The sequence below is a fragment of the Bartonella rhinolophi genome (assembly GCF_036576165.1).
GTDB lineage: Bacteria > Pseudomonadota > Alphaproteobacteria > Rhizobiales > Rhizobiaceae > Bartonella.
This window is the reverse complement of sequence record NZ_JBAFWY010000004.1, coordinates 57672-115342: the sequence shown is the minus strand read 5'-3', so window position 1 is coordinate 115342 and position 57671 is coordinate 57672. Positions and strand designations below refer to the sequence as shown.

At 37.7% G+C, this 57671-nt stretch carries 50 protein-coding genes (2 of these 50 cut by a window edge); 15 read left to right on the top strand and 35 right to left on the bottom strand.

Features of this window, described 5'->3' with window-relative positions:
* Both V5N67_RS04165 and V5N67_RS04160 read left to right on the top strand, forming a co-directional pair.
* Positions 1 to 1268, top strand: the 3' portion of a protein-coding gene (locus tag V5N67_RS04165) for a M16 family metallopeptidase (protein WP_332060651.1). Its footprint begins 7 nt before the window's first position; the window shows 1268 of its 1275 coding nt (coding positions 8-1275); the start codon falls outside the window, past its left edge; its stop codon occupies positions 1266 to 1268.
* Positions 1269 to 1712: 444 nt separating this feature from the next.
* On the top strand, positions 1713 to 4598 hold the full coding sequence (locus V5N67_RS04160; protein ID WP_332060649.1) for an EAL domain-containing protein: 2886 nt from the start codon (positions 1713 to 1715) through the stop codon (positions 4596 to 4598).
* A gap of 42 nt (positions 4599 to 4640) precedes the next feature.
* Here V5N67_RS04160 and V5N67_RS04155 read toward each other — a convergent pair whose 3' ends face one another.
* Positions 4641 to 5225 carry a YqgE/AlgH family protein gene (locus V5N67_RS04155; RefSeq protein WP_332060647.1) on the bottom strand — a complete coding sequence of 195 codons (585 nt, stop codon included), beginning with the start codon at positions 5223 to 5225 and terminating at the stop codon, positions 4641 to 4643.
* Positions 5226 to 5295: 70 nt separating this feature from the next.
* On the opposite strand from V5N67_RS04155, the gene V5N67_RS04150 reads away from it, so the two are divergent.
* Positions 5296 to 6174, top strand: coding sequence for a protein-disulfide reductase DsbD domain-containing protein (locus V5N67_RS04150; protein WP_332060645.1), 879 nt, complete (start codon positions 5296 to 5298; stop codon positions 6172 to 6174).
* A 25-nt stretch (positions 6175 to 6199) separates the two neighbouring features.
* Here the strand turns inward: V5N67_RS04150 and rnhA are convergent, their stop codons facing one another.
* The 4 genes from rnhA to cyoE form a co-directional block, all read right to left on the bottom strand.
* Positions 6200 to 6667, bottom strand: coding sequence for a ribonuclease HI (rnhA, locus tag V5N67_RS04145; RefSeq protein ID WP_332060643.1), 468 nt, complete (start codon positions 6665 to 6667; stop codon positions 6200 to 6202).
* 5 nt (positions 6668 to 6672) lie between these two features.
* Positions 6673 to 7632 carry a homoserine kinase gene (locus V5N67_RS04140; protein ID WP_332060642.1) on the bottom strand — a complete coding sequence of 320 codons (960 nt, stop codon included), beginning with the start codon at positions 7630 to 7632 and terminating at the stop codon, positions 6673 to 6675.
* Positions 7632 to 8687 (bottom strand): 4-hydroxy-3-methylbut-2-enyl diphosphate reductase, encoded by a 1056-nt coding sequence (gene ispH / locus V5N67_RS04135; protein ID WP_332060641.1) that lies wholly within the window; start codon positions 8685 to 8687, stop codon positions 7632 to 7634. The genes V5N67_RS04140 and ispH overlap by 1 nt, the downstream gene beginning before the upstream one ends.
* 177 nt (positions 8688 to 8864) lie before the next feature.
* Positions 8865 to 9809, bottom strand: a complete 945-nt coding sequence (cyoE, locus tag V5N67_RS04130) for a heme o synthase (RefSeq protein ID WP_332060640.1) — start codon at positions 9807 to 9809, stop codon at positions 8865 to 8867.
* 401 nt (positions 9810 to 10210) lie between these two features.
* Here cyoE and V5N67_RS04125 point away from each other — a divergent pair, with 401 nt between their 5' ends.
* A complete protein-coding gene (locus V5N67_RS04125; RefSeq protein WP_332060639.1) occupies positions 10211 to 10750 on the top strand; it encodes an invasion associated locus B family protein in 540 nt (179 codons plus the stop codon).
* 111 nt (positions 10751 to 10861) lie between these two features.
* Complete coding sequence (gene tldD, locus V5N67_RS04120; RefSeq protein WP_332060638.1) at positions 10862 to 12286, top strand: metalloprotease TldD; 1425 nt, start codon at positions 10862 to 10864, stop codon at positions 12284 to 12286.
* Between the two features lie 46 nt (positions 12287 to 12332).
* On the opposite strand, the gene V5N67_RS04115 is transcribed toward tldD, so the two are convergent.
* From V5N67_RS04115 to V5N67_RS04080, 8 genes are all read right to left on the bottom strand, one after another.
* Positions 12333 to 13586, bottom strand: a complete 1254-nt coding sequence (locus V5N67_RS04115) for a class I SAM-dependent RNA methyltransferase (protein WP_332060637.1) — start codon at positions 13584 to 13586, stop codon at positions 12333 to 12335.
* Positions 13579 to 14328 carry a TlyA family RNA methyltransferase gene (locus V5N67_RS04110; protein WP_332060636.1) on the bottom strand — a complete coding sequence of 250 codons (750 nt, stop codon included), beginning with the start codon at positions 14326 to 14328 and terminating at the stop codon, positions 13579 to 13581. The genes V5N67_RS04115 and V5N67_RS04110 overlap by 8 nt, the downstream gene beginning before the upstream one ends.
* Positions 14329 to 14344: 16 nt before the next feature.
* Entirely contained in the window at positions 14345 to 16252 is a 1908-nt protein-coding gene (gene dxs, locus V5N67_RS04105) for a 1-deoxy-D-xylulose-5-phosphate synthase (RefSeq protein ID WP_332060635.1), read from the bottom strand.
* A 233-nt stretch (positions 16253 to 16485) separates the two neighbouring features.
* A complete protein-coding gene (locus tag V5N67_RS04100) occupies positions 16486 to 16740 on the bottom strand; it encodes an exodeoxyribonuclease VII small subunit (RefSeq protein ID WP_332060634.1) in 255 nt (84 codons plus the stop codon).
* A 7-nt stretch (positions 16741 to 16747) separates the two neighbouring features.
* Positions 16748 to 17854 carry a 3,4-dihydroxy-2-butanone-4-phosphate synthase gene (gene ribB / locus V5N67_RS04095; protein WP_332060633.1) on the bottom strand — a complete coding sequence of 369 codons (1107 nt, stop codon included), beginning with the start codon at positions 17852 to 17854 and terminating at the stop codon, positions 16748 to 16750.
* Between the two features lie 15 nt (positions 17855 to 17869).
* Positions 17870 to 18958, bottom strand: coding sequence for a chorismate synthase (gene aroC, locus V5N67_RS04090; RefSeq protein WP_332060632.1), 1089 nt, complete (start codon positions 18956 to 18958; stop codon positions 17870 to 17872).
* 144 nt (positions 18959 to 19102) lie between these two features.
* A complete protein-coding gene (gene fabI / locus V5N67_RS04085) occupies positions 19103 to 19921 on the bottom strand; it encodes an enoyl-ACP reductase FabI (protein ID WP_332060631.1) in 819 nt (272 codons plus the stop codon).
* A 135-nt stretch (positions 19922 to 20056) separates the two neighbouring features.
* Positions 20057 to 20962 carry a DnaJ C-terminal domain-containing protein gene (locus V5N67_RS04080; RefSeq protein WP_332060630.1) on the bottom strand — a complete coding sequence of 302 codons (906 nt, stop codon included), beginning with the start codon at positions 20960 to 20962 and terminating at the stop codon, positions 20057 to 20059.
* Positions 20963 to 21288: 326 nt separating this feature from the next.
* On the opposite strand from V5N67_RS04080, the gene pdxH reads away from it, so the two are divergent.
* Positions 21289 to 21912: a pyridoxamine 5'-phosphate oxidase gene (gene pdxH, locus V5N67_RS04075; RefSeq protein WP_332060629.1), complete on the top strand. Its 624-nt coding sequence runs from the start codon at positions 21289 to 21291 to the stop codon at positions 21910 to 21912.
* 407 nt (positions 21913 to 22319) lie between these two features.
* On the opposite strand, the gene ubiA is transcribed toward pdxH, so the two are convergent.
* Complete coding sequence (gene ubiA, locus V5N67_RS04070) at positions 22320 to 23324, bottom strand: 4-hydroxybenzoate octaprenyltransferase (RefSeq protein WP_332060628.1); 1005 nt, start codon at positions 23322 to 23324, stop codon at positions 22320 to 22322.
* A gap of 94 nt (positions 23325 to 23418) precedes the next feature.
* Between ubiA and purD the strand changes: the two genes are divergently transcribed.
* The gene (gene purD / locus V5N67_RS04065; RefSeq protein ID WP_332060627.1) at positions 23419 to 24702 is read left to right on the top strand and encodes a phosphoribosylamine--glycine ligase; all 1284 of its coding nucleotides are present in this window, start codon (positions 23419 to 23421) and stop codon (positions 24700 to 24702) included.
* A 380-nt stretch (positions 24703 to 25082) separates the two neighbouring features.
* Here purD and V5N67_RS04060 read toward each other — a convergent pair whose 3' ends face one another.
* The 7 genes from V5N67_RS04060 to V5N67_RS04030 form a co-directional block, all read right to left on the bottom strand.
* Positions 25083 to 25607 carry a DUF6101 family protein gene (locus V5N67_RS04060; RefSeq protein WP_332060626.1) on the bottom strand — a complete coding sequence of 175 codons (525 nt, stop codon included), beginning with the start codon at positions 25605 to 25607 and terminating at the stop codon, positions 25083 to 25085.
* Positions 25608 to 25758: 151 nt separating this feature from the next.
* Positions 25759 to 27168, bottom strand: coding sequence for an FAD-binding oxidoreductase (locus tag V5N67_RS04055; RefSeq protein ID WP_332060625.1), 1410 nt, complete (start codon positions 27166 to 27168; stop codon positions 25759 to 25761).
* Positions 27169 to 27170: 2 nt separating this feature from the next.
* Complete coding sequence (locus V5N67_RS04050; protein ID WP_332060624.1) at positions 27171 to 28133, bottom strand: L-threonylcarbamoyladenylate synthase; 963 nt, start codon at positions 28131 to 28133, stop codon at positions 27171 to 27173.
* The gene (gene rnhB / locus V5N67_RS04045; protein ID WP_332060623.1) at positions 28130 to 28801 is read right to left on the bottom strand and encodes a ribonuclease HII; all 672 of its coding nucleotides are present in this window, start codon (positions 28799 to 28801) and stop codon (positions 28130 to 28132) included. Before rnhB ends, V5N67_RS04050 begins: the two co-directional genes overlap by 4 nt.
* Positions 28802 to 29071: 270 nt before the next feature.
* Positions 29072 to 29989: a 4-(cytidine 5'-diphospho)-2-C-methyl-D-erythritol kinase gene (locus tag V5N67_RS04040; protein ID WP_332060622.1), complete on the bottom strand. Its 918-nt coding sequence runs from the start codon at positions 29987 to 29989 to the stop codon at positions 29072 to 29074.
* A gap of 262 nt (positions 29990 to 30251) precedes the next feature.
* Entirely contained in the window at positions 30252 to 31103 is an 852-nt protein-coding gene (locus tag V5N67_RS04035; protein ID WP_332060621.1) for a S49 family peptidase, read from the bottom strand.
* 197 nt (positions 31104 to 31300) lie between these two features.
* Positions 31301 to 32092: a tRNA1(Val) (adenine(37)-N6)-methyltransferase gene (locus tag V5N67_RS04030; protein WP_332060620.1), complete on the bottom strand. Its 792-nt coding sequence runs from the start codon at positions 32090 to 32092 to the stop codon at positions 31301 to 31303.
* Between the two features lie 257 nt (positions 32093 to 32349).
* On the opposite strand from V5N67_RS04030, the gene V5N67_RS04025 reads away from it, so the two are divergent.
* The 4 genes from V5N67_RS04025 to glyS all read left to right on the top strand — a co-directional run bounded on the left by V5N67_RS04025 (position 32350) and on the right by glyS (position 38418).
* A complete protein-coding gene (locus tag V5N67_RS04025; protein WP_332060619.1) occupies positions 32350 to 33366 on the top strand; it encodes a polyprenyl synthetase family protein in 1017 nt (338 codons plus the stop codon).
* 89 nt (positions 33367 to 33455) lie between these two features.
* Positions 33456 to 35150 carry a tetratricopeptide repeat protein gene (locus tag V5N67_RS04020; RefSeq protein WP_332060618.1) on the top strand — a complete coding sequence of 565 codons (1695 nt, stop codon included), beginning with the start codon at positions 33456 to 33458 and terminating at the stop codon, positions 35148 to 35150.
* A 101-nt stretch (positions 35151 to 35251) separates the two neighbouring features.
* Complete coding sequence (locus V5N67_RS04015; RefSeq protein ID WP_332060617.1) at positions 35252 to 36196, top strand: glycine--tRNA ligase subunit alpha; 945 nt, start codon at positions 35252 to 35254, stop codon at positions 36194 to 36196.
* Positions 36196 to 38418: a glycine--tRNA ligase subunit beta gene (gene glyS, locus V5N67_RS04010; RefSeq protein WP_332060616.1), complete on the top strand. Its 2223-nt coding sequence runs from the start codon at positions 36196 to 36198 to the stop codon at positions 38416 to 38418. The genes V5N67_RS04015 and glyS overlap by 1 nt, the downstream gene beginning before the upstream one ends.
* Before the next feature lie 271 nt (positions 38419 to 38689).
* On the opposite strand, the gene V5N67_RS04005 is transcribed toward glyS, so the two are convergent.
* The 8 genes from V5N67_RS04005 to V5N67_RS03970 all read right to left on the bottom strand — a co-directional run bounded on the left by V5N67_RS04005 (position 38690) and on the right by V5N67_RS03970 (position 46294).
* Positions 38690 to 39184 (bottom strand): F0F1 ATP synthase subunit B, encoded by a 495-nt coding sequence (locus V5N67_RS04005; RefSeq protein ID WP_332060615.1) that lies wholly within the window; start codon positions 39182 to 39184, stop codon positions 38690 to 38692.
* Between the two features lie 11 nt (positions 39185 to 39195).
* Positions 39196 to 39762 (bottom strand): F0F1 ATP synthase subunit B, encoded by a 567-nt coding sequence (locus tag V5N67_RS04000; protein WP_332060614.1) that lies wholly within the window; start codon positions 39760 to 39762, stop codon positions 39196 to 39198.
* 137 nt (positions 39763 to 39899) lie between these two features.
* The gene (locus V5N67_RS03995) at positions 39900 to 40130 is read right to left on the bottom strand and encodes a F0F1 ATP synthase subunit C (RefSeq protein WP_004855165.1); all 231 of its coding nucleotides are present in this window, start codon (positions 40128 to 40130) and stop codon (positions 39900 to 39902) included.
* A 55-nt stretch (positions 40131 to 40185) separates the two neighbouring features.
* On the bottom strand, positions 40186 to 40944 hold the full coding sequence (locus V5N67_RS03990; protein WP_332060613.1) for a F0F1 ATP synthase subunit A: 759 nt from the start codon (positions 40942 to 40944) through the stop codon (positions 40186 to 40188).
* Positions 40945 to 40951: 7 nt separating this feature from the next.
* The gene (locus tag V5N67_RS03985; protein ID WP_332060612.1) at positions 40952 to 41377 is read right to left on the bottom strand and encodes an AtpZ/AtpI family protein; all 426 of its coding nucleotides are present in this window, start codon (positions 41375 to 41377) and stop codon (positions 40952 to 40954) included.
* 653 nt (positions 41378 to 42030) lie between these two features.
* The gene (der, locus tag V5N67_RS03980) at positions 42031 to 43458 is read right to left on the bottom strand and encodes a ribosome biogenesis GTPase Der (RefSeq protein WP_332060611.1); all 1428 of its coding nucleotides are present in this window, start codon (positions 43456 to 43458) and stop codon (positions 42031 to 42033) included.
* Between the two features lie 4 nt (positions 43459 to 43462).
* Positions 43463 to 44134 (bottom strand): tetratricopeptide repeat protein, encoded by a 672-nt coding sequence (locus V5N67_RS03975; protein WP_332060610.1) that lies wholly within the window; start codon positions 44132 to 44134, stop codon positions 43463 to 43465.
* 387 nt (positions 44135 to 44521) lie between these two features.
* Positions 44522 to 46294: an SLC13 family permease gene (locus V5N67_RS03970; RefSeq protein ID WP_332060609.1), complete on the bottom strand. Its 1773-nt coding sequence runs from the start codon at positions 46292 to 46294 to the stop codon at positions 44522 to 44524.
* Between the two features lie 367 nt (positions 46295 to 46661).
* On the opposite strand from V5N67_RS03970, the gene V5N67_RS03965 reads away from it, so the two are divergent.
* The gene (locus V5N67_RS03965; protein ID WP_332060608.1) at positions 46662 to 48344 is read left to right on the top strand and encodes an aq_1923 C-terminal domain; all 1683 of its coding nucleotides are present in this window, start codon (positions 46662 to 46664) and stop codon (positions 48342 to 48344) included.
* 154 nt (positions 48345 to 48498) lie between these two features.
* Positions 48499 to 49860: a Na+/H+ antiporter NhaA gene (nhaA, locus tag V5N67_RS03960; RefSeq protein WP_332060607.1), complete on the top strand. Its 1362-nt coding sequence runs from the start codon at positions 48499 to 48501 to the stop codon at positions 49858 to 49860.
* An 846-nt stretch (positions 49861 to 50706) separates the two neighbouring features.
* Here nhaA and V5N67_RS03955 read toward each other — a convergent pair.
* Entirely contained in the window at positions 50707 to 51963 is a 1257-nt protein-coding gene (locus V5N67_RS03955; protein WP_332060606.1) for an aspartate kinase, read from the bottom strand.
* A gap of 185 nt (positions 51964 to 52148) precedes the next feature.
* Here V5N67_RS03955 and ubiG point away from each other — a divergent pair, with 185 nt between their 5' ends.
* The gene (gene ubiG, locus V5N67_RS03950) at positions 52149 to 52907 is read left to right on the top strand and encodes a bifunctional 2-polyprenyl-6-hydroxyphenol methylase/3-demethylubiquinol 3-O-methyltransferase UbiG (protein ID WP_332060605.1); all 759 of its coding nucleotides are present in this window, start codon (positions 52149 to 52151) and stop codon (positions 52905 to 52907) included.
* Between the two features lie 9 nt (positions 52908 to 52916).
* On the opposite strand, the gene grxC is transcribed toward ubiG, so the two are convergent.
* The gene (grxC, locus tag V5N67_RS03945) at positions 52917 to 53171 is read right to left on the bottom strand and encodes a glutaredoxin 3 (RefSeq protein WP_332060604.1); all 255 of its coding nucleotides are present in this window, start codon (positions 53169 to 53171) and stop codon (positions 52917 to 52919) included.
* 48 nt (positions 53172 to 53219) lie between these two features.
* Entirely contained in the window at positions 53220 to 54008 is a 789-nt protein-coding gene (locus V5N67_RS03940; RefSeq protein WP_442879238.1) for a ComF family protein, read from the bottom strand.
* Between the two features lie 191 nt (positions 54009 to 54199).
* On the opposite strand from V5N67_RS03940, the gene V5N67_RS03935 reads away from it, so the two are divergent.
* Positions 54200 to 55069 carry a methyltransferase domain-containing protein gene (locus V5N67_RS03935; protein WP_332060603.1) on the top strand — a complete coding sequence of 290 codons (870 nt, stop codon included), beginning with the start codon at positions 54200 to 54202 and terminating at the stop codon, positions 55067 to 55069.
* A gap of 31 nt (positions 55070 to 55100) precedes the next feature.
* Here the strand turns inward: V5N67_RS03935 and V5N67_RS03930 are convergent, their stop codons facing one another.
* The 3 genes from V5N67_RS03930 to argJ form a co-directional block, all read right to left on the bottom strand.
* Positions 55101 to 56456 carry a cation:dicarboxylate symporter family transporter gene (locus tag V5N67_RS03930; protein WP_332060602.1) on the bottom strand — a complete coding sequence of 452 codons (1356 nt, stop codon included), beginning with the start codon at positions 56454 to 56456 and terminating at the stop codon, positions 55101 to 55103.
* A 397-nt stretch (positions 56457 to 56853) separates the two neighbouring features.
* The gene (mutT, locus tag V5N67_RS03925; protein WP_332060601.1) at positions 56854 to 57267 is read right to left on the bottom strand and encodes an 8-oxo-dGTP diphosphatase MutT; all 414 of its coding nucleotides are present in this window, start codon (positions 57265 to 57267) and stop codon (positions 56854 to 56856) included.
* 140 nt (positions 57268 to 57407) lie between these two features.
* Positions 57408 to 57671: the final stretch of a bifunctional glutamate N-acetyltransferase/amino-acid acetyltransferase ArgJ gene (gene argJ / locus V5N67_RS03920; protein ID WP_332060600.1), read on the bottom strand. It continues 975 nt past the right edge of the window; only the last 264 of its 1239 coding nucleotides appear in the window; its start codon lies beyond the right edge, outside the window; it ends in the stop codon at positions 57408 to 57410.

Genomic DNA, 57671 nt, shown 5'->3' with positions numbered 1-57671 from the left:
TAGATATTAGTCGCCTTAGTAATGGCTTGACTATTGCCACATATACAATGCAACAAATTGATAGTGTTGCGCTTGGGGTATGGATTAAAGTTGGCGCACGCAACGAAACTTTTACACAACATGGTATCGCCCATCTTCTTGAACATATGGCTTTCAAAGGAACAGAAAATCGAACAGCTTTTCAGATTGCTGCCGATATCGAAGATGTTGGCGGTGAAATTAATGCTACTACTAATACTGAAACAACTGCCTATTTTGCGCGCGTACTTAAAAATGATATCCCGCTCGCTATTGATATTCTAGCCGATATTTTAATGTATTCAAAATTTGATGAAGATGAATTAGAACGAGAAAAACAAGTGATTTTTCAGGAAATTGGTGCCGCTCGCGATGTTCCAGATGATATTGTTTTTGATCACTTTACTGAAACAGCCTTTCGTCATCAGTCTCTTGGCCGCTCTATTTTAGGAACACCCAAAACAGTTCAATCATTTACATCTGCTGATCTCCATAATTTCATGAATAAACAATATAGCGCAGATCGTATGATTGTAGTAGCTGCAGGAGCTGTGCAGCACGAAAATTTTCTACAAGAAGTCGAAAGCCGTTTTAACACTTTTCGTTCTCATTCAACAGCGCCTCTTGCCAATCTTGCCAATTATGTCGGTGGCGATTTTCGTGAATATCGCGATTTAATGGACACGCAAGTTGTCCTCGGTTTTGAAGGACGCCCTTATCATGCGCGTGATTTTTATGCTACCCAAATTCTTTCAATTATTCTTGGTGGAGGCATGTCATCACGTCTCTTTCAAGAAGTAAGAGAAAAACGTGGATTATGCTATTCTATTTATGCTTTTCATTGGGGCTTTTCAGATACTGGACTCTTTGGCGTTCATGCCGCCACCGGACAAGAGGGGCTAAAAGAACTACTTCCTGTGATTCTTGATGAGCTCTCTAAGGCAAGTAAAAATATCCACACAAAGGAACTTCAACGAGCACAAGCGCAATATCGCGCTAATCTTACAATGTCACAGGAAAATCCATCCAGTCAAGCGCATTTTATTGCTCGCCAAATGCTTCTTTACGGTCGACCAATTCCAATATCTGAAACGATTGAACGTTTAGAACTCATTACACTAAAAAGATTAACCGATTTAGCGAATCGCCTTTTTATCAATTCTACTCCAACATTAGCAGCTGTTGGCTCTGTTGGCTCTCTCATGAATTTTGATGATTTAACATCGATTCTCTCACACAACATAAAATAAGTTCCTAAATACAATTTTTTCAAACTCTTGTGCATATTGAGGATATAAAAAAGTGCTTTTGAAAACAGCCATATAATGAACATGTCCACTTTTTATAATAAAGTTCACTACAAAAGTTTCTCTCGCTGAATAAGTTTTGGAAATATTTATCAAAGAGGTGTACAAAACTATCTAAATTGCGCTTCATGTGATAAATAATCTGATAAGCAAAGATATATCTGCGAAATTTGAAAACTAATGGTTTAATTTTGCCTTCCCAAAATATAACATTCCATCAGTTTCTAGTTCCATTAAGGTAAACAGGGGTCTATCTTTGTATGAAATCGTATAATCTTTTCAAAAGAAAATGATAGCCGCTTGTTATGTAGAATAAATTATAGAAAGTAAATGTGTTTTCTCGAAAATCTAAAATTAAATATCCTAAAATACTGAGAGTGAGGCATTGTGAAGAGTTTGCGTAAAATAATTGACATCATTTTTGCTGTAATCGTCAGTTCTTTAATCCATCTTACGTCAGCACAAGCAATTGAGCCAGTTAAAATTTCTTCTCAGGATGCCGCTCTTGACCTTTCAAGAGCAATTGAAATTCACCACACAAATAACTCTATCTTTCAAACAAGCACAGCGCCCGGACCAGATGGTATTGTATGGCGCATTGAAGTCCAAGCCAAAAGTAAAAAATTTTCTGGAAACTGGGCAGTATTTTCTCTTGCAAATCCAACAGACGAACAAGTTGATCGCCTCATTGTTGCCCCCCATTATCGCATGGCTCATTCAGGCTTTCTTTGGCCAGACCTCGGATCATCGCGGATTCAATCCATCACTCCAAGCGAAGGTTTTTCTCTCGATCGTCAAGCCAGTGCAAACTCAGATATCTTTCGTATTACACTTAACCCTGGCTCTGTCATTACATTTATTGCCGAACTTAACTCGGAGAATCTACCGCAAATCTATTTATGGCAACCTGAAGCTTATAAGGATGCAATCAATTCTTATACACTTTATCATGGGATTCTTCTTGGTATATCAGGTCTTTTAGCACTCTTACTAACTGTTCTCTTCGTCGTTCGTGGAACAGGTCTTTTTCCTGCAACCGCTGCTGTCGCATGGGCGGTCCTTTTTTATATCGGTATCGATTTCAATTTTTTAAATAAGTTCTTTGCAGTAACATTAACAACGCAACCAATCTGGCGTGCTGGTACAGAAGTAGCGCTTGCCGCTACATTTTTCATATTCCTTTTTACCTACCTATGTCTTAACCGCTGGCACTATCATTTCAGTTATGGTGCAATCGCGTGGGTCATAGCTCTTTGTGGTCTTGGCGCGTTTGCTATTTATGATCCAACCAGAGCAGCTGGAATTGCTCGTCTATCATTTGGCTTCACCGCCGTGATTGGTATACTCTTAATCAGCTATTTTTCCATCCGAAGCTATGACCGTGCAATTATGCTTATCCCAACATGGTTGTTAATTAGCTTTTGGTGTTTTGGAGCTTATGCCTGCATAGCAGGATATTTAAACAATGATATCATTCAGCCAGCCTTAGCGGGAGGACTAGTGCTCATCGTTCTTCTGATTAGCTTTACTGTCATGCAACAAACTTTTTCTAATGATGCGTTTCATGAAGGAATATTTTCTGATCTTGAACGACAAGTGCTTGCAGCTAGGGGAGCTGGAAATATTATTTGGGACTGGAATGTCGAACGTGACAGAATTGTTGTTCACCCAGATATGGCAACCCTCTTTGGAACTGAGTCTCATAAACTTAATGGCACTATGTGCAATTGGATCTCAGCCTTGCATTACGACGACCGTGAACGCTTTCAAGCTATATTGGATATTATTCTGAAAAATAAAAAGGGACGCATTGATCAAGTTTTTCGACTTTCTTCTGGAGGTGGATATTATCATTGGTTTTCTCTTCGTGCGCGCCCAGCTATGCAAAAAGATGGAAAAATTACGCGTGTTATTGGAACTATTGTCAACATTACCAATCACAAAAAAGCCGAAGAACGCTTATTACATGATGCGATTCACGATAGTTTAACTGGTCTTCCTAACCAGCAAGTTTTCTTCGACAGATTACAAAATTATACCTCGTTAGCTAAAGCAAATATCAAAATTAGACCAACGGTCTTTATGATTGATTTCGACAATTTCCGTCAAATTAACCACAAGCTAGGTATAGCCGTTGGTGACACTGTACTGCTTATCATTGCACGCCGGTTAAATCGTCTCATTAATTTTCAAGACACCCTGTCACGCCTTTCTGCAGACCGTTTTGCAATCATCCTACTCAGTGAAACTGAACCACAAAAAATTGCAGCATTTGCAGACCATCTACACAAAACAATCTCAGCACCTATTTCACTTTCAGAAAAAAAAATAGTTCTTTCAACATCAATTGGATTAGTTACATGGAGTGAAAGCAGATCGACGGCTAAAGATATCTTTAATGATAGCGAATTAGCAATGATCCGCGCAAAACAAATGGGTGGGAACCATATTGAACCTTTTCGCCCTAATTTTCGTACTCTTGGTCTCGAGCATAACAATATGGAACATGACATTCGTTATGCAATAAAACGAGATGAAATGAAAATCCTTTATCATCCTATTCTTAATTTATCAGATGGACAAGTTATTGGCTTTGAAACAATTGTAGAATGGCATCATCCAAATTATGGCAATTTAAATATCTATGATTTTATAAAAATTGCAGAAAGTGAGCAGATCATTACGGATTTAGCACAATTTATTATTGATAATGCCATAATTGACCTTACAAATGTACAAGAAAAATTTTCTCAACAATCTTTCTTCATTTCAATTAATTTACCAAGCCCAGAAATGGTTCATCCTAATTTCATAAGTCAATTGCGCTCTGCTTTGCTTCGTTACCCACTTAACAAAGGGAGTTTGATGATAGAAATATCCGAATTTGTTTTGAGAAAGAATCCCGAACAATCTGCGCATTTTCTTGAACAAATTAAAGCACTAGGAATGAATCTTGCATTAGATAATTTTGGAACAGGTTATTCATCACTTGCCTATCTCGTTCGTTATCCATTTGATATGGTTAAGCTGGATCGTTCACTTATCTCTATAGATTCACCTAAGAAGAAACTTGTTCTCAAGTCTATTATCAATATGGCTACGGATCTTAATTTACAAATCATCGCAGAAGGCGTTGAAAATGAAAAAGAAGCTATCTTTCTACGCCAAGAAGGCTGTAAATACGTTCAAAGCACACTTGTCACTAAGCCAATTGCTATCGAAGAATTAATCGCTCTTGTACAAAATCACTTCCCTTATAAAATCAAAACATAACAGATAGAATAGAATACGAAAATCGGGAAAGAGTGAAACTCTCTATGCATGACCCATTTCAGCAACAAGATAAGCTGGATTAATCCCCATGCGAAGCAAGCTTTCGTCATATTTACGATTCAAATCACTTTCAAAAAGAAAGCTAGGCGATGTAGAGCTGATCAGCCAGCTATTCGCAGAAATTTCTGCTTCAAGCTGTCCTGCTTTCCATCCCGCATAACCTAGTGCTATAAGTGCATGTTGAGGACCTTGTTCACAACTGATAGCTTTTAATATATCGATAGTTGCAGTAAAGCAGATTTTATTTGCAACAGGAACAGTTTCTTCACAAACATAATCATCCGAATGAAGCACAAAACCGCGCGAAGGCTCAATAGGTCCACCGTAGCGTACAGGAAACTTTTTTATTGATTTAGAAAGATATTTTTTTTGAGTATCGTTTATCACACTAAGATGAAGCAAAAGTTCTGGAAAACTAATATGGTGCAATTGATTGAGAATAATTCCCGTAGCGCCAGCATCAGAATGCTCACAAACATAAATAACAGAACGAACAAAGCATTTGTTATTCATCCTAGGCATTGCTATAAGTAACTGTCCATCCAAAAAGCCATCACGCTGCTTCATCAATCTGTTATTCTCCATAATTTACATGTTAAACTTGGTTTAAGTAGTACAAGAAGAAAGTAAAACTCAAATGAAAAAAATTCAAATCTTTACAAATTTGCAAAGTATCCTAATTTTTTTTTATAAAAAACTTTTCATCACTTTAAGCTTAACATTTGTATTTTTAGAATTATTTAATTTTTCTGTAAGTGCTCAAACAGAACAAAAATCATATCTTTTTGCAACATCTTGGCATGAGTCAGATGGTGGTCGTGTCAGATTAGCGATCATCCAACCACCTCTCTCTGGAATAAGAAACGGCATTATTGAAATTATGCTTAAACCAGGATGGAAAACTTACTGGCGCAACCCAGGTAATTCAGGCATGGCACCATTTTTTAACTTCCACCAACAGGTTTCTTATGAAATCTTTTATCCCACACCACAACTTTATGAAACGGAAAATGACTGGTCATTCGGCTATGTAGATAAAGTTGTATTACCCTTTAGTATTTCCAACTCAAGTAAAAATTTAAGTGGCTCTTTCACTCTTGGGTTATGTAGTAAAATCTGTATTCCATTTACTATTAATTTTGATTTTTCACCATCTGCTGAAAAAAACGAACGTCTTCCTGCATCTTTATTAAAAAATGCTCAAGCCTCTCTACCCTCCACAACGCATCATGCGCTAAAGGTAAGTGCTGAAAAAAATAAAAATATCCTTTTCATAAAAATACAAAATAACGATAAGAACACACCATCATCCCTCTTTTTAGATGGAGGAGAAATGCAAATTGGACCAGCTAAAAAAGTAAGTGATAATGTAGAGTATACCCTCTTTAGCGCTCCCATCTATTTCACACCAGATGAAACAAGCCAAACAATTTTTTATACAGTTTCCTTTAAGGATCACTCTTTCAGTGGAACATTTATACTTCACACACAATCAGATCATACTGCAACTCCTTGATAAAAGAGAAAGATTCCAGCAAAAATTATGCTGAAAAAGATTCATTTTCGCGATATTCAGTAATAGCTTGACGTGCAAGTGCATCTGCACGTTCATTATCTAGATGGCCAGCATGTCCTTTTATCCAGTGCCATCTGATAGTGTGACGGGAACAGGCATCTTCAAGAGCCTTCCATAACTCCATATTTTTAACAGGCTTTTTTGATGCAGTGCGCCAATTATTTTTCTTCCAACCTTCAAGCCACATAGATATACCGTTGCGCACGTAAATTGAGTCCGTATAAAGATCGACTGAACAAGATTCTTTAAGCGCCTTTAATGCACAAATCGCTGCCATTAACTCCATTTGATTATTGGTCGTGTGTGCCTCTCCACCATAAAGCTCACGTTCATGACCATTCCAGCGTAAAATTGCTCCCCACCCTCCAACTCCAGGATTCCCAGAGCACGCACCATCTGTATAAATCTCAACGACTTTTTGTTGATTTAACATAAAATTCAAAAACCTAATTCACTCAGTAAGCCTGCATTACTGAAAAAGCAAAGCTTGTACCAATATTCCCACGGATCTTTCTTAATTACAAAACTATCAGGCGGCGTATTGAACCAATCATAAAGGCGTGTGAGTAAAAAACGCAAAGCTGCACCACGCGCTAACACAATAATTGCATCCAATTCTAAAGGTACCAATGGCCTTATTTTTTGATAATTTTCCAATAATTTACGTGCTTTGATAAGATTATAAGAATGATCATGCTCAAAACACCAAGCATTTAAACAAATGGCCAAATCGTAAGCTAAAAAATCATTACAAGCAAAATAAAAATCTATAATACCAGAAAGACGATGGTTTAAAAAAAATACATTATCATTAAATAAATCAGCATGAATAACACCTGTTGGCAAATTCGATGGCCAATTTTTTTCTAAAAAAGCTAACTCGGTATTAATTTTTTTTCCAAATTCTTGAAGTAAAATATCTTTTACCGTTTGGCAACTTCTCCACAGTGACTTCAAGTCTGTAAGAGAAAGAGTATTTCTACGACTAAGTGAAAAATCCTGTCCTGCTAAATGCAGATGTGCTAAACTGCTCCCTACTTCACAACAATGATATGCATTGGGCTGACGAATCCACATTCCTTCCAGAAAAGTAATAATAGCAGCAGGACGCCCTGCTAATTCACCAACCGTTGATCCATCATTTTGAATCACTGGTTGAGGACAAGGAATCCCACGCTGCCCTAAGTGATTCATAAGACTACAAAAAAAAGGCAAATCATCTTTTGAAATACGTTTTTCATAAAGCGTTAAAATGAATTTTCCCTCTGTTGTATAGAGCAAAAAATTAGAATTTTCGATACCCTCTTCTATACCTTGATAGGACAGAAGTGAACCTATCGCGTAACGTGTCAAAAATGCCTTTAAATCATTTGAATAAATATCTGTATAAACTGCCATTATTTTGCTTTCATTATAGGCATTGATGTATCTTGATTTTCATTTTTTATCGTCTTAGCTTGACCATTAACAAAAGCCATATCTTGAGGAGTTAAAATAACGTCACGTAATTCGCGATTAACTAAAAATGTCTCCATTTCCACCACTGTCTCAGCCAACTCTATTATGACATCATAACGCTCTCGAAAAGCTGAGATAATTTCATCAACAATAATTTCAGGAGCAGAAGCTCCTGCTGAGAGGCTTACGATGGAAAGAAAACCTAAACGATCAAAATCAATTTCATCAGCTCGTTGAACTAAAATAGCCTTCTGTGCACCAAACCTCTCAGCAACCTCTACCAAACGTCGTGAATTAGAGGAATTTGGTGCGCCAACAATCAAAAATAAATCACTCCCCAGTGCTGCCGCTTTAACAGCATTTTGACGATTTGTGGTAGCATAGCAAATTGATTCTGCAGCTGGTGCTTGCAATGCAGGAAAGCGTTTTTGTAAAACATCAAGAATCCCTGCCGTATCTTCAACAGAAAGTGTTGTTTGCGTTACAAATCCTAAGTTATCTGGGTCATCTGGCTGATAATGCAAGGCATCTTCTACCGTTTCAATCAATGTAACAGCTCCTTTTTCAAGCTGCCCCATTGTTCCTATCACTTCAGGATGGCCAGAATGACCAATCAATATAACGTGACGTCCATGACGATGATGTCGTATTGCTTGTTTATGCACCTTAGACACCAATGGGCATGTAGCATCAAGATAAAATAAATTATAGTGTTGTGCCTCTCTTGGCACAGATTTTGGTACACCATGGGCAGAAAATACGACAGGTTGACTACGGTGCTCTTCTGGAATCTCATCCAATTCTTCCACAAAAATAGCGCCTCGTTGCCGCAATCCCTCAACCACATAGCGATTATGCACAATTTCATGACGAACATATACTGGAGCACCATACTTTTTTAATGCAAGAAGGACAATCTGAATAGCGCGATCAACCCCTGCGCAAAATCCACGTGGACCACAAAGACGCATCGTTAGAGGGGGAAGTACAGACATAAACTATCCTTAATATCTATAACTTTGACCACATATCCAAACGGGCTCGTTATGCACTACACAAATAGTGCTAAAGAGAGAAATTGGAAATAACCTTCTGCTGTAATAGCATTGCCTCTGTGGTGCATTTTTATGGCATTTTACTCGGGCAAAGCTACTCTGAGTTTACTTTTCATCTCATTTTACTAGAGAATGGATAAAATACCAAACAAGAGATTCGACCAAAAGAGTTGCAAATATAGCGCCTAAATAAAATAACGAAAAGAAAAACATTCTTTTTGCCATAGAAATAGTCGCGTCCTGTGTATCAGCTTTCCATAAATGATAAGCAAAATAAACAAAAATAATGCTCAAAATTGTTGAAAAAATACCATAGAAAATTCCTGCCAATCCAGTAACGCAAGGACCTAGAGCACATATTGCCGTAAGAATAGTATAAAATAAGATCTGTTTTTTTGTTGATCGCTCACCTCGTACATTAGGCATCATAGGAATGCCTGCTGCGCTATAATCAAGAGATGAAAATAGAGAAAGAGACCAAAAATGTGGTGGAGTCCACATAAAAATAATTAAAAATAATAAAAAGCTATCAATATTCACTGTACCCGTTGCCGCAGCCCATCCAATCATAGGTGGAAAAGCCCCAGCTGCACCACCAATGACAATATTCTGCGGCGTTATACGTTTTAGCCAAATTGTATAGATAACGATATAAAAGAAAATTGTAAACGCAAGAAAAAGTGCTGCAAACCAGTTAATGCAGCACCCCATAACCAACACCGAAAGCATAGAAAGCCCCATGCCAAACACGAATGCCTTCTTGGAGCTGATTTTACCAGCAGGAATGGGGCGATTTTTGGTACGTTCCATTACTGCATCAATGTCAGCATCATACCACATATTAAGTGCTCCTGCACCACCACCGCCTACAGCAATGCACACAATTGCCAAAAAACCATATAATGGATTCATAGAAATAGGCGCAACAACCAATCCAACCAGAGCTGTAAATACAACAAGTGACATAACCCGTGGTTTCAATAACGTGATATAATCATAAACACCAGATTCTGGTGGAATCGATTTACCACTTGCAGTCGATAATTTTTCTGAAATAGACATTCCGCTCAAAGACCTTTTTATCTCTATCATCTACAAGCAAATATTATCTGGTACATAAGAACAACCCATTAATATCATCAGTGCTTTTGAGAACACATAAAATATCTCACATATCCATTAAAAACAGATAGAAGTATTTGCAATCAAAATACATTATTCCAACACATATTATTCTACATAAAAAATGTATCAATGTATCATAGAAAGAAAACAATCCCTCAAAGCATCATAAAACGGTGCAAAAATTTTATCTCCTATAAAATACTGCTGTTCACTGTTTATTTTATTTTGTGCATATGAATTAATATGTTTGGGTATATATTAGTTTTGTGTTACAGTTTTGGTTTAAAAATTCATTTTTATGCACGATCGCGTAGTTGCTAATTCGGGTAAGAATTTCTGTGGTACTTTATAAAATACTAAAAAAAAATTTCTTTGTTGGTGTTATTATTTGCACCCTTTGTGGTGTTTTTACCAGTCATGCTATGTCACAGACATCTGGCGTACGCAATATTCCTGCCCCACAAACCTATGGTGCATGGACAAAAATTTGTTCTCTGCCACCAGGTACACCTAATATACAGTGTGAAGTGGTGCAGAATGTACATACACAAAATCGTCATGATATTACCTTCCGCGTTACATTTTATAAACTTCCTAAAAATCAAGGAACTTTGATGCGTGTTTTCGTTCCGATTCGCGTTGAACTGCGCTTTGGTGTTGGTATTAAAATTGACGATCAAGATATGAAAAAAATGGAATATCGTCGTTGTCTTGGTAATAATTGCGTTGCCGAAGCTCTTCTTAAAGAAGATATGTTACAGCTCTTTTTAAAAGGTAAAACAGCAACCTATTTCGTATTTACAACTCCAGAGCAAGGTGTTGGAGGAATTGTTGATCTCCATGGTCTTAGTGATGCCTATGCCACCTTACCAACATAATAAAATTTTACACACATTGGCCAATGAACGATATTTCATAGCTTAGTTTATAATTTCCCTAATAAAACAAATAGAAATTTTTAAAAAATCAATGAAAATAGGATAATTACTATGAAGTCGCTGATTGATCATTTTGATATTGCTTCATCTAAAGTACAATCACTTATACAAGAATCGCTTTATCATGCTGATGATGGTGAACTTTACCTTGAATATACAGAAAGCGAAACACTGCTATTTGATAATGGGCAGCTTAAAAATGGCTCATTTCACCAAGACATGGGATTTGGTCTACGCGTTGTTGCTGGAGAAGCTACAGGATATGCTCACTCTAGTGAGTTATCAGCTGCAGCACTTAAACGTGCAAGTGAAGCAGCTAAAGCTATTACTTATAATAATCATATAGGATCTTATAGTGTAGCACCTCAACAAACAAATAAAAGGCTTTATCAACCGCATAACCCTCTTGATACCCCATCATTCGAAGAAAAAAGTACACTCTTACAAAAAATTGATGCTTATTTACGTAAAAAAAATGATAAATTACATCAAGTTACTGTTTCTCTTTCTGGTTCGCTACAACACGTTGAAATCTTGCGTGCCGACGGGTATTTTGCTCATGATATCCGTCCTCTTGTACGGTTGTCTATATCTGTCGTTGCTGCCGAAGGGAATAGGCGCGAAAATGGCTTCTATGGATGTGGTGGACGACAAGCATTCAGCCAGTTTATTAATGAAACAAATTGGAAAAAAGCTGCCGATGAAGCACTGCGTATGGCTTTAATAAATTTAGAAGCAGAAGCAGCACCAGCAGGAACATTTGATGTTGTCTTAGCTAATGGATGGCCTGGTGTTATGCTTCATGAAGCTGTGGGTCATGGTTTAGAAGGTGATTTTAACCGTAAAAAAACATCTGCTTTTGCTGGACTTTTAGGAAAACAAATTGCAGCAAAAGGTGTCACGGTTGTTGATGATGGCACAATTCCCCAACGCCGTGGTTCACTCACTATTGATGATGAAGGCACACCATCAGGATATAATGTTCTTATTGAAGACGGAAAACTTGTTGGTTTTATGCAAGACAGGTTAAATGCTCGACTTATGGGTGTTAATCCAACTGGAAATGGACGACGTGAATCTTATGCACATGCACCAATGCCGCGGATGACCAATACAATGATGCTAGGAGGAGATAAGACACCCGAAGAAATTCTATCCTCACTAAAAAATGGGATCTATGCTGTTTCATTTGGTGGGGGACAAGTTGATATTACTTCTGGAAAATTCGTATTTGAATGTACTGAAGCTTACCGAGTAGAAAATGGTAAAATTGTAGCACCAATCAAAGGTGCAACCCTTATCGGAAACGGACCAGAAGCCATGAAACGTATTACAATGATTGGAAATGATAGCAAGCTTGATAACGGCATCGGTATGTGTGGAAAAGCTGGGCAAAATGTCCCTGTTGGTGTCGGACAACCTCACCTACGAATCAATAATATGACAATTGGTGGAACAGCGCTTTCACAAAATTGATTGAATATGTTTTATTGAATAACTTTTCAACAGCCTTTAAAATAAGCTAAAGTTTCCAACCTGTCTTTGCTTTGCGCTTGCTCAAAACAGCAACAATTTCAACATGCGGTGACCATAAAAATTGATCAATTGGTATGATCTTTTCTAGCGTATAGCCACCTGCCACAAGAAGAGACGCATCACGAGCAAACGTAACAGGATTGCATGAAATTGCCACCACACGTGGAATAGTTGTCTTCGCTAATTCATGCACCTGTTTTTCTGCTCCAGCGCGCGGAGGATCGAAAACAACGCTATCAAAACCCTCAAGCTCTTTCGCAGAAAATGGATGACGAAAGAGGTCACGTTTTTCACAAGTAACTGTTTTTAAACCAACCGCAAAGCGTGTTGCCCGATCTAAGCTTGCTAATGCTGCATTATCATTTTCTATCGCATGAACATTCATTTTTTTCGCCATACGTAGCGTAAATGTTCCCACTCCTGAAAACAAATCAACAGCATTTTTTGCTTTTTTTAAATGAGTCAAAATAATATTGCCCATAATATTTTCTGCTTCACAAGTTGCTTGGAGAAATCCACCAGCAGGAAATTCAACACAGACATCCCCGAAGTAAACTAATGGTTTTTCTTGCTCAACCAAAATTTCACCTTCAACAGACAAGCGCGTAATTCCACTTGCAAGAGCTATACACACCATTTTTTTGCGAATGCGCTCGTCCTGCACAATACATCCATTCAAAGCAACATCTAAACCATTTTCAACAGACGTTGCCGTAACATGAAACCGCTTTGCATGATTGTTGACAAGAGCACAAAGCACCCTAATATCATTTAACTTAGACATAATTTCTAAACGCGTCACTGGGCATTCTTCAAGCGCCATAACATCATGAGATCGATAACGATTAAAACCAATAATATGACCTTGCTGTGTCGCAAGCGCTGTTAAAGTAATCCGTCGGCGACTGTAATATCCACATTCAATTAAGGGAGAAACATGGACATCAAGCCCGTACTTTTTAAGCGCATCAACAACTAATTGCCGTTTCCAAAAGCGATAAGTATCAGCGTTCCAATGCTGGAGCACGCACCCTCCACAACTCCCAAAATGTCGACAAACAGCATCGATGCGCTCTGATGATTTTCCTTCTAGTGCAATAAGTTTTCCATATTTTCCACGAGGAGCAATTATAGCAACCTCTCCTGGCAAAGTGAAAGGAACATAAATAGAGCCACGTGATGTACTCGAAATACCATGACCATTCACGCCAATACGGTCAATTATAACTCGGTCACGCACTCTTTTTTTCTCCGAATAATAAATATTCCAAATTGCCATCACCACCTGTAATGGGTGAAGGAAATAAACCTTTTGCGGTCCACCCTACTTGAGTATTCAACCAATCAAAAAGTTCTTCAGCAATCTTCTGTGCTATAGATAGATTTTTCAATACTCCACTCTTATTAAGACCTTCTCGACCAATTTCAAATTGTGGCTTGACCAATAAGACTGCTTGAGCTCCCCTCTTGGCTAAAGACAAAACAGGAGGCAGTGCAAGTTTCAGAGAAATAAAACTAACATCCGATACTATGAGATCAATTTCTCTTCCACCTAAATGTTGTTGTTTCAAATCTCGAACATTCAAGCCTTCTAGTAAAGTTATCGCACTGTTGCCAGATAAGCGCGCATCAAGTTGATTATGACCAACATCAATAGCAATAACATGAGCAGCTCCACGCTCTAAGAGAACTTGCGTAAAACCACCTGTCGACGCACCAATATCAATGGCAGTTACTTTATCCGTTACAATTGGAAATGCATCAAGTGCACTCATCAATTTTAACGCCGCACGTGAAACATAATTCTGTGCTGGATCACACACTATAATTTCTGCTTCATCAGAAATAATTTGTCCAGCTTTAAAAATGATTTTACCATCCACCTTAACAGTTTGACGTAAGATTGCATCACGTGCTCGTGAACGCGTAGTAAAAAAATTTTTTTCGACTAAAAGAACATCGAGCCTTTTCCTAACAAACATCTCATACTCGAACTTTCTACACTGTCTGAATTTCACGTCCCAAAGCAGTAAAGACAGTATTGACAATACCAACAGCATCAAACCCGATACGTGAAAGAACTTTCTTTGGTGAACCGTGGTTTAAATATTCATCAGGAAGCTTTAATGTACGAACCTTCAAACCATGTTCTAAAAGCCCTTCTTGCGCAAAAAATTGTAATAAATGCGCTCCAAATCCACCCATTGCTCCTTCTTCAATTGTTACTAATACTTCATGCTCACGTGCTAAGCGACGCATCAAATCCCTATCTAAAGGCTTTGCAAACCGTGCATCAGCAACAGTTGTAGACAATCCCTCCATTTCCAACTTGTCCGCTGCTATAAGCACTTCAGATAACTGCGCTCCAAAACAAACCAGCGCTATCCTGCTTCCTTCACGCAAAACGCGCCCTTTTCCAATTTCAAGCAATTCACCTCGCTGCGGCAAGTTCATACCAACACCTTCACCACGTGGATAGCGAAAAGAAATAGGTCCTTGATCATAGGCTGCTGCCGTGCGCACCATGTGCATCAGTTCAACTTCATCCGAGGGAGCCATCACCACAAATTCAGGAAGAGCTGTTAGAAAAACAATGTCAAAACTTCCAGCATGCGTCGCACCATCTGCACCAACAAAACCTGCTCGATCAATCGCAAAACGCACGGGTAATTTTTGGATAGATACATCATGAACAATCTGATCATAAGCACGCTGTAAAAAAGTAGAATAAATTGCAACAAAAGGCTTATACCCCTCACAGGCAATACCCGCAGCAAAAGTTACAGCATGTTGCTCAGCAATACCAACATCAAACATCCTGTTAGGAAATTGTTTAGCAAATATATCAAGCCCTGTTCCTGTTGGCATTGCCGCCGTTATGCTAACAATCCTCTCATCATGTGTAGCCTCTTCTATCAAAGCTTTAGAAAATACTTTGGTATAAGGAAGCACTTTACTTTGTGCTTTAACCTGTTTTCCCGTCACAACATCAAAACAATTAACACCGTGATATTTATCAGACGATGCCTCCGCAGGCGCATATCCTTTCCCCTTATGGGTCACCACATGCACTAAAACAGGCCCATTAGGATATTCACGAACATTTTTCAAAACAGGCAATAAATGATTCAAGTTATGACCGTCTATCGGTCCAACATAATAAAAACCAAGCTCATCAAATAAAGTTCCTCCAACCAAAAAAAACTTTGCAAACTCCTCTGAACGATGTGCTTGATCCAAAAAAAATTTTGGCAATTTTTTGCTGAACATCTTTACCCGTTCACGCAAACTGCGATAAGAAGGATGAGAAACTAACCGAGCAAGATGAGCTCTCATAGCGCCAGTAGGAGGCGCAATAGACATATCATTATCATTTAAGATAACAATCAAACGTGCATCCAAAGCACCCGCATTATTCATCGCTTCGTAAGCCATACCAGCTGACATAGCGCCATCACCAATGACAGAAATAATATTCCGTCTTTCTTCTGTTTTTAAAGCACTAGCCACTGCCATACCAAGACCAGCTGAAATAGAAGTGGAAGAATGACCCGCTCCAAACGGATCATACACACTTTCTGAACGCTTTGTAAAACCTGATAAACCTCCCTCTTGACGCAATGTGCGAATTTTATCTCTGCGACCTGTTAAAATTTTATGCGGATAGGTTTGATGCCCTACATCCCAGATAATTCTATCTTCAGGCGTGTTAAAGACATAATGCAATGCAATTGTTAATTCAACAACGCCAAGCCCTGCACCAAGATGTCCACCCGTCACAGAAACAGCATCAATTGTCTCAGCCCGCAACTCATCAGCTAACTGTACTAAATCAGCTTCTGGCAATGCCCGCAAATCTTGTGGCAAACGAATACGATCAAGTAATGGCGTTAATATCTGAGACAAAGAAAGCTCCTTATACTACATTATCACTCGAGCAAGACAACAACACATGTCTTTTACTCTTTCATTCATAGTGTAATGCATTTCTATTGGAATACTTCATCTCTATGAGATTATCTACAAATTTTCTTATTTTTAACGCATTTCGTAAAAAAGAAATTAATAATAATTCTCTTCCTATAAACGAGGCTATTTTATCTCTAATTTTGCAATAAATATCCAAAAATTATTTGACATTACTCAGAATCAAGTAGCTCTACCCCTTCTGGAGAACCTTTCTCTGAAAGTTGAATTTTCTCAACTTTAGCTTCAGCTGCTTTCAAAAGTTTATCACAATGCTTTTTAAGAGCTTCACCACGCTCATAGATATCAATTGACTGCTCTAAAGGAACATCCCCGCGTTCCAAATTTTCAACAATCACTTCAAGCTGCTTAAGCGCTTCCTCAAAACTTAATGTTGTAATATCCTCTTTTTTTATCTCTTGCTGCATGTGATCCTCACAAAATATCTGTTTTGGATATACGAATTCCAAAACCTTCTAAACCTACATAATGACGTTCTTTAGAAGCATAAACAATAACAGAACGAATTCCTAAATGTTTTAAAATTTGTGATCCTAAACCAATTTGGCGCCACTCTTCTTCCCGTTCAATCGCTTGCACATGGCTTTCTAACCCCTTGCTTGCCATTTCTTGAGCACCAATAGCTGATTGAACACCAACAGACCCTTCACGTAAATAAACAAACACACCGCGCTTCTCTTTTTCCATTATACGCTGCATGGCAGCTACAATATTTGATGATTGACCAAAAACATCATTCATAATATTTTCACGATGTAGACGTACAGGAATATCCTCACCATCACGGATATCACCAAAAACAATTGCCACATGCTGGACTGCTTCCCAAGGAAGTTGATAACTTTGAACAACAGCTGGCCCTACTAATGTTTCAATTTGCATTTCTCCTACATGCTTAATCAACATTTCCTTACGCTGACGATAAGCAATCAGATCTGCAACCGTTATCATATGCAACCGATTATCCTGTGCAAACTTTGTTACTTCATCCCCATGTTTAACGCTACCATCATCATTGACCAATTCGCCAATAACACCAACAGGTGGCAAACCAGCTAATTTACATAAATCAACAGCTGCCTCAGTATGACCTGAACGCATGAGAACACCCCCTTCATGCGCAATCAAAGGGAAAATATGCCCTGGACGAATAAAATCGCCCGCACAAGCATTTGAATTAGCAAGATTACGAACTGCCAATGTACGGTCGTGCGCTGAAATCCCCGTCGTTATTCCATGTTTAAAATCAACAGTAACAGTAAATTGCGTGCGATGAGCCGAATTATTATCTGGCACCATAGGAGTAAGATTAAACCGTTGCGCTTCTTCTTTTGGCATAGGAGCACAAACAATACCTGTTGTATGGCGAATGATAAATGCCATTTTTTCTTCTGTACAATGGACAGCAGCAACGATCAAATCACCTTCATTTTCACGCTCATGATCATCTGTCACTACAACAATTTCACCACGCTCAAAAGCCTGAATAGCAGAAACAACTTTTTTTTGATCATACGCCATTATTTACCTTTCGAATCAACCAACCTGTCCGCGATGTCTTAGGTAATGATCAGCAATAGCACAAGCAACCATCGCTTCACCAACAGGAACAGCACGAATCCCAATACATGGATCATGGCGTCCCTCCGTTATAACGTTTATATCATTGCCATCAACATCAATTGAACGACGAGGCGTTAAAATTGATGACGTAGGCTTCACCGCGAAACGCGCAACAATTGGTTGTCCGCTCGATATTCCACCTAAAATACCGCCAGCATGATTAGACAAAAAAAGCGGTTTTTCATCACTTCCCATCCGCATTTCATCTGCATTTTCTTCTCCCGTCAGATGAGCTGCTGCAAAACCATCACCAATTTCAACGCCTTTAACAGCATTAATGGACATTAATAATGATGCAATATCCTGATCAAGTTTCGCATAAATAGGCGCCCCTAACCCCGCTGGAACATTTTCTGCAACAACCTCAACCAGAGCACCAACGGATGAACCATCTTTACGTAATTTATTGATATAATCGCTAAAAACCTGCACCATCTCTGCATCAGGCGTAAAAAAAGGATTGTTATCAACCTCTAACCAATCCCAACGGTCGCGATTAATATTATGAGAACCAATTGCTATCACTGCACCTCGTACAACCAAATTAGGAACAATTTTACGCGCAAGAGCACCTGCCGCAACACGCGCTGCTGTTTCCCGTGCTGAAGCACGTCCTCCACCTCGAAAATCACGAATGCCATATTTAACATCATAAGTATAATCTGCATGGCTCGGACGATACTGATGGGCAATTGAACCATAATCTTTAGAGCGCTGATCCATGTTTCGAATAAACAAAGAAATTGGCGTACCGGTCGTCACCAATGTTGCTCCATCGTCTTGAACAATAACCCCTGAAAGCACCTCTATTTGATCCAACTCTCGGCGCTGCGTTGTATATTTAGATTGTCCTGGTCTACGTTTATCAAGATAAGATTGAATATCTGAAAGAGTAAAAACGATCCCTGGGGGACAACCATCGATAACACAGCCAAGAGCAACACCATGACTTTCACCCCATGTCGTGACACGAAACAAATGACCAAATGTATTATGCGACATGAAAAATGATCCGATTCTTCGTCAAATATGCAACTACAACACATGGCTAAGCTGTGCACAATACAGCCCTCACCCTCCAACACCATCATTTATTTTCAATTTAGTCAAATTACCGCTATTAAACTGCGATTTATAAACCAAATATTATTCTTTAACGACAGAAATATCTGGTGCATCAACAGCTTTCATACCTATGACGTTATAACCTGAATCTACATGGTGCACTTCACCTGTAACAGAACGAGATAAATCTGAAAGAAAGTAAAGAGCAGAATCACCAACTTCTTCAATTGTCACCGTACGACGTAGAGGAGCGTTATATTCATTCCATTTTAAAATATAACGAAAATCACCAATACCAGAGGCAGCCAATGTTTTAATTGGCCCCGCAGATATCGCATTAACACGAATGTTTTTAGGCCCCAAATCTACTGCTAAATATTTCACGCTTGTTTCAAGAGCCGCTTTAGCAACGCCCATCATATTATAATTCGGGACAACTTTTTCTGCACCATAATAACTCAATGTTAAAATCGAGCCGCCATCCGACATTAATTTTTCTGCACGCTGGGTAAGAGCTGTTAAGGAATAAACAGAAATATTCATTGTCATCATAAAATTTGATTCGCTAACATCAACATAACGACCGCTCAATTCATCTTTATCAGAAAAACCAATAGCATGAACTAAAAAATCTAACTTGCCCCATTCTTTCTCTATTTTTCTAAAGACCGCATCAATAGACGCACTATCAGAAACATCACAATGACCGCAAACAAATCCTTTTACTTCTTCAGCTAAAGGCTCAACACGCTTTTTCATTGCCTCACCTTGGTAGGTAAAAGCAAGCTCTGCCCCTGCTGCACTAGCCGCCTTGGCTATTCCCCAAGCGATAGAACGATTATTGGATAATCCTAAAATTAGACCACGCTTGCCATATAATAAATCATTACCATTAGCCATCAGCACTGCCCCATTACTATTTGAAATCAATATTATCCACCTGCCTATGACATAGGTCAACATTTTCTTCAAGCAATTGGTTTCAAATCAAATAAAAACTATGCTTTTGTATACTTCAACCGTATAATTTAAAAGTTAACCTTTCTGCGTTTGCAAAAATTGCTCTAACGCAGCATCTCCACCTTCTGGCAACATGACACGAACATGCACATAAAGATCATCTCTTGTACCATTTTTTAAACTAAGCCCTTTTCCTTTCAACCGTAAAATACGATCAGAACTTGACCATGCCGGAATAGTTAAAACTACACGCCCCTCCAAAGTTTCAATTTCCTCTTTCGTTCCCAGAACAGCGTGTTTGAGAGAAACTGGCAAATCAAGATGGAGCGCTCTTCCTTCGACCCGCAAGCGAGAATGTTTCTGAATGTGAATGGTTATCAACGCATCTCCTGCTTTCCCATAAGCAACTTCTTCTCCTTGACCTTTTAGGCGAATGGTTTGCCCATCCTCAACATAGTCTGGAAGCTTAATCATTAACCTTTTTCCATTAGAAAAAACAGCTTCTACCTTTTCTGCTCCAACCATTTGCTCCAATGTTACCGTAAGATTAGCACGAACATGCGCTCCTTGTTGAGGTCGATTATTATGTTGTGCAGACTTTGAAAAACTTCCTCCTCTTCCAAATAAATCGCGAAAAATATCGTTTGCATCAAAACCTGCACCACCTGAAGAACCAAAATCAAATCCCTTTGCGCCTCCTGCAAAGGGATTGTATCTGTTTCTAAAATTTCCATCAGTGCCATAAGCTTGGTGAGTTGGCCTTCCCTCCATATCAATTTCACCACGATCAAATTGTGCTCTTTTGTCTTTATCACCTATAATTTCATAAGCCTGATTAATCTCAGAAAACCTTTCCTTAGCCTTTACATCACCCATATTGTGATCTGGGTGATATTTCTTTGCTAATTTTCTGAACGCAGATTTAATCTCTTGCGATTTCGCGGTGCGCTCCACACCCAAAACCGTGTAGGGATCACGCATATTGCCCTCTTTTCAATCTTTTTGTTTTCAAAATATCAACTGATACGTTATTCAATATCCCTCACAGGTTCATCAGTCATTCTATAGAATAATTTTCTTTCTCTTTATATGTCTATAAAAGAACTAAAATACCAGATAAAATAGATACTTTGATATTTAATTATATTATATCGCGCGCTATGCTAAAAATAAAAATACTTAAAACACTATAAAAACATATGATTAAATTGCCTTCTTGAAATAAAGGAAGGATCAGCACTTCACTTCTTAATAACAAAGTAAATCAGAGAATGTTTCATTCGCACTCGCTGACATTCGGAGATATTATGAATAACACAGCACAAATAGACGATGATTTTATGCAAACACAAAATCCTTTCACACTTTTCGCAAATTGGTTTGAAAAGGCAACCATAAGCGAAATAAATGATCCTAATGCTATGGCATTAGCAACAGTTGATGAAACTGGCTTCCCTAATGTTCGTATAGTTCTTCTTAAAAACTTCAGTTCTAAAGGTTTCATTTTTTATACTAACTATGAAAGTTGCAAGGGACAAGAAATTTTAAAATCAATGAAAGCATCCTTAGGATTTCATTGGAAATCGCTTCGCCGTCAAGTTAGAATCAGAGGAGTTGTCGAAAAAGTTAGTACTCAAGAAGCAGATATGTATTTCCAATCACGACCACATGGCAGTCAAATTGGGGCATGGGCATCCAAACAATCTCAACCATTGGAAAGCCGTTTTGTTCTTGAAAAGGCAATTGCTAAATATACTGCCCGTTATGCAGTAGGTAATATCCCGCGCCCACCTTATTGGTCTGGTTTTTGTGTTCAACCACTTTCTATTGAATTTTGGTGTGATCGTCCATTTCGCTTACATGATCGCGTGCTTTTTACACGCGACTCTATTGAACATGTTGATTGGCAAACGCAAAGGCTTTACCCTTAACCTTAAAATGTAAAGCCTTTTTCTTCATAATAATCAAATAACTGCTTGCACAAATTAAAGTTAACTCATTTTTATTATAAATCGGAAAAATGAACCCTCTATACAAAAATTAACTGACAACAATCTGTTAATTATTGCCCCGCTTAGAATAAAAATTACTTACCATACCATCACGAAATTATTTGAGTAATAATATGTATTGAGCAGAAACCTGAGAAATGAGTCGCAGTATGTAAAAAATAGGACACGCCCTGCAGTTTTTATCCTTTTAAAATAAATAAAGCTCAACAAGAAAGCAGTTTTGTATAAAAGAAACCTAAAATTAAAATACAAAATTTTAACCCTAAATTGCAAAAAGCTCTTTCTGCTCTAAAACCGTGTAATACATAATTCTGTTTTATCATTTATTAGACTGTAGAATGAAGTGCTGTCCATATACCACCGCACACCAAGCCAGCAAAAATCAGAAATCCAACAAACGAATTAGATTTGAAAAGCTTTAGGCATTGTGAATTATCATCTATATCAATGACTTTAATTTGTATAAACATGTGAATGCTTGCAACAAAAAGTCCTAAAAAACTTAAGATAGGAACTTGCGCCAAATAAAATGCTAAACTGACGAGAATCACAAACCCGCTATATAAAAACACCAATGCACGCTTAGTGCCTTTACCAAAGAGGAGTGCCGTAGAACGTACTCCAACAGTAGCATCATCTTCCTTATCTTGATGTGCATAAATTGTATCGTACCCAATCGTCCACAAAATGGATCCCATATAAAGTAAGATTGGTGCCCAACTTAAACTTCCATACACAGCCGCCCATCCCATTAATGCTCCCCAATTAAATGCAATCCCTAAAAAGAATTGTGGCCAATATGTCACGCGTTTCATAAAAGGATAAATTGCAACCGCTATCAACGATGAGATTCCTAAGAAAAAACTAAATATATTAAATTGCGATAAAACGCCTAAACCAACCAAACATTGCACCAATATAAAAATTTTTGCCTGAAACCGACTCACATGACCTGTTGGCAATGGACGAGAACGTGTCCGCTCTACCTGAGAATCAATTTTATGGTCAATAAGATCATTCCAAGTACACCCAGCACCTCTCATAGCTATAGAACCCAGAAAAAAAAGAAAGAGGTACCATAACCAATTAATCAGCGTTGATAAAAAAGGAAAACGAAGCATTTCATAAGAAAAAAGAGCCATAGTTGTTGACCAAAAACAAGGCCACATCAGCAACTGCCACCCTATAGGTCGATCCCAACGCGCCAATTGAGCATAAAACCACAAAGAGCAAGGAAGAAAATTATAGACCCATTGTTTAGAGGATGCATCCATAACCCGTCCCTGATTCTCACAGGATTGAATATGTGCAATATTTTTACTTTTTTTCATCAAATGGTTTCACCTTTGGTCTTGCGATAGAGACATTTCATTCTTATGACAAGAAAACTGATTCAATTATCTTCTTCTACGATAGGAGCAAACAATGAACATTCTTCTTATTGGCTCAGGTGGACGAGAACATGCTTTAGCATGGAAAATAGCAGCATCACCACTACTCACGAAATTATATTGTGCTCCTGGAAATCCTGCAACAGTGGAATTTGGAGAAAATATTAATTTGAACATTGATAACCATTCTCTCGTCATTGACTTTTGTAAAACACATTCTATTGACCTCGTCATCATTGGACCCGAAGCACCATTGGTTGCAGGGCTAACAGACTCCCTTAATAGTGCTAATATTCATGTATTGGGCCCCACAAAAAAAGCTGCTCAACTAGAGGGTTCAAAAGCTTTTACAAAAGCTTTATGCAGTAAGAATAACATTCCTACAGGAACTTACCAATGCTTTAATGATGCTTTAAAAGCCAAAGCCTACATTCGTCAACAAGGTGTTCCCATTGTCATTAAAGCCGATGGTTTAGCTGCAGGCAAGGGTGTTGTTGTTGCAATGACAATGGAAGAAGCATATAATGCCGTTGATGTACGCTTCAAAAACGCATTAAGCAATGCAGAAGAACAAATTGTTGTAGAATCCTTTCTTGATGGAGAAGAAGCAAGCTTCTTTTGTCTTTGTGATGGTAAAATCGCTATTCCTTTTGGATCTGCACAAGACCATAAGCGTGTTGGTGATGGTGATACTGGAGCTAACACAGGCGGCATGGGGGCTTATTCACCAGCACCCATTATGACCAAAGAAATGGTAAATCGCACCCTCAAAGAAATTGTTGAACCCGCTTTACGTGGCATGGATGAAATAGGAGCTCCTTTTAAAGGCATTCTCTTCGTCGGGTTGATGATAACTCAGAAAGGGCCTGAATTAATTGAGTTTAATGTACGCTTCGGTGATCCCGAGTGTCAGGTTTTGATGATGCGCCTAAAAGATGATATTCTTCCACTTTTTCTTGCTGCAGCCCAAGGAAATCTTGAAAAGAAACCTCCACAATGGTCTGAAAAAACTGCTTTAACCGTCGTCATGGCTGCAAAAGGCTATCCAGATTCTCCGCAAAAAGGCACCGTTATCCGCAATATTGATAAGGCGAGTGCTCTCTCTGATGTGAAAATTTTTCACGCTGGTACAGCATTCCACAACGGAGAATTAATTGCTAATGGTGGACGTGTTTTAAATATAACAGCAACAGGAGAAACTGTTACACATGCACAAAAACGCGCCTATGAAGCTGTCGACTGTATCGATTGGCCAGAAGGTTTTGCCCGACGCGATATTGGATGGCGAGCCATTGCGCGAGAAAATTCAATTTCCTGAACTTTTTTCATGATTTTATAATTCCACATGACTGCATGATGTGTCAATCTGCTAGCCATTTTGTGTTTCTTACGGCTTTGGGAGAAATATTGAATTTTCTTAAAAAAATAAAATAAAAAAGCAAATTCCATAAATATGAAACTGCAAAGTTCTATTATGTGATCGTCTATTGCTTTATTTGTCCACGATTCACTTGCTTATCACTTATTGCAAAGCACTTTTTGCTGACTAAATTTAAAGACAAACGTCATGATTATCATTGCCCTCGCACACATAATGAGTAATTAATGAGTAATGAGCTGCAATTTTTTCATTTATACCGAATAAAATTTTAATCACAATCAATAAAAAGATGCAAAAAAATTAATACAATTATATTGCTATATCACAATCTGATTGGCGATCACTAAGCGCAAGCCTAAAGAATTATCATGACGAAGCAAAAAGCGCTTTTGTTTAGAATGCGGTATCGTACAAAAAAATTGACGTAAATCAGAACGATCTTTGACAACCATGACACTATTATCTTCATTAATCATAAGCATAGGGAGACCATAAGTATCTGCCCATAACCGCCAATCTAGAAGAACACTATTCAAATTTCTAGAAACTAAAAGTCGAATGCAAGCTTCTTCATCTACATGAAGCAGCTCCAATGCAACTGCTCTTTCTCCTGAAGGAGTTTGCACTGCACGCGCAGCAATCCCTTTGAAATGATAAGCTGGCACTAAATGCGATAAACTTGAAGGAATATCTGTTTTAAAAAAAACACCATACTCATTTAATGAGCAAATTATTTGATTTCCTGTTTTTGATGAAAAATATGTTATCGTTTGTGGCAAATGACACGGATCTAACCGAAAATCAAGCCCCGCCTTTTCCTGATTAAAGCATTGATTAGCCATATACAGTATCCCAATTTGATCTTAACAACATAATACCTTTTAACAGCTTTTTTCCATTGGATTATTAAAAGATTGCGTAAAAAACAACTGGTTTATTTTTTGGTTATTGAAACCTAAACAAAAACACATGACAAAATTGACTGTTCTTAAATTATAATATTTTTTTAGGATTCATAATCCCTAAAGGGTCAAGCATTTTCTTAATCCCCTGCATAATATCCAACGCAACAGGTGATTTGAAAGTGCGTAACTCTTCACGCTTAAGTTGACCAATTCCATGCTCCGCAGAAAATGTACCCTGATAGCACATCACTAAATCATGAATGCGACGATTCATTTGTGACCATAATTGTAAAAACTCCGCAGTATCACCTCCAATGGGCTGTGTAACGTTGTAATGTAAATTTCCATCACCCATGTGACCAAAACAAACTACCCGCGCATTTGGAGCAATATCTTCAACAATAAGAGCTGCCTCAGCAATAAAGTCAGGAATACAAGCAATAGGCACTGCAATGTCGTGCTTAATAGATCCCCCTGCTAATTTTTGTGCATATGACATACTTTCACGCAATTTCCAAAAAAAATCTTGCTGCCTTAACGATTGCGCAACAACCGCATCCTCTATTACAGCACACTGTAAAGATTCTTCCAAAATAGCACTTAGCACTGATAATGCCTCATTATCATCTTGCAATGACGAAATATTAATCAATACATACCATTCATGCTCATGTTCAAAAGGAGACCTCTCACACGTGTTATAGCTTAGAGCCATTTGCAAGCTGAGTTTTCCCATAAGCTCAAAACCAGTTAACATCCCTCCCCCACGGCATTGAGCAAGAGATAAAAACTCAAGAGCCTTCACTGGAGTTTGCAAACCCACAAAGGCAACGGCTTTCCCTTTGATTTTTGGAAAAATTTTTAAAACTGCTGCAGTTATAATGCCTAGAGTACCCTCCGCACCAATAAAAAGATTTTTCAAATCATAACCACTGTTATCTTTCTTTACAAAACGCAAATCATCTAAAATACGACCATCTGGCAAAACGACTTCTAAACCAAGACAAAGCTCACGCATATTGCCATAAGCTAACACAGCTGTCCCTCCAGCGTTAGATGAAAGATTCCCCCCTATCTGACAAGAACCTTCTGATCCTAACGAGAGAGGAAAAAAACGACCCAATTCATTCACTTTTTCTTGTAGAGTCTGTAAAATAACACCGGCTTCTACCACAGCAAAGTTGCCCTCAAGATTAACAGATCTAATCTTATTCAATCGTTCCATGGATAAAATAACGTCGCATCCATCTTCATTTGGCTGTTGCCCCCCCACGAGACCTGTATTTCCACCTTGAGGCACAATTGGAGTGCGTGTTTGGCTAGCCAATTGCATAATTGATGATATTTCCACTGTGGAAGATGGACGTAAGAGCAACGGTGTTTTTCCATGAAAAAGTCCTCGCTCTTCAAGCAAATATGGTGCAATTAATGCTTGATCTGTTATAGCGTGTGCAGCACCAACAATTTCTCTAAATTTTTCAATCAAACTTTGCTCCATCTTCATTTTTCCCTTGGAGCCGCAGCACGTATTAAACGATCATTAATAGCCTCTCCCAATCCGTATGATGGAATAGGTTCTACTGCAATACATTTCAGATTGAATGAATCCAACTGCTTCATATATTGAAATAGATGAGAGGCAGCTTCTTCCAATTTTCCACTTTCACTAAGATTTAAAACAGAAACGGCATTTTCAACACCCATAATACGTCTGGGACCAAATGCTAAAAGCGCTTCACCACGCTCTACCTTTTGTGCATTCAAACGAACTGCAGTATTGGGTGCATAATGCGACTTTAACATACCTGGTGCCTCAATTGCTACCTGTTGATCCATCCGTTTCAGTGATTTTCCTGCTACTTCTTCAATTGCTTCAGCTGTGAGCCCTCCAGGACGCAAGAGATAAATATTGTCATTACAAACTTTAATAATTGTTGATTCAAGCCCTATTTTAGAAGCTCCTCCATCAATAATTAAAGGAATAGAAATTCCTAAAGATGCTAAAACAGCTTCAGCTGAAGTCGGACTAAGGCATCCTGATTGATTTGCACTAGGCGCAGCTAGAGGACGACCAAAGCATTCTACAATTTTCGCAAAACTGCTATCTGGAAAACGAACAGCCAATGTATTAAGACCAGCAGTGGTTAGAGGATGGATATTATGATGTATCTTTAAAGGTAAGACTAATGTTAAAGGACCTGGCCAAAACGCTTCCATTAACCGACGTGAAAGAAAATCAATTTCAACGTAGTATTCCGCCATAACAATGCTGCTTACATGCGCAATAAGAGGATTAAATTTTGGTCTCTTTTTCGTTAAAAAAATAGAAGCTATTGCTTTACCATTTGTCGCATCGCCAGCCAATCCGTAAACGGTTTCTGTCGGCAGTGCCACTAACTTTCCTTGTTTAAGAAGTGCAACTGCCTCCTTTATTGAAGCACTATTGATAGGCAGAATCGTCATAATATATCATCCCTGTAGCGCTCTTTGAGTGGTGCAAAACTATAACGGTGTAATCCCATAACTGGTCCATATTTATCAAGAGCTGTACGATGTGCTAGCGTTGCATAACCTACATGTTTCTCTAAACCATACTCTTTATAAACTTGCCCAGCGCACTCCATCATCCGATCACGCGTTACTTTAGCAATAATGGATGCTGCTGCAATTGAAACTGAACGCTGATCGCCCTTAATCAAACTCATTGCTGGACAGGATAGCTGGAAGGGAATGTCACGTCCATCAATCAATGCGTAGTGAGCTGGCACTGCTAATCCTCTAATACAGCGACACATTGCTTCTAAAGTTGCTTTTCTAATATTAGACTGGTCGATCGTACAAGCACAAAGACTAGCAACCGAAACGGCTAATGCACTTTGCAAAATCTCATAATAAAGCTTATTGCGTCGTTTGGCAGAAAGTTTTTTTGAATCATTTAACCCTTCTGGGATATGGTCTTTATCCAAAATAACTGCCGCTGTTACTACGGGTCCTGCAAGAGGACCACGTCCAACTTCATCAACACCAGCTATATGAAAGAACCCCTGTTCCTGCAAATCCAATTCGCACGAAAAGTTTGGCTTAAGCGGTAAATTAAACATGCTTGATACATTATCGATGTGATGAGACATATATTTTTTATCTATTTTTGCACCACTGTCTATTTTCTGCAATCCCTACAGAAAAAATAACTCATCCAACAAACCATTACGCTCCCCTATGCAAACACAAAGAGAAAAAATTCAATACATGAAATTTAATAGACATCCAGTTTCTTTAACATTACTCATCATATCTTCTATATGTCATTACATAAGTCTGAAAAACAAAAATCATATAAATTACCAAACTGCTGTATACAGAGATTCATCATTGATTTAAGAAAAGTCCCTTAATTTATATTATCTACCGTCAAGTGTTCCTAAAGCAATAATAGGTTTAACAAACCAGTTTGGATGCATTGATTTGATAAAAAGCGCTGCCTGCTGCGCTGCGTGCTTATCTTTAAAAATACCAAAACAAGTCGCACCACTCCCAGACATACGAGAAAAAAGAGAGCCACTCTTATCTAATGTATATAAAACTTCAGATAATCGAGGTGCAATTTTTAATGCAGGCACAAAAAGATCATTACGCGTTTCTTGTAAAACTTCAACCAATGAATAAACCGTCTTTAAAGCCAGTGGATCAATTTTTAAGGGAGCATGATTACGCTCTTCCAAGATATTAAAAACAGCTTTCGTTGCAATGCGTTGTCCATGATTAACCAATACCATTGCAAGAGAACAAGCCTCTTGTAGCCGTGTTACATTTTGCCCAATTCCTTTCACAAAAAGCGGCTGTCGATATTCTAATGCAAAAAGGCACATCGGCACATCAGCACCAAGCACTAAACTCATTTCCGCTAATTCTTCACAAGAACAATCAAGACTCCATTGCTGGCGTAATATGCTTAAAACACCAGCAGCATTGCCTGAACCTCCACCAACCCCCGAAGCAACTGGCAACATTTTAACAAGTCGAAAAAAAGCAGGTTTAGCACGTTTAGGGAATGTCTTACACATAAAATCATGTGCGCGAACAACTAAGTTATTTGTATCTGAAACAAGCCCGTCAGCAAAAGAGCCTGCCAGAACAAAGCGGTTACTCTCACAAGGTGTGTAGCCCAAACAGTCACCGTTTAAACTAAAATAAACCAGACTCTCTATTAAATGATAACCATCAGCGCGTTGACCCACAACATGTAAAGCTAAATTCAACTTAATGGGTGTAAATATATAAGAACACCCTTTAAACGAAGCTTCTACATTTGATATCATTTAACGTAACATTCACCAGTGCAAGAATCTTTTACCAATATGTCTCTTATATGTACATGGGAGTAAGCTTTTGCACAAACAAACATGCTGCGATACTTTCCGCAATTGCTTTCTAAATAAACAGCAAGTGTAGAAAATTATCCATGCAAATCAAATTCGATACAATCATTCCCATCATTTCAGATCTTTACCCTTCTATCGTTGTTTTTAAGTAAAATTATCAACTAAATTCAGCATCATATATCGAATTATCTCAACTTTACTACAAACCATAACGCTGCCAAAGCACCCGCTCTTGTGCTACCATTAATGCACTATCAACCGCTGTATGAACCGCATCAGCAGTAACCCCTGAAGGAACCTTAGATCCTAAAAAACTCTTTGGAGGAATAATCAATCGAAGTTTCGTATCATGTCCAAACCGCTCTTTAATAACAGAACGCACATCATTTAATCCATCAATCAGACCAAGTTCAACGCTTTTCTTTCCACTCCAAAACATTCCTGTAAAAATATCTGGATCATTTGATAGCTTTTCTGCACGTCGCTCCTTAACCAAATCGATAAAAATTTGGTGAATTTCAAGCTGTAGAGATTTCAAATGCTCAATCCCCATCTTCTTTTCTGGCTGAAATGGATCTAATACAACTTTATTTTTTCCTGCTGTATATACACGACGTTCTACGCCAATTTTTTTCAAAAGCTCAGGAAAACCAAAGGAAGCTGAAACAACTCCAATAGAACCAACAATTGAAGAAGGATCAGCAAAAATTTCATCCCCAGCACAAGCAATCATATAACCACCTGATGCGGCTATATCTTCAATAAACACGAGAACCCGTTTATCTTTTTCCTCTGCTAGATCACGGATACGCTTGAAAATAAGACGTGACTGTACAGGTGATCCACCAGGAGAATTAACAATAATAGCAACAGCTGGTGCTTTTTTGTAAGCAAAAGCCTTATCTAAAAGATTCGCACACCTGCTTAACGAAAGCGTACGATTTACCATTGAAGTTGAATTCATAATCGCCCCATGAAGGCGCACTACAGGAATTTCAAGTTTACTAGAATAAAAGCAATGTGGAATAAGATTTTTGATAGCATCAATCAAAACAAAATTTCCTTATAATTAGATAAGACCAAATAGGCAAGGACACAAAAAAGGAAGAGCATAACTGTACACAAAAGTGCCAATAAAAGTAAAAATCACAAATCCAAGTCCAAATCCATCCAAAATTAAAATCTCCTTAAAAAAATGAAAGATTTTTATCTAAGTTTAAATCATAAATTGGAAAACGTAAAATATCATTAAAAAAGTTCCCACAAACTTGTACGTCCATTATTAATTGCGTCAACTCTTGGTGAAAAAGCGTGACCATCACCCTCATCATGTATAACCAGCGGCGGCAACATAGATAAAGCTGCACGGCTTCCTCGTTTTGCATAAAACAAAACCCGAATTGCGGCTGTTACAACGCGCGCATGAATAGGAATTATGCAAATATTACCAAAGCGCCCCTCCAAAGCACGCAATATATCAGTCAGTGACTGCGGTCGCGCAATTAACCCAAGATATCCACTTGGTTTAACAATTGCAGCTGCACTTCGAAACCAATTATCAAACATCGCTTCAGGCATAACATGTGCCTCAAGCCTCTGCTCATCAGGAGTTTTACGATCCTCAGGATTATTAAAAGGCGGATTCATAATTGCAAAATCAAAACTATTATCTGCTAAACCTGCCTCTAAACGAGCCTTCCCTCTATATGTCACATCTGCTTTCAATAAGCAAATTCGGTCAGCAAATTTCTCATTTTGTTTAAGCATAAGCGTTTTTTGAGCGTAAGATGCCATAAAAGCTGACCGCTCAACTAATGTAACATGAGCCTCCAAACAGCGTGAAGCTACTGCCAATCCTGCAGCACCAGCACCAGCACCTAAATCAACAACCTTACCTTTAAAATTATTGGGAACCAAACCAGCTAATAACATAGCATCCATACCAGAACGGTGACCACGCGAACGTGGCTGGACTAAATAAAACTTTCCACGATGAAATCCATCTATTGTTTCATCACTATGATTTGTTGTTTTATTCATTTAAAATCCCAGTATTCATATTCATAATTTGTATTTCTATCTGTCAACCAATTATCCAAAAGAAACTATTTTAAGTTTTTCATAATTTCATAAAGGCAACATTACCTAAAGTACAAAAAAAATATTCCTCACAAATATCATTTAAGGCTTACGCTTCAAAGTGATATCAAAGCTTGAGTCAAAGCAATCCCCTCTTTATGCTATGAATGAAAATAAAATTCGTATATGTTTGTTACAATCCTCTAGGAGTAAACACATTGAGTGCAGCCACAAAACAAAACCAAATAAACAACAATAATGCTTCTCTCCAATCCCTCATCAATCTTACCAAAGATGATATGGAACGCGTAAATCAATTCATCCTCTCTATGGCAAAATCAGATGTTGCAATGATTCCTGAAATTTCAAACCACCTTATTTCATCAGGTGGAAAGCGGTTGCGTCCAATGATCACATTAGCTTCTGCCCATATGTTTAATTATCACAATGATAGCCATATAAAACTCGCAACAGCAGTTGAGTTTATGCATACAGCAACCTTATTACATGATGATGTAATCGATGAAAGTAATTTACGACGCGGAAAATCTACTGCACGAATGATTTGGGGAAATCAAGCAAGCATACTTGTTGGTGATTTTTTATTGGGACAAGCTTTTAAAATGATGGTTGATGTTGGTTCCATAGAAGCACTCTCCGTCTTAGCCAACGCTGCAGCAATTATCGCTGAAGGAGAAGTCATGCAACTTTCTGCTACAAAAAATGTAGAAACTAGTACTGCAGATTACCTCAAAATCATCAATGCAAAAACGGCTGCACTTTTTTCAGCTGCCGCTGAAGTTGGACCAATTATTGCTGACTATGGACATAAAGAGCGTTTTGCATTGCGTGAATATGGAACATTTTTAGGGTTAGCTTTCCAATTAATTGACGATGCACTTGACTATGGTGGCGCTGCCAAACATCTTGGAAAAAATATAGGCGATGATTTCCGAGAAGGCAAAATTACTATGCCTGTTATCCTTGCCTATGCACGAGGCACTACCGAGGAAAAAACATTTTGGAAACAGGCTCTTGAAGACGGAAACAATAATGATGAAGCTTTCACATACGCACAACAGTTAATAGAAAAATATGACAGTCTTACAGATACAATAGAGCAAGCACGCATTTATGGAAAGCGTGCAACCAATTCTCTTGCTTCAATGAACGAAAGCCCCGCTTATAATGCTCTAATCGAAACTATTGAATTTTGTATTGCACGTGTAAATTGATTCTTGGTAGGAATCACAAAATTTTTCAATAAAGTTGCTGAATATGATTTATAAACCGTACAGTTGGTTGATTAAGAAGGATGATCTCTATGCGCAGCGTAAAAATATCCCGCTTTTTTATTCTCTTTACCGCGGGTACCATACTGATACCGTCCCCTCTATATAGTAAAATTGATACAGCTATCAGTACAAACTCATTTACAGGCGCTTATCTGGCTGGAAGGGTTGCAAACCATGAAAACAAAACAGATCTTGCCATCGATTATTTTAAACAAGCACTTGCTTATCAACCTGATAACATTGAAACACAAACAGAGATCTTAGAAGTAATGCTATCTGCTGGTACCTTTAAAGAAGCTGTTAAACAAGCCCAAAAACTGAAAAAACAAAATATTATAACTCCCTTTGTTACTTTGACATTGTCGATAGAAAACCTCATCAAAAAAGACTATAAAAATGCTGCACTTGTTTTACAATTAAAGGAACCTCCTACTATCAATAATCCCATACCTGAATTAATCGGCGCTTGGGCCACATTTGGATCTGGGCGTCAATCTCAAGCAATCGCTTATTTTGAAAAAGTCCAAAGACCAGCTTGGTATGATTTTTTTATATGTTATCACCTTGCACTCATGAGCGACTTAGCAGGACATACGCAAAAAGCAAAAAAATATTTCACTCAAGCGCTTAACAATCAACAAGGTCCTCTTATAGCTCCGAATACTTATGAACGCGTCATTATAGCCTATACCTCATTCCAATTGCGTCATAAAATGCATAACCAAGCTATTCAAACCCTCAAGCATGGCGAACAAATGTTGCCAAGCCGAGAAACACTCAAAAACATCCGAGAAAAAGTTGAAAAAGGTGCTATCTTAGAACAGCTCATTAAAACACCTCAACAAGGAGCAGGTGAAGTATTGTATAACTTTGGAACATCTCTCAACCACAAGAGCTCTGGACGAATTGCACGTATTTTTAAACAATTATCTTTAGCCTTGTATCCTCAAAATGACGCAGCACTCTTCCAATTAGCAAATACTTCTGCCAGACTGAACGATCTCAATCAAGCAACTAAACTTTACCGCGCTTTATCACCTAGTTCCTCTTATTATAAATCTGGACAGTTACGACTTGCACTTATTCTTGCAAACAATAACAATTACAATGAATCTATCAAATTACTCACCTCATTAAAGAAAAAATTCCCTAATGATCGTCATATTTTAATAATGTTAGCCGCTATTTATATGCAGGAACATAAATTTGCCGAAGCTGTCAAAGTTATGGATGGTGCCATTGCACGGATAAAAAATTTTCAAAAAGACGATTGGAAACTTTTTTATCAGCGTGGTATTGCATTCGAACGTTTACAGCAATGGCCAAAAGCCGAAGTTGACTTGCGAAAAGCGCTTGAATTTTTCCCTGATCAACCGCAAGTTCTTAATTACTTAGGCTATTCTCTCATTGACCGTAATCAAAAACTTGAGGAATCACTTCGTATGTTGCAAAAAGCTTCTACATTACAATCTCAAAATAGTCATATCTTAGATTCTTTAGGGTGGGCTTATTATAAGCTTAAGCAATATAACCAAGCTGTCCAAATATTGGAGACGGCTGTTAAGTTGCAACCTGAAGATCCAACATTGAATGATCACTTAGGTGATGCCTATTGGAAAGTTGGACGCAGGCGTGAAGCAATATTTCAGTGGAATCATGCGATAGATGGGGAACCAGAAAATTCCAAGGAAATTAAAGAAAAGTTGAAATTTGGCTTGCAATAAATAACGATGCTTGACCATAACCATATGAAACAATAGACAGTAATTAAGGTTGAAGTTCCTTGAGGCGCTGTCTATTGTGACAACATTAAAGAGTATAAAGCGTGAAATTGCCTGAATATCTTAATCCTATACGTTCTTTTCAGGGACTGATTTTAACTTTACAAAATTATTGGGCTCATTATGGGTGCGCAATTCTGCAACCTTATGACATGGAAATTGGAGCTGGAACTTTTCACCCAGCCACAACATTGCGCTCACTGGGACCACGCCCTTGGAAAGTAGCTTATGCCCAGCCTTCTCGGCGCCCAGCAGACGGCAGATATGGAAAAAATCCGAATCGTTTACAGCACTATTATCAATTCCAAGTACTCCTTAAACCTTCTCCCCACCACCTACAAGATCTTTATATAAAATCATTACAAGCCATTGGTCTTGATACAAAACTTCATGATATTCGCTTTGTTGAAGATGATTGGGAAAGTCCAACACTTGGAGCTTGGGGACTTGGATGGGAATGCTGGTGTGATGGAATGGAAATCTCTCAATTCACTTATTTTCAACAGGTTTGTGGCATTGAATGCGCTCCAGTTTCAGGAGAACTTACCTACGGGCTTGAGCGTTTAGCAATGTATATTCAGGGTGTTGATAACGTCTATGACCTTAACTTTAATGGTTTAGATGGAGAAAATAGAATAAGTTATGGAGATATTTTTTTACAAGCAGAGCAAGAATATTCATATTATAATTTCGAATTTGCTAATACCGAATTACTGCACCAACATTTTATCGATGCAGAATGCGAATGTATCGCACTCCTTGAGGCTGGAAAACCAAAGAAAAAAAATGACTCACATCTTTGTGTTTTTCCAGCTTATGACCAATGTATTAAAGCGAGCCATATCTTTAATCTTTTACAAGCACGTGGCGTTATTTCTGTAACCGAAAGACAAAGTTATATTCTTCGTGTTCGTGATCTTGCACGCCGCTGCGGAGAAGCTTTTTTACTCACTGAAGCTGGTAAAATACACACAAACGGAGAAGCCTAATGTCTGATCTCCTTCTTGAACTTTTCAGCGAAGAGATCCCTGCTCGCATGCAACGAAAAGCTGCTGCTGACCTCAAAAAATGTGTTGCGGATCAACTTGTCAATGCAGGCTTAACCTATAAAGCCGCTCGCGAATATTGGACACCCCGTCGGCTAACATTAGATGTACGGGATGTTTCTATACGTTCAAAAGATATCCATGAAGAACGTAAAGGTCCCAGTACAAAATCACCACAACATGTGATTGATGGCTTCCTACGCGCAACAGGACTGAGCGATATTTCTGAAGCACATATTGCACATGACAGTAAAAAAGGTGATTTTTATATCGCTAAAATCATTAAAAAAGGTCGAAGTGCAGAAGAAATTATTGCTGCTATTTTACCAGATATTATTCGTAATTTTCCATGGCCGAAATCTATGCGCTGGGGCAAAGATTCAGAAAAAAGTGGCGCACTGAAGTGGATTCGCTCTTTACAAAACATTCTTTGTATCTTCGGTCCAGAAATTGGTGAAACGCATGTTGTTCCATTTACGATTGGCTCTCTTAAAAGCAATAATCTCACTTATGGTCATCGTTTCTTAAGTGATGAAAAACCTATCCAAGTTCGCCGTTTTGATGACTATGTCACACAACTTGAAGCGCATAAAGTTATTTTGGATGCAGAAAGGCGAAAAAATATCATTTTGGCAGATGCTCAAAATCTTTGCTTTGCGAATGGCTTAGAACTTGTTCAAGATAGCGCTTTGCTGGAAGAAATCGCAGGACTTGTTGAGTGGCCTGTGGTACTTATGGGAAGTTTTGACAAATCTTTCCTTGATATTCCTGCAGAAATTATTCGCTTGACTATTCGAGCTAATCAAAAATGTTTTGTAACCCGTAAACAAGGTGAACAAAGTAAACTTTCTCATCATTTTATTCTTGTCTCTAATATTCTTGCAAATGATGAAGGAAAGGAAATTTCTAAGGGAAATAGCAAAGTTGTATGTGCCCGTCTTTCTGATGCGCTATATTTTTGGCAAACAGACCAGCATAATCTACCTGATATCAAGCAGTTAGAAGCCTCTGTTAAAAAGTTTGATCTTGATTTAAATAAGCCTCTCGATCAGAGAATGGCACGGCTTGATCATTTAAATGTGACCTTCCACGCAAAATTAGGCACACAAGGTGCAAGAGTAGAACGAATCGCTATATTAGCACAAAAAATTGCACCTTTAGTGCAAGAAGATCCTCTATTAGCTAAACGTGCAGCAGTACTTGCAAAAGCCGATTTGCAAACAGAAGTTGTTGGAGAATTCCCTGAGTTACAAGGACTGATGGGAAGAAAATATGCACTCCTTCAAGGAGAAGACCCACGCGTAGCTGAAGCAATCGAAGACCATTATAAACCTCAAGGACCTAAAGATCATATTCCGCAAGCACCTATTGCTGTAACAATTGCACTAGCTGATAAAATTGATATGCTCGTTGGCTTTTGGCTTATTAATGAAAAACCAACCAGTTCAAAAGATCCATACGCGTTAAGACGAGCAGCATTAGGAATTATTAAGATTGTGCTTTTGCATAACTGGAAATTTAATTTTATGCCACTCTTTGATTTGGCAATGAATCTTTTTTTACAACAAAATATTAAACATAAAATATCCCCTATAAAAGCTGAACAATTACAGAATATACCTCTAGAAAAAACAGAATATATTTTATCAGATCTGTTGTTCTTTCTTCATGAACGTCTCAAAATCTATCTAAAAGAGGAAGGCATTCGTTATGATGCTATTGAAGCAATCTTACATAAAGATGCTGATGATTTTTCATTGATTACACGTCACATCACGGCACTTATTGCTTTTATCAATACAGATGATGGGAACAGCCTTTTAGCCGCAATAAAACGTACTGTAAACATTCTTGAGAATGAACTTCCAAAAAGTGCACCAATAGTGCACGAAATTAATCCAGAACTCTTTGTTGAAACAGAGGAAAAGCAGCTTTATCACGCAATGATTGAGGTAGAAACCAAAGTCCATCACCACATTAATACAGCAAGTCTATCACTTGCACTCAATGCGCTAGTGCCACTTGGGAAAGTTATTGACACATTTTTTGAAAAAGTATTGGTAAATGATAAAAATTCTCATGTTCGCACTAACCGCCTTGCTCTTCTTAAGCGTGTGCGCGCCATTACACAAACAGTTGCAGACTTCTCGAAACTGGCAATCTAAAATCTAATTTTTATCAACTTAAAAAATAATAAAGGTAAAGCTCTGTTATTTTTTAGAATTTTTGTCATTAAATATCTTAGAATAACCCTAATACTGCTCCAGATAATTTCAAGAAATTGTAGAGCTGTAGCGTAAAAAATATAAATAAACTAATCAAAATATTGAGATAATAATCAAATATAAAAGTGAAAACAGCTAAAAATCAGAAAATCGCTAGAATCTTGAAAAAAATTCAGCTCCTGAAGCTTAGATCTTTTCACTTACAAAGCCATTAATTAAGATATGCTTTCATTTTTGTAAGAGACTCTTCAGAAAATGACTCTTTAATGAGTTTATCAGCTCTATCAGCATCTAATTCCTTCGTAATAAGTGTACGTGCAGCGGAAATTGCTAAATCAATAGCAGATGAAGAAACCATACGTATCGCATCAGCCTCTGCTTGAGCAATTTTTTGTTCTGCTAGCTTATTGCGATTCTTTACATACTCCTCCGCTTTTACACGTGCCTCAGCGACTACAGATTCAACTTCATGCTTAGCCGCAGCAATAATTTCTTGTGCATCCTTCTCCGCTTCTGCATGTTTGCGCTGATATTCTGCTAAAATTTCTTGTGCTTCTTCACGAAGACGCAGAGCCTCATCGAGCTCATCCTTAATACGCTTTGCCCGTGCATCAAGATGATTTATAATTTTTTCTGGAACCTTAAAATAAAATAAAAGAATCAGAAAAAGAACTAACCCAACAAAAGCCCAAAAAGTATCAGTCATTTTTGTAATCCTTAATGATTTGTAGCTTTCACAGCTGAATTAACAGAATCTTTATTGACATCAACATTAATCAATTTTTTTACAATCTCAAAGGTCAATTCTTCAGCAATTGAGCCAACATTCTGCATAGCTTTATTCCGAATTTTTTCTATCTGTTTTTCAGCCTCTTTTAGCTTTTTTTCTAAATTTTCTTCAATTTCTTTTCGCTCAAGCTCAGACTTTTCTTTTATCTTTTCACCAGCTGCCTGCGCTATAGCATGAGCTTGTAAACGAGCCTCAGCTAATTTTCGCTCATAAGTTTCAACTACGGTATCCGCTTCCTGCTTCATGCGTACTGCTTGATCCAAATCAGATGCTATTCGATCTCGACGTGTTTCAATAACACCACCGATACGCGGTACAATTACACGAGAGATAAAAAGATAAAAAAGCCCAAAAGAAATCACTAACCAAAAAAAATGTGAACCAAAGTGCACAAAATCAAACGGCGGAAACACCCGATTCACATGCTCCGTTGCATTCTTGATATGTTCTACCGATGTTTCAGTAGTCTGTGCATAAGCGCTGGAAACAAGCATCCTATTTTATCCTTCAAACCACTTATTAAGATTCTCTATTCAAAACCGATAATAACTTATTAACGTCTTTTTCATTAAGAGATAAAGGGTACGACCGCCTTTCATCTAAAAAACAGACATACCCCTTTGAAAGTTGATTAAACCGCAAAAAGAAGTAACAAAGCAACGAGCAATGAAAAAATCCCCAAAGCTTCCGTCACAGCAAAACCAAAAACTAGACGGCCAAACTGACTATCTGCTGCAGATGGATTTCGTAACGCGCCAGAAAGGTAGCTACCAAAAATATTTCCAAGACCCAAAGCTGTCCCAGCCATACCAAAGCAAGCAAGACCAGCGCCAATATATTTTGCTGCGAGCACTAATTCCATATTATTCTCCTTTGAAGTGAAATTGCACTGTTTGACGGGAAACTACCAGTTTATATTAATGTCCTGGATGAACCGCATCATTGAGATACATACAAGTTAAAACCGTAAAGACGTACGCTTGAAGAAATGCAACCAAAAATTCAAGAGCAGTAATCGCTACAGTCATGATAAGCGGCAAAATTGAACCGCCAACGCCTACGATTCCTACTCCAATCATTGATACAATAAAACCAGAAAATACTTTGAGGGTAATATGACCAGCAAGCATATTAGCAAAGAGACGAAGCGAAAGACTTATAGGACGAGAAAAGAAAGAAATAACCTCAATCATCGTAACCAAAGGCAAAATTACAACAGGCACACCACTGGGAACGAACAGTTTCAAAAAACTACACCCATGCTTATAAAAACCGTAGAAAATCACCGTCAAAATCACCAACATCGCCAATGAAAAAGTGATCATAATTTGAGAAGTAATCGTATAAAAATAAGGGAAAAGACCAATAAAATTAGCAACCAAAATAAAAGTAAACAGAGAAAAAACCAAAGGAAAAAACTGCATCCCCTGCACACCAGACGATTCCCGCAAAGTTGATGCTACAAACTCATAAGCCATTTCTGAAATGGACTGCATTCGCGTTGGAACTAACCCACGACTTGATGATGAAAAGAAAAGAAAGACTGAAGTTACAACGACAGTAGCTACTATAAAAAATGATACGTTTGTAAACGATAAATCCATATTTCCTATAGAAATATTAACTAACCGTGAAACCTCAAACTGATGAACAGGATCTGGAGCGTGCGATGTCACTTCAACCTCATTTATTGGACCTCTTCTCGGCCCCTTTATCTTGGCGCAATGCGCCTCTTTGCCCTAATTGGCCGGAGGCAATGTAGCCCACAGACCGAAGAATACTTAATACACCAGCAGCAAATCCAAGAAAAAGAAAAAATACCAACCCCCATGGCAATGAACCCGCTAGCTTGTCAAACCCTAACCCTAACACCACACCAACAATAACACTTGCCAAAAATTCACTGGAAAGCTTAATAGCGCGCGCTATCCCTTCTTGTGGCTTTTCCCCCTCATTCTTAAATCCTCGCTTCTTTAACGCTTCTTTACGCATCAAAGCTAAACCTAAATTCTGACTACGGCATTCCAAATCCTCTGAATGAAAACAATCTCCTTGCCTTTTTCCCTCAGCTTCCTTTTGCGGCACAACGGGTTCATCGCCCTTCGCCATAATCGACTCCCTAATCAAAAAGCAAAGCCAAAATGTATCTTACAAAACCGCATATAACATATTGTTACCGAGTTTATTCGTCAAGTCGCCAAAAGAAATCTATCACAATTTATCGCATAAAATATGCATTTAAATTTTATTAATTTTCGTATTAACGCACTCTAAAGGATCACTTTAATCCGCAAATAGCGCGCTATAACTTCACCTCAAAAAATCATATCATTCCTATGCCACAGCTTTATCACTATATTGAGTCAATACCTATTGAAAGAGACCAACTATCATACATTGTGAATAAATAAAAAATGGCATTAATGATTCTTTACATTCAATATGATCAATATACTACCTATTATCTATGCGACTATGGAAAATTTTTTCCTCCTCTCTGCTCCTAAGAATTGATAGCTTTACCGTTTTTTATTTCACGCAAACAACCAGCACTTCTTCCCTGCCAGTTATCTTTATTTTTTACAATTTAAGATAGTCTATTTATGCAATAAAAAATGGTTTCTGCCATCTTATTTATACAAGCACCGTTATCTGTTGAGTTCCTTAACAATCTTTAATTTAAAAACTCAATAACTCATGAAAGACATTCTTTAAAAATAAGTTTTTAACTGCAAATTCTATTAATTTTTAAGAAAAAGGAATCACTTTTTCTTGGAACGTGCTGCAAAGGGATTGTCAGATGTTCGTAACGATACACGAATTGGTATACCTAGCATATCAAACTGATCACGTAACCCATTAGAAAGATAACGCACGTACGATTGAGGCATAACCTTTGGTCGCGAGCAAGAAATTACAAACCCAGGAGGACGTGTCTTAACTTGTGCTATATATTTAACCTTAAGTCGGCGTCCTGAAATTGCAGGAGGAGGATGATGCGCAACAACTGTTTCAAGCCATCGGTTCAATTTGCCCGTAGAAATATGACGATTCCATACACAGTGCATCATCATGATATTTTCCATGAGTTTATCAATCCCCCGACCATATTGACCTGACAAAGGGACAGCTCTTAAACCACGAACTTGCGGAAGAAGGCGAGTACATTTTTCATGCAAATCAATTAATGTTGTTTGATGATTTTCAACAAGATCCCACTTATTGAAAGCAATAATAGGAACTCGCCCTTCACGAATCACAAGATCACAAATTTGTAAATCCTGTTTTTCAAAAGGTGCGGTCGCATCAAAAACGATCACCACTACCTCCGCAAAACGAATTGCACGTAAAGTATCTGCAACAGATAGTTTTTCTAATTTTTCTTGAACTTTTGATTTTCGACGTAAGCCTGCAGTATCAAAAAGTTTAATATGACGACCATGCCATTCCCAATTTACAGAAATAGAATCACGTGTAAGCCCTGCCTCAGGCCCTGTTAATAAACGATCTTGTCCTAACATACTATTGATGAGAGTCGATTTTCCTGTATTGGGGCGACCAGCAATTGCGATTCGAATGGGCTTACTTTCATCGTAAACAACCCCCTCTTCCTCCAAATCATCTACCTCATCACCAACAGATGCAATCTGCATAGCGACATGCTTTTTTTCGTTTTTCTTGTCAAAAACTCTCTCTTTACCAATCGCATCTATAATGGCATCATGAAGATCCGTAAGACCTAAACCATGTTCAGCCGATATTGGACAAGATTCTCCCAAACCGAATGACCATGCTTCATACTCCCCCCCTGTTGCCGCTTTTGACTCAGATTTATTAGCAACAAGAACAATTGGTTTACCCGACTTGCGTACCAATGAAGCAAAATTTAAATCGCTTGGTGTTATTCCACTCTTTGCATCAAACATGAATAAAATAAGATCAGCCTCATCAATGGCAGCTTTTGTATGAGAACGCATGCGACCTTCAAGTGTATGATCCCCCGCTTCTTCCAGCCCAGCTGTATCAATTACATCAAAACGTAAATCGTAAAGCTTAGCCGCATGAACACGCCGATCACGTGTCACACCTGGTTTATCATCAACCAAAGCCAATTTTTGCCCCACCAAACGATTAAATAGTGTTGACTTTCCAACATTTGGTCGACCAACTATAGCAATGGTAAGATCCATCAATTTATTCCTTACTTGCCTTGCCTTCAGCTTGAATAAGCTCAAGCATGATGTATGCTCGATCTGTTATTTTCAACCCTAAAGCACCTTCCTCAGTAATCTCCCGAAAATAATAAACTGCCTCATCCATCTTATCAGCTTTATAAGCAGCTAAGCCTAAAGCCTCTCTCGCAGACATATGCATAGGGTCATTATCATTTGCCATATCTTTGACGCGTTTTTTGACATCATCAAAGGTTCCTGTATCAACCAAAATATAAGCTGCCCGAATTCTTGCAATTTTTTGCAAAATTTGCGGCGCTTTTTCATCAACAGCAACAGAGTCAAAAACCTCCACTGCTTTAACAGCATCACCTTTTTCCATCAATAAAGAAGCTTCACGCAAACGAGCAAGAAAAGGATATCCTCCAAAATTAGTTGCCTTAACATCCTCTAGCTGCTGCATAGCCTCATCAAAATGGCGTGTATCTGCAAAACCAAGACCTTTTATAAACATATCACTAATATGATCAGCTTTCTTCATTTGCTCATGGCGGTAAACCTGGTAAACAGCTACCGTTAATATAAAAACAATGATTGCAACAATAATCGAAAGACCATAACGTCTCCAAAAAGCAAGAGCTTTTTCCTGACGAAACTCTGCATTAACTTCAGAAATAAAATTATCATACGACATATATCATACCTTGGAAAAAATTTATTTTTTGCGCTTTTACGCATAAATGAGCAAAGATGGTAGTCCCCACTAACTAAAAATACTAAAATCGTCAGTTCATTAGCTTAAAACCAACGTGTATCCACATCAATTGATTTTTTTCAACTGGCATCAATCAAAAACGATATAATTGCCTTGCAGTTAACTTAGCTTTTACATATTTTTAATTTAAAAATGTTTGAAATTAAATAGATAAGCGCTTTTACCCAGCATAAAAGAATTGCTTTAGCTATAAAAAAAACTCAATAACAAATCAAACTTCTAGCAAAACTTTTTACATAAAATCTTTTTAGCGTCCCTTCATTTGATTAATATTTGCTGCAATGCACATTAAAGTTACGAAAATACTTATTGTAATGGCCAAATCCACATTAGCATTGGAATCGCAACAATGACTATCAATACAGCCAATGGAGCACCCAAGCGTGGATAATCACTAAAACGATATCCTCCTGGTGCCATCACAAGCATATTACATTGATGTCCAATCGGTGTAAGAAATTCACATCCAGCACCAATTGCAACAGCCATCAAAAAAGCCTCTGGCTTATAATGAAGAGAATGCGCAAAACTTGATGCGATTGGTGCTACCATCATTACTGTCGCTGCGTTATTCAAAAATGGCGTTACCAACATTGCTGTAATCAACATAAGTGCTAATGCACCAGATGGCGGCAAAAATACTGCCAATTGGCTAAGCCAATGGCCTATAAGTTCTGTGCATCCAGTCTTTTCTAATGCTTCACTTACTGGAATAAGGGCTGCTAATAAAACTAATATTTGCCCATCTAATGCCTGATATAAATCACGTGCGGGTAAAACCCTAAAAATAACCATTGCAGCTGCTGCAGAAAAGAAAGAAAATGCGACTGGAACAATCTGAAAGGCTGTAAAAATAATTGCTATAAATAAAATAGCTAAAGATACAAGGCCATGTCGTAAATTCCCAAACATAATATTGCGTTTCGCTAAGGGTAAGCATTTCAATTCCCTTAACAAATTTGGAATAACCATATCCTGTCCTTGTAAAACAAGAACATCTCCAAGGTGAAAATCAATATCACCGAGTCTTCCCCGTACCCTTTCATGCTGGCGACTTAATGCAAGCAAATTCACATCATAGCGATCAAATAACAAAAATTTTCTCGCGCTAATACCAATAAGAGGTGAATTATGTGTGATAACTGCCTCAATAATATCAACGTCACTGTCTTTATCTCCCGTGGGAATATTGCGGCCAGTAGAAAACTCTAAACGAGCAGAATTAATTACACTATCTAGCCCTGTATGCGATCCTTCCAATACAACAATATCATTTTCAGAAAAAATAAAATCTGGCAGTGGCGAAATAGATACTTTGTTTCTGATAATTTGAATCACCATTACATCGCCGCCTGAGGGCTTAACGAGGTCGATAATGGTTTTTCCCACAATCGGTGAATTGGCTGGAATACACACTTCTGAAACATAGTTACGAATGTCAATAGCATCATCAAATGACGTTCCTGAACGTACACGCACAGGCAGGCGCCAAGAAAAAAAGACCAAATATAACACACCAACACTTGCAACAACTATGCCAACTGGCGTAAAGTCAAACATGGTAAAAGGAGCCCCTGCTAAACGCTCTTGCATAGCTGAAATAACAACATTGGGAGAAGTTCCTATCTGCGTCATAAGACCACCTAACAAAGAACTAAATGCCATTGGCATCAAAAATACAGAAGGTGAAACCTGAGAACGACGAGCAAATTGAAAAGCAATTGGAAGCATAATAGCTAACGCGCCAATGTTTTTCACAAACATTGACAAAAATACCACAGTAATAACTAAAAAAGCCAATTGAAGGCGTACTGACTTTACATCTGGCCATATCCGTTGAATAATAAATTCCATTATACCAGAGCGTGATACAGCCGTACTTACAACAAACACACTACCTACAATAATAACAATATCATTACTAAAACCGCTAAATGCCTCCTTTGGACTAACAAGGCCGACGACGCAAGAAATTAATAACGTGCAAACAGCAATAAGATCATAACGGAATCGATCCCAAATAAAAATAGCCATCATGAGACCGATGATGGAAAAAGCCATTATTTGATCTTCTGTCATAATATCCACCTCTCCCCATTAGATTACAATGAAAAACAATATATTTGTTATTTTTTAACCGCTCCTATAAAAAGCGACAAGATAAAAGCGGAAATGGATATGTTGTAAATATGATGTAATACCATAAACAAAATCATGACCATCACATATTTATTTATCTGTATGATAACTTTTTTATAAAATGCTGAAACCAAAGAAAATTGGTGACAACTGGTAAAAGCATATTGAAATTTAGAATTATTCTACTTACAAAAAAATATAAATTGATAACTGTTGAACTGGTGCATAATATATCTAAGCCTTTTTCGTTGCTTAAAAGAACTTATCTACACCTTCACATATAGTGATAAAAGCGAAAGAAAAAATAATGATCAATTTTAATAGCGGATTAAAATACTGGCTAACATATATTATTGGACTTGCTGCTATTTTAGCAATCATAATTGTCGGTAGTTTTTATATGGCAAAACCCTACCTTGACAATTTTGTAAAACGAGAGATAGCTCGCCGCTCCATAAAAGCAGAGACATCCGAAGTCAGCATCATGGGCAAAGTCAACATGACGAATGTCACTGTACCTTCTTCCCCTTCTGGCATGTCACTTAAAATTGGTGCTGTATCAGCTCGTCCGCCAATTTCCTTTATTCCTGGTACCTTTACACTTTATAATGTTGATCTGAAGCAAGATAATATTCATGTACGAATTCCCAAAATTTCTATTAATAGTGTATTTTTAAAAGAAAAAGACACCACGATCAAACCTTCTCTTTTGCAATCAATTATGCGTATTGACCTTGCGTCTATTATCGCACCAGATATATTGTTTTCTATAGAAAATAAGCATAAATTACCCACAAATCTTGCAATAAAGGATTTTGAACTTTCTGGCTTAAAAAATGGTCATATTCGTTCTGTTGGCATAAAAAGCATGGATTTTGTAGAGACATCCGTAAAGGATGGCAAATCGATGCGTCTGGTTGCCAAAAGTGACGCACTAAAAATTCATGATATTGACTTCTACTATTCTTTGGGGAAAAATAACACCATCAATAAAGGAAAGACTCTCATTGGGCCTATTTCTTCAAATGGTATGATGGTCAATATTTTTGAAGGAACAGAAAAAAATCCCTCTTCCTCTCTCTCTCTTGGCAAATTTAAAATGTCTGCTCTAGAAATGCAGTTACCTAAACAAACCCCTGAGAAATTAGCTAGAGATTATCTTAGCGCAAAAAAAGCAAATGATCAGGTCGCTGAAGCAGCTGCACGGAACGCTATTCTTATAAACGCCTTGCCCCTCATGATTTCAGCTAATATTCAACTTGATAAAGCCGCCATTGATACACCACAGATAAAGGCAACATTCGATTCACTCCAATATAAAGTGAGTCAATGGGAACAGCCTGAGGAACAGCCTATACTAAAACAATTGCTAGTTTCTCTCGATAATTTTTCATTGGTCCCTAAAAAAATAAAAAAAGAAGACTTTAATATCTTCAATAATATGGACTTTGATTCTGTTAATTTTTCAGGAAAAATCGACATCTCTTATGATGAAAAAAAGCGTACACTTTTTCTCAATACAATATCCCTCGACATAAAAGATATTGGCTCTGGAAAAATATCTGCTAAAGTTGTTGATCTTGATAAAAAAATCTTTTCTGGTCAAAAAGATGCAATAAATGCCGCTGCTCAAGACATTGGTATCACTGAAATTGACATGCGCTATACAGATGCTGGCTTCATTGATAAGTTTTTTTCTTCTCTTGCACAAAATTTTAGTGACAGTGACCATGATCTCAAAAAGGAACTCTATGACCATTTTTCTCTGATGACGATGCAAAGCATTAAAATATTGCTAAAAGATTATGAAGACGCTGAAAATATTTCAAAGTCATTTGGTGATTTTGCTAAAAATCCGCAAACATTGATGATTAAAGTAACAGCGAAAGATAACAAAGGCCTTACAGTGAATGATTTCGTAACTATCTTACAAAATGATCTATCAGCGGCTCTGAGCAAAGTAAATGTAACTGTCAAGACTGCATTATAGCCTATAAAAACGTACTCAACTTTAAAAATGATGCTCTTATCCATTGTTAAGAGCATCATTTTTATTTTCTTCTCTTGTATGATATAATCGGAGTGTTCTATATGATATTTACGCAAAAGCTATACTAGAAAATTATCGATACTTGGAGTTGTTGATGTCTGATTTATCCTCAAATCGTTTACCAAATCGTGCTTCTCGTGTCACAAATCAAGCGCTCTCTGCCATTGAGGGTTTTCTTCATATCGAAGCTTTCAGCGGTATTATTCTTTTACTGGCAGCAGCTGCCGCACTCATTTTTGCTAATTCTCAATATTTTTCTGATTATGAGGCTTTTTGGCATACACCTCTTGGTTTTAATTTTGGTCATTTTACCTTCTCATGGGACTTACATTTTTGGGTCAATGATGTTCTCATGACTGTTTTTTTTCTTGTAGCGGGAATGGAAATTCGGCGCGAAATTCACGAAGGTGCTCTTGCTGATTTAAAACAAGCAATTTTACCAATTGTTGCAGCGATAGGTGGAGTTTGTCTCCCTGCAATTATCTATCTCAGTTTCAATTTAAATGGTGGACATACCTATGGTTGGGCTGTACCAACAGCCACAGATATTGCCTTTGCTCTCGGTATTCTTGCTCTTCTTGGAAAAAAGATTCCTTCCAACCTGCATGTCATTCTTTTATCCTTAGCAATTATTGATGATATTATTGCTGTTCTTATTATTGCTTTCTTTTACTCAACAAGCTTTGATCTTAGTGGTTTAGCTATTGCGGCAGCAGGTATTACTTTGGTGTTGTTTTTTCAATGGATTGGACTTGCATCAGCATGGATTTACACTTTACCTGGTGCAATCATCTGGTGGGGTTTAATGGTAACAGGAGCTCACCCATCACTTGCTGGTGTAATTTTAGGTATGATGACTCCTGTTTTTCCTACCCGTACTCTTGTAGCTCCACTCACAATACTAAGCAATGCTATGAAAATTCTTCAAGAAAAAAATATAAAAACAGACTTGCACCATATCTCAACTGCATTAAAAAAAATGCGTAGAGGACAACGTGATATGATTGCACCTGTAACACGTGTTCAAAAAGCGTTACATCCATGGGTCGCATATTGTGTGATGCCAATTTTTGCCTTTGCAAACGCTGGTGTTAGCTTTGCAAATTTTGATCTTTCTTCAGAAAAATCATTCCTGATTGTGCTTGGAATTGTCATTGGTTTATTTGTGGGGAAGCCCCTTGGCATTATAACGGCAAGCTATCTGGCAGTAAAATCAGGACTATGCCGCTTGCCTCCACATACAACATGGACAGGTATATTGCTGATAGGATTTTTAGCGGGAATTGGCTTTACAATGTCTATATTCGTTTCAATGCTTGCTTTTAAAGATATTGTTCTGCTTGATTCTGCAAAAATTGGTGTACTTTGTGGATCTGGCTTATCCGCTCTCGTTGGACTTGGATATGGAATTATTTACATCAAACGCAGCAAAAAAGTGTCTCACAGTTCTCAATAAACTAAATGACAATACCTTTCACTCTCATATTCTAAACAGCAGTTTTAGCTTATCCATTGTGTTACGCTTGTATTATAATAGCATAAAAAAATATGAAGGATGCTCTATTGCTCCTTCATCAATAAATAAGCAAAAAGATGCGATACCACTTTTTTAAAATTATTCAACTTCCTGATAAATTTTATGAAGAAGATAAGTTATAATAATACATAATTTACGCGAAATAATTTATCTTTATTGGGTTACATCATTCAGATTATGACTAATCGATAAAAATAATCAATTTGTATTAAATTTATCAGTAAATGAATAAATAAATTTCCCTTCACAAACATTTTTACTAAAATCATGGTTGACTATTTCAAGTGTTTCAATTTCATTATTACCATAAGTATACAAATTGCATTTTCCATAACAAAAACGTCGTAAATCTATCTTCTCTATTAAATCAATATACTAAGAAAAAGAAAGTTTTTACGTATTCTCTAAGTTTAAAAATTTCCATATAGTCCTTTTCTTTAAATTGCTTATTTATCCTATAAAAGGCGTAAAAACTCATGGAAAAGGATATAATAAAACTCCCAAAAATCGTTTAGATGAAGTACAAAACATCACTAAAATAAGTCTTATCGGCTAATTTTTTCGCAATTACATGAACAGTCAGATAAAATCAAACCTTAACTATAACTTAAATTGTTTATCTGTGAAGCTATCCCTTCATAGCATATTGGGTTTAAATGAACATGACACTTTCTTCCTATACAAAATATTATTTGTACAGGATCTTCACTCCCCCGCTAGATGAACACCTCACGTTATTTGGAAACTCTTGAAAGTAAAAAGCGCTTACCCACTCTCAAGGCCATAAACAGCATGCAATGTTCTTACCGCAAGTTCAGTGTAAGCACTATCGATCAAAATAGAAATCTTAATCTCTGAAGTAGTGATTGCCTGAATATTAATACCTTTTTCAGCTAGAGCTTTAAATGCCGTAGCTGCAACACCTGCATGACTACGCATTCCAATACCAATAACAGACACCTTCGCAAGACCGCTTTCAAATTGGATAACGTCAAACCCAATCTCTTTACGATTTTTCTTAAGAAGTGCAACAGCTTTTTTTACATCTGCTGATGGTACAGTAAAAGTCATATCGGTTCTCGAACCATCTTCAGAAGTATTTTGCACAATCATATCGACATTAATTCGCTCTTCAGCTAAAGGACCAAAAATTGCTGCAGAGATGCCTGGACGATCTGCAAGCCGACGTAGTGAAATTTGCGCTTCATCCTTAGCAAAAGCAATACCAGTAACATTCTGTTGTTCCACGATTTCATCCTCATCGCAAATAAGTGTTCCAGAAGAACTCATTGGATCTCCCATGTCTACTGCATCGGGATCCTCAAAACTTGAGCGCACAAAAGTACGGACTTTATGAACCATAGCTAACTCAACAGAACGAACCTGTAAAACTTTCGCCCCAAGAGAAGCCATTTCAAGCATTTCTTCAAAAGCTACTTTTGTCAAACGGCGTGCTTTAGGTTCTATGCGTGGGTCAGTTGTGTACACACCGTCTACATCTGTATAAATATCACAGCGATCCGCTCGTATAGCTGCTGCCACTGCAACAGCGCTTGTGTCTGATCCACCACGTCCCAAAGTAGAAATCCGATTATCTGGAGCTAACCCCTGAAAACCAGCAATAACTGCTATTTGACCTTCTTGAAAACGCTGTATTAAAAAAGATCCATCAATATTTGTAATACGCGCACCACTATGCGCACTATCCGTATGAATAGGAATTTGCCAACCAAGCCATGAACGCGCATTCATTCCCATCGCTTGGAGCGTAAGAGCTAACAAACCTGCTGTTACTTGCTCACCAGAAGCGACGACCACATCATATTCATAAACATTTTCATATTTTGGTGAAATGTCACGCGTCCACTGAACAAGCTCATTAGTTCTGCCAGCCATCGCTGATACTATAACTGCAACCTCATTGCCTGCCACTACCTCTCTTTTAACATGCCGCGCAACATTTTGAATACATTCAATATTTGCTACAGATGTTCCACCAAATTTCATGACAATCCGTGCCATTATAACACTCTTACCTTTACACGCTTCTTATCTCAAATGACAATGAAAGCCCTACGACCCTATCAACAAACCAGTTTTTTGACATACCGAATATCTATCATTTGCGCAAGTCTAGTATATTTATGTTAATTTCTCTTGACTTTGGGTAAAATTCACCTGACTTGATCATAAAAAAGGAGAGTGACATGACAAATAAAACGCGCACTACAATTGATCAAAGTGAAATTGATCACTTTTCACGTATTGCTGCTGAATGGTGGAATCCACAAGGGAAATTTCGACCACTTCATCAATTTAATCCAACACGCCTTGCCTATATTAAGGAAAAAATCTGTCTTGAATTTAACCGTGACCCTGCCTCACTTATGCCCTTCGAAAATTTAAAAGTTCTCGATATTGGATGTGGAGGTGGCCTGTTATGCGAACCAATGGCACGTTTAGGCGCTACGGTCGTGGGAGCTGATGCTGCGCAAACTAATATTGAAGTTGCAAAAATCCATGCAGCCCAAAACAACCTTTCAATTGATTACCGCACCACTACTGCAGAAGCACTAGCCAATAAAGGAGAGCAGTTTGATATAATACTCAATATGGAAGTTGTTGAACATGTTGCTAATGTTAATCTATTCATAACAGCCACAGCAAAAATGCTTAAACCACAAGGGTTGATGTTTATCTCAACACTCAACCGCACGTGGAAAGCATGGGGGCTAGCTATTATAGGTGCTGAATATATATTACGTTGGCTTCCTAAAGGAACTCACGACTATAAAAAGTTCATAAAACCTTATGAACTTAAAAGCTTCTTATCAGAAAATGCCCTAACCATTATTGACGAAATAGGCATTACCTATAATCCATTAAATGATAGCTGGAATCGTTCAAAAGATATGGATGTTAATTATCTACTTCTTGCAAAAAAGCTTCATGAGAACATATCATAATCATAGTTATTACACATCTTTCAGCAAAGAATTGAGTTTACCCTCAGCATCTAAAGCATAAAGATCATCACAGCCCCCAACATGATAATCACCTATAAAAATTTGTGGAAATGTATTACGTCCATTCGCTCGCTTTACCATTTCTTGACGAAGAGAAGTTGACGCATCAATATCTGTATATTCCACGCCTTTTTTATTAAGCAAATCACGCGCTTTTGCGCAATAAGGACAGTTAGGGCGTGTATAAACTATTATCTCTTTCATAATATTAATTCTCCAATATTTTTTAATACAGTCAATTTGAAATCTCTTTTAAGAATCAGGAAAAATAGAAACCTCTTTTAAAGCACGCGAAAATGTTAGAACATCAACTTGCCGAGCACCTGCATGTTTTAACGTTGCAGCTGCCGCTGTAACTGTTGCACCCGTCGTAAAAACATCATCAATCAACAAAATAGAACGCCCTTCTATATATTTTTTAACTTTACAAGGTACTTTAAAAGCATTCCGCACATTCAATTTTCGTTCTTTAGCAGATAAGCTAACCTGTGGACGCGTATGCCGACAACGTACAAGCCAGCTAGGCTTAAAAATTTTTTTCTGCTTTGCTGCAATATAACGAGCAATCTCAGCAGACTGGTTATAACGCCGCCTAAAAAAGCGACGAAAATGCAATGGAATGGGAATAATGACATCACAGTCATCAATCACTTCACGCCCAGCAAACACCATCCAATTAGCCATAAAAGATGCCAATTCTATATGATCACTATATTTTAATCGCGTTACTAAAACTTGTGCAACCCCCTTATGAACTAAAACTGAGCGAACACGCGAAAAAGGAGGAGAATTTTGAATAGCCTCACCACTGAAAAAGCCATCTCCCATATCGTAAACAAAAGGAATTCCCATAACAGGGCAATAAGGTTTCGTAATAAATTGAAGGTCTTTCCAACACTCGGAACAAACAGTACCATAAGCAGAAACTCTTTGTTTACACTTAGGACAAAGAGGCGGATATAAAATCGTTATCAAGCGCTCAATGAAATTATTCAATATATCCCCGCCATTTAAAACCACTGTTGAAAAGTATAATATCATCAATTTAGGCTTTTTCAGTCTTCTTGTGCAAAAATTTCCTCCGTATTTTAGAATTTATAAAATTTAATGTCTTTAAAAATTTTTAATTCTTAAAAATCTGTTTTTATTTCACATCATAAACTTGACATAGCTTACGCAAAAATGAACCTTTTCAAAATATACCATATCATAAATCGAAAGCATTCAATAACATGTCGCATCCTCTAATTTTTGATTATACTCGTATCGAACAATACCGCAAACGTGCTTTCCAAAAAGCAAAAAAAGGGAACGACTTTTTATTGTCTCACATAACTGAGGATCTTTATAAACGTCTTCGTACTATTAACCGTCTTTTTACACTAGGCTTAGATTTACACGGTCATACTGGACTTGCTACGCAAACTTTGATGAGGTCTGGTAAAGTTTGTTCCGTAGAGCGCGTTGAAACAAACATGCTCTACAAGAGTCACGACAAAAAATTTCATTTACGTCATCGAGAAATTCTTGACTTTCCTCAAAATTATTGTGACCTCATTGTTTCACCCCTTTCATTGCAATTGACCAATGATACCCCTGGCGTTCTTAGTCAGATAAAAAATATTCTTAAACCAGATGGCTTATTTCTTGCTGTTATGGCAGGAGCTGGCACGCTAGTAGAATTGCGTGAATGCTTACTACAAGCTGAAATTGAAATCTATGGTGGAACAAGCCCTAGGATTTATCCCTTTGCTGATATCCGTGATGCAGGAGCGCTTTTACAACGTGTTGGCTTTGCTCTACCCGTAGCGGATATTGAAAATGTGACTACACGCTATAATACAATGTTTGATCTTATGTATGACCTTAAAGCTATGGGAATGCAAAATGCGCTCATCAATCGCTCACGACGCCCCGTGTCTAAACGCTTTTTTCTTCGCGCTGCCGAAATCTATGCAGAACGGTTTAGTGATCCTGATGGTCGCATTCGCGCAAATTTTTCTTTCATCTGGCTCTCTGGCTGGGCTCCTCATCACAATCAACAAAAGCCTCTACAGCCAGGCTCAGCTCAAATATCTCTTGCAGATATTTTAGGAAAATAACCAAAGAAATTATAGCTCTTCAACATAAAAATTATTTCTCAAAAATGCTTTTATCCATTGTACGTAACATCTGACTTGTAATAGTCCCAGCCAGCATTGAATCGCTTACATTTAGAGCTGTACGCCCCATATCAACTAAAGGTTCAATAGAAATGAGTACAGCAACTAAAGAAACAGGTAATCCCATAATTGGTAACACAATCAATGCAGCAAAAATAGCTCCACCACCAACACCAGCAACACCAATAGAGCTCAATGTGACAACACCAACAAGGGTAGCAACCCAAGTAAAATCGAGAGGATTAATCCCCACAGATGGTGCTATCATGGTCGCAAGCATCGCTGGATAAAGACCCGCACAACCATTTTGTCCAATCGTTGCCCCAAAAGAGGCTGCAAAACTCGCAATTGATTGTGGCACACCAATCCACTGCGTTTGTGCCTCAATATTCAAAGGAATACTCGCAGCACTTGAACGACTACTAAAAGCAAATATCAAAACAGGAAAAACCTTCTTGAAAAAGCGAAATGGATTAATCCCTGATATGCCAAGCAACACACCATGAACCCCAAACATGAGGATAATACCAACATAGGAAGCGATAACAAAAATCAGTAATTTATAAATATCTGCAATATTCGAGGTTGCTCCTAGCTTAGTCATAAGCGCAAAAACACCATAAGGTGTCAAAGAAATCACAATACGGACTAATCTTATAACCCAAGATTGCGCGACCTGAATGAATAAAAGAGCTTTTTCTCCCTTATCAGAATCATCTTTCCTTAAATGAATAACCGCAACACCCAAAAATGTTGCAAAAATAACAACACTAATAATTGACGTATGCTTGACTCCGCTTAACTCAGCAAATGGATTCGTAGGGATCAAAGATAAAATCATCTTTGGTACGCTTATATCCCCAAGCTGGGAAATGTTGGACCAAAGAGCAGTAGAAACATTTTCCCCACCATCTACCAAACTATTCGCTGTTAATCCAAAAGAATTAGTCACAAAAACGCCAATCAGCGCTGAAAGAGCAGTTGTAAAAAGCAATATTGAGATCGCTATTATACTAATTTTGCTAATAGAATCAATAGAATGTAGCTGAGCGACTGCTAAAACGATAGAGATAAAAACCAATGGCATAACAATCATTTGCAGTAACAAAATATAACCATCTCCAACAATATTAAACCACTCAACAGATTGTAACAGAGTCGTTTCACCCTCTCCGTAAATAACCTGTAAAACACTGCCAAAAATCAAACCAAAGCTTAAACCTAGTATAACACGTAGTGAGAGACTCCATTTCATTTTTTTACTTTGAGAAAGCAATAACAAAAAAATAATAAATAAAAACAAGTTAATAAAAAAATTAAATGCCATAGTTTACACCCACTATTATTATGCTTTACATAAAAAATAATGCATAGCTCAAAATTAATATGTAATATCTAGAAACAAACTGTAAAACTTGCTATAATTTCAAAAAATTGTTATTTTTTAAAATTATAGGTTAGAGATTTTTTTGTATATTAATAGTTGTTTCAACTTTTGCCAGACAAACAATACAAATATTCTGCTTTAAATTTCAATATGTGATGATACAGTAAGAATACATTACGGTGGGGATTAAACAGTTGCTTACGCGAAAATAGAATAATCTCCAGTAACAACCACAAAACTTCTTTTTCAAAAGGAGTCTTTCAGAGCTCTCTTCATCGTAAATGCCTCATGAAACGAGGAAGCTTTTATCTGTAAACATACTTTTCTCACAAACACATTAAAGACGAAAATTTTTCAGTACTTGAATCAATGGCTTGTCAGCATCAGGCATATGATAATTATCAAGATCGCCAATGAAAACCCATTTTAAATTTTGCCCTTCCCGCCCTTGCGCAACACCCTCATAATGATAACAAAGATACAATGGCATTAAGAGGTGAAATGTTTCATAAGCATGGCTCACAAACGTTAAAGGTAATAAATTATTTGGCTGAACATGAATACCTAACTCCTCCTCTAATTCACGAATCAATGATGCTTCTGGAGTTTCACCTTTCTCAACCTTTCCACCAGGAAATTCCCATAAACCAGCTAGTGATTTTCCTTGAGGACGTTCTGTAAGCAAAACACGATTATCTTGATCTAATAATGCACATGCAACGACAAGAAGAAGTGCATTTTTTATACGCATGCCGCTCTCCCACAGGTATAATAAGAATAATCATTTCCTCTACCATAAACCCTCATTCTAAAACGAAAAGATCCGCATACCTAATCCCCAAAAGAATCTACAGATACAGATATCGCTATGTTAAACTTATGGCAGACCAACTAACTTCTGTAATCACCATTGATCATAACGTACTCCTTCGTCAAATCACAAGACCAAACTGTCGCTTTACCACTGCCCAAACCGATATCAACACGAATTGTGATGTGTTTACCTTGCATATAAGCACCAATTGTCTCTTCATCATACTCAGGATCACGTTCACCATTGATAGCCAAGCGATGTTCACCAAACCAAATAGTCAACAGATCACGGTCTACTTCAACCCCTGCCTTACCAACCGCCATAACCACACGCCCCCAGTT

What these genes read in the sequence shown, in the direction of transcription:
- V5N67_RS04050 (WP_332060624.1), bottom strand. Translation starts at nt 28,133, where the DNA reads ATGACGATTCTGCCTATCAATAGTGCTTCAATAAAGGAGGCAGTTGCA.
- V5N67_RS03965 (WP_332060608.1), top strand. Translation starts at nt 46,662, where the DNA reads ATGATCAATTTTAATAGCGGATTAAAATACTGGCTAACATATATTATT.
- V5N67_RS03970 (WP_332060609.1), bottom strand. Translation starts at nt 46,294, where the DNA reads ATGACAGAAGATCAAATAATGGCTTTTTCCATCATCGGTCTCATGATG.
- aroC (WP_332060632.1), bottom strand. Translation starts at nt 18,958, where the DNA reads ATGTCGCATAATACATTTGGTCATTTGTTTCGTGTCACGACATGGGGT.
- purD (WP_332060627.1), top strand. Translation starts at nt 23,419, where the DNA reads ATGAACATTCTTCTTATTGGCTCAGGTGGACGAGAACATGCTTTAGCA.
- V5N67_RS04005 (WP_332060615.1), bottom strand. Translation starts at nt 39,184, where the DNA reads ATGACTGATACTTTTTGGGCTTTTGTTGGGTTAGTTCTTTTTCTGATT.
- V5N67_RS03975 (WP_332060610.1), bottom strand. Translation starts at nt 44,134, where the DNA reads ATGTCGTATGATAATTTTATTTCTGAAGTTAATGCAGAGTTTCGTCAG.
- ubiA (WP_332060628.1), bottom strand. Translation starts at nt 23,324, where the DNA reads ATGAAAAAAAGTAAAAATATTGCACATATTCAATCCTGTGAGAATCAG.
- glyS (WP_332060616.1), top strand. Translation starts at nt 36,196, where the DNA reads ATGTCTGATCTCCTTCTTGAACTTTTCAGCGAAGAGATCCCTGCTCGC.
- V5N67_RS04055 (WP_332060625.1), bottom strand. Translation starts at nt 27,168, where the DNA reads ATGGAGCAAAGTTTGATTGAAAAATTTAGAGAAATTGTTGGTGCTGCA.
- V5N67_RS04110 (WP_332060636.1), bottom strand. Translation starts at nt 14,328, where the DNA reads ATGTTTGTTAGGAAAAGGCTCGATGTTCTTTTAGTCGAAAAAAATTTT.
- V5N67_RS04140 (WP_332060642.1), bottom strand. Translation starts at nt 7,632, where the DNA reads ATGGCAGTTTATACAGATATTTATTCAAATGATTTAAAGGCATTTTTG.
- fabI (WP_332060631.1), bottom strand. Translation starts at nt 19,921, where the DNA reads ATGGCTAATGGTAATGATTTATTATATGGCAAGCGTGGTCTAATTTTA.
- der (WP_332060611.1), bottom strand. Translation starts at nt 43,458, where the DNA reads ATGGATCTTACCATTGCTATAGTTGGTCGACCAAATGTTGGAAAGTCA.
- V5N67_RS04000 (WP_332060614.1), bottom strand. Translation starts at nt 39,762, where the DNA reads ATGCTTGTTTCCAGCGCTTATGCACAGACTACTGAAACATCGGTAGAA.
- ubiG (WP_332060605.1), top strand. Translation starts at nt 52,149, where the DNA reads ATGACAAATAAAACGCGCACTACAATTGATCAAAGTGAAATTGATCAC.
- V5N67_RS04030 (WP_332060620.1), bottom strand. Translation starts at nt 32,092, where the DNA reads ATGAATAAAACAACAAATCATAGTGATGAAACAATAGATGGATTTCAT.
- ribB (WP_332060633.1), bottom strand. Translation starts at nt 17,854, where the DNA reads ATGGCGTATGATCAAAAAAAAGTTGTTTCTGCTATTCAGGCTTTTGAG.
- V5N67_RS04150 (WP_332060645.1), top strand. Translation starts at nt 5,296, where the DNA reads ATGAAAAAAATTCAAATCTTTACAAATTTGCAAAGTATCCTAATTTTT.
- V5N67_RS04040 (WP_332060622.1), bottom strand. Translation starts at nt 29,989, where the DNA reads ATGATATCAAATGTAGAAGCTTCGTTTAAAGGGTGTTCTTATATATTT.
- V5N67_RS03985 (WP_332060612.1), bottom strand. Translation starts at nt 41,377, where the DNA reads ATGGCGAAGGGCGATGAACCCGTTGTGCCGCAAAAGGAAGCTGAGGGA.
- V5N67_RS03995 (WP_004855165.1), bottom strand. Translation starts at nt 40,130, where the DNA reads ATGGAATTAGTGCTCGCAGCAAAATATATTGGCGCTGGTCTTGCTTGC.
- V5N67_RS04100 (WP_332060634.1), bottom strand. Translation starts at nt 16,740, where the DNA reads ATGCAGCAAGAGATAAAAAAAGAGGATATTACAACATTAAGTTTTGAG.
- V5N67_RS03935 (WP_332060603.1), top strand. Translation starts at nt 54,200, where the DNA reads ATGTCGCATCCTCTAATTTTTGATTATACTCGTATCGAACAATACCGC.
- cyoE (WP_332060640.1), bottom strand. Translation starts at nt 9,809, where the DNA reads ATGTCTATTTCAGAAAAATTATCGACTGCAAGTGGTAAATCGATTCCA.
- V5N67_RS03955 (WP_332060606.1), bottom strand. Translation starts at nt 51,963, where the DNA reads ATGGCACGGATTGTCATGAAATTTGGTGGAACATCTGTAGCAAATATT.
- rnhA (WP_332060643.1), bottom strand. Translation starts at nt 6,667, where the DNA reads ATGTTAAATCAACAAAAAGTCGTTGAGATTTATACAGATGGTGCGTGC.
- nhaA (WP_332060607.1), top strand. Translation starts at nt 48,499, where the DNA reads ATGTCTGATTTATCCTCAAATCGTTTACCAAATCGTGCTTCTCGTGTC.
- grxC (WP_332060604.1), bottom strand. Translation starts at nt 53,171, where the DNA reads ATGAAAGAGATAATAGTTTATACACGCCCTAACTGTCCTTATTGCGCA.
- V5N67_RS04020 (WP_332060618.1), top strand. Translation starts at nt 33,456, where the DNA reads ATGCGCAGCGTAAAAATATCCCGCTTTTTTATTCTCTTTACCGCGGGT.
- V5N67_RS04060 (WP_332060626.1), bottom strand. Translation starts at nt 25,607, where the DNA reads ATGGCTAATCAATGCTTTAATCAGGAAAAGGCGGGGCTTGATTTTCGG.
- V5N67_RS04080 (WP_332060630.1), bottom strand. Translation starts at nt 20,962, where the DNA reads ATGCGTGATCCCTACACGGTTTTGGGTGTGGAGCGCACCGCGAAATCG.
- pdxH (WP_332060629.1), top strand. Translation starts at nt 21,289, where the DNA reads ATGAATAACACAGCACAAATAGACGATGATTTTATGCAAACACAAAAT.
- ispH (WP_332060641.1), bottom strand. Translation starts at nt 8,687, where the DNA reads ATGTCTGTACTTCCCCCTCTAACGATGCGTCTTTGTGGTCCACGTGGA.
- V5N67_RS04155 (WP_332060647.1), bottom strand. Translation starts at nt 5,225, where the DNA reads ATGAAGCAGCGTGATGGCTTTTTGGATGGACAGTTACTTATAGCAATG.
- V5N67_RS03930 (WP_332060602.1), bottom strand. Translation starts at nt 56,456, where the DNA reads ATGGCATTTAATTTTTTTATTAACTTGTTTTTATTTATTATTTTTTTG.
- mutT (WP_332060601.1), bottom strand. Translation starts at nt 57,267, where the DNA reads ATGCGTATAAAAAATGCACTTCTTCTTGTCGTTGCATGTGCATTATTA.
- rnhB (WP_332060623.1), bottom strand. Translation starts at nt 28,801, where the DNA reads ATGTCTCATCACATCGATAATGTATCAAGCATGTTTAATTTACCGCTT.
- V5N67_RS03940 (WP_442879238.1), bottom strand. Translation starts at nt 54,008, where the DNA reads ATGATATTATACTTTTCAACAGTGGTTTTAAATGGCGGGGATATATTG.
- tldD (WP_332060638.1), top strand. Translation starts at nt 10,862, where the DNA reads ATGAAGTCGCTGATTGATCATTTTGATATTGCTTCATCTAAAGTACAA.